The sequence below is a fragment of the Halorussus litoreus genome (assembly GCF_003382685.1).
GTDB lineage: Archaea > Halobacteriota > Halobacteria > Halobacteriales > Haladaptataceae > Halorussus > Halorussus litoreus.
In genome coordinates this window covers 1-54113 of sequence record NZ_KZ859506.1, presented here as the reverse complement: position 1 = coordinate 54113, position 54113 = coordinate 1, and the positions used below count along the sequence as shown (strand labels likewise).

Sequence of the window (54113 nt, the reverse complement as noted above, 5' to 3'; positions counted from 1 at the left end):
CGCTCCTTCTCTGCCGAGCGGAGGCGATGGGCCGTGACCGACCGCTTCGACGTAATCGTCGCCGGTGCCGGGCCGGCGGGCGCGCAGTGCGCCCGCGACCTTGCCCGACGGAACCACGACGTGCTGGTGCTCGAAACCGAGCCGGAAGACGAGTTCCCGCGCCAGAGCAACAAGTCGACCGCGGGGACGTTCCCGTCGATGCTGTCGTCGTTCGGCATCCCCGACGACGTGGTGATGAACTACACGCGCGACGTGATTCTCGAATCGCCGACCGACCACTTCGCGCGCTACCAGCCCGGCGCGGTGCTGGAGTTCGCCGACTTCAAGCGCTACCTCGTCCGGGACGGCCGCGAGCTGGGCGCGGAGTACCGGTTCGACTCGCGCGTCTCGAAGCCGGTCACCGAGGACGGCGAGGTCGTCGGCGTCCGGTACGACGGCGACCGCGAGGCGTACGCCGACATCGTGATCGACGCCACGGGGCCGGCCGCGCCGCTGGCGAAGGCGCTCGACGTGAGCGACCTCCAGCGCAAGAACCAGGCCATCGGCGTCGAGTACGAGGTGGAGGGCATCGACGTCGACGCCGACGGCTACGCCGACCTCACCGACGCGATGATGCTCCGGCTCGACCACGACCTCGCGCCGGGTGGCTACTCGTGGATCTTCCACACCGGCGCGGACACCGCGAAGGTCGGGCTCTGCTACATCCAGAACGAGGCCCACCGCGAGTACGCCCGTGACGGGATGGGCATCGACGACTACCTCCAGTACTGGCTCGACAGCGACCCCCGTTTCGCCGACGCCGAGCGCATCGAGGGGAAGGTCCACCGGGGCTCGGCCCACGTCCAGATGCCGACCGGGATGAGCACGGACAGCTTCATGGCCATCGGCGACACGGTGCCGACGGTCGACCCGCTCTGGGGCGAGGGCATCCACACGTGCATGAAGTCCGGCCGGGCCGCGGCGGCGACCGCCGACCGGGCTCTCTTGACCGAGTCGGTCGACACCTCGGCCGAGAAGATGGCGGTGTACGACGAGCTGTGGCACCGCGACGTGGCACCTCAGATGCGGACCCGCCTGCTGATGACGCGACTGCTGTATCTGGCGTCGAACGAGCGCTACGACCAGCTGATGGCGGACCTGAACCGGCTCGACGACGACACGCTGAGCGACGCCAACAGCGGCGACTGGCGCGCGCTGGCCCGGCTGTTCCACCTCGGGGACGTGCCGCTGCTCGCACGGTTCGCGAGGGAGCGACTTACCGGGTAGGAGGTTCGCGGCTATCGCAACGCGGTCGGGGCGGCGCGTCCGTCGGCGTGCCGAAGTACGGCCGCGCGGTCCGCGGTGGTGGCCGAAATCGACGTAGTCACCCCTCGCCGAACTCCCGCTTGACCGCCTCGCGGTCGATCTTCGAGGGGCCGGAGGTCGGCATCTCGTCGACGAACGCGAGCTTCCGGGGGTGTTTGAACCCCGCGAGCGTCCCGTCGAGGAAAGAGGTGAGTTCCTCCAGCGTGAGCGACTCGTCGCCCTGCACCACGGCCTTGCCGACCTGCCCCCACTGGTCGTCCGGGACCGGAACGACGACGACCTCCGCGACCTTCGGGTGATCGGCGATTCGGTCCTCGACCGCGGCGGGGTAGACGTTTTCGCCGCCCGAGACGTACATATTCTTCTTGCGGCCCTCGACGTAGACGTAGCCCTCGTCGTCCTTGCGCGCCAGATCCCCCGTCGAAACCCACTCTTCTCCGAACGTCTCCTCGGTCTCGGCCTCGTTGCGCCAGTAGCGGTCGGCGGCGTGCGGGCTGGCGAGTTCGAGTTCGCCGATCTCGCCCGCGGGCAACTCCTCGCCGTCGTCGCCGACGATGCGGGCGTCGGCGTGCATCACCGGGACGCCCACGCTGTCGGCCTTCTCCCGCGGCCAGCCGTCGGGCATCGTGAAGTTGTTCGGGCCGCACTCGGTCAGGCCGTACCCCTGCGAGAGGTCCACGTCGCGGGACCACCACGCCTCCATCACCGACTCCCGGCAGGGGCCGCCGCCGCTCTTGGCGAACCGGAGCGTCGAGAGGTCGGTGTCGGCCCAGTCGTCGTGGTGGGCCATCATCCGGAGCACCGCGGGGACCGCCACGAGGACGCTCGCGCCCTCCGACTCGACGAGGTCGAGCACCTCGCCGGGGTCGAACTCGCGTGCGACGACGACTGTGCCGCCGAGGTGGAACAGCGGGACCGTGATGACGTTCCACCCGCCGGTGTGGAACATCGGAAACACCATCGGCGTCGCGTCCTCCGGGCGTAGACCCCACGCCGTGATGGTGTTGAACGAGTTCCACAGGATGGAGCCGTGGGTCAGCACCGTCTCCTTTGGCACGCCGGTCGACCCGCCGGTGTGGAGAAACAGGTGCGCGTCGTCCATCGACACGTCGGCGGTCTCGACCGGCGAGTCGTCCTGGGGGAGCGCCTCGATCCAGTCAGTCCGCTCAGTCCAGCCAGTCTCGTCAGTTTCGGCAGTCTCGCCAGTCTCGCCAGTCTCGCCAGTCTCGCCAGTCTCGCCAGTCCACGCGTTGTCGCCGCGCGAGGGCGCGGCTGCAGCCGCGCCCTCGCGCGGCGACAGCGCGACGACCGGGCAGTCGAACGACCGCTCGTCGTGGGCCAGCACATCGTTCGCGAGGTCCGCGAACGGCTCCTCGACCACGAGCAGTTCCGGCTCCACCTCGTTCAGCATCGCGACCAGTTCGCCCGCGGCGAGACGATGGGAGAGCGGCGCGAGCACCCCGCCGGTCTTGGCCGTAGCGAAGAACAGGTCCACGAGTTCCGGGCGATTTCTGGACAGGACCGCGACGCGCTCGCCGGTGTCGCTTTTATCGTCCCCGCTTTCGCCTCCCACGACGCCGTACTCGCGGAGGAGCCGCGCAGTCCGGTTCGCCCGCCGGTCGAGGTCCGAGTAAGTGTAGCGCTCGCCGGTCGTGGCGTCGACCAGCCCCACCGCGTCGGGCGACAGCTGGGCGCGCTTCTCGCTCCACGATCCCACCCAGTCGTAGGGCCGCTCATCGTGGCTAAACATGGTCGAGGAACGCCAGGAGCCGGTCGTTTAGCTCGTCGGCCCGCTCGACGAAGAAGAGGTGCGGGCCGCCCTCGAAGATTGCGAGTTGGCTGTTCGGGAGCTTCCCGTGGAGCAGGTCGGCGTTCTCGACCGGCAGCACCTCGTCGGCGGTGCCGTGGGCGACCAGCACCGGCACGTCGATCTCGTCGAGGCGATCGCTCGAATCGAACGCCATCACGCCCGCGGCCTGGGCCTCGCGAGCTGCGTCGCTCGCGTCGCTGTCGAGTCGCCAGTCCACGATGTCCGAGACGAGGTCGTCGTTCGCGTTCCAGAACGCCTCGGTCATCGCGGGCTGCATCTTGTACCGGATGGCCTCGCGCTCGTCGGCGTCCTCGGGCACGTCGAACATCCGGGCCTGCGTCTCTGGCGGTAGGTCGTACGCCTCGTCGCCGCCGTGGCTGGTGCAGAGCAGACCGAGCGACGCTGCGCGGTCGTAGTCGAGCGCGTACTGCTGGGCGATCATCCCGCCCATGCTCGCGCCGACCACGTGAGCGCGGTCGACCCCCACGTCCGCGAGCACCGCGTCGAGGTCGCTCGCCATCTCGGCGACGGAGTACGGGCCCTCCGGAGCGTCCGAATCGCCCGCACCGCGGTTGTCCCAGACCACGACCCGGTAGCCCTCGTCAACGAGTCGATCGCGCTGCCAGTTCCACATCCACCGGCCGTAGCCGAGGCCCTCGACGAGCGCGACGGTTTCGGGGTCCTCACCATCGGGGCCACCACCGCGGCTCGGCGCGTCCGCGTCTTCCGGCCCACCGTCGACCTCGTAGTAGAGCGAGACGCCGTCGTTGTCCGCATAAGGCATACCCCAATCCACGAACCTGCGTGCCTTCAAAACCCCGTTTCACATGTTAACCCCCGGATTGATTCCGCGAGCGATTCGAATTCAGGTATGCCAGTTGCAGCCGTCGACGACACCGCGGAAGCCACTCTCACGGTCACGGAGGAGACCATCGACGAGTACGCCGGACTGGTGGGCGACGACAACCCCATCCACCGCGACGCCGAGTACGCCGCCGAGACGATGTTCGGCGGCCGGGTCGCCCACGGGATGCTCACGGCGGGGGTCGTGAGCGCCGCGCTCGCGAACCTGCCGGGCGACATCGTCTACCTCTCGCAGGACCTCGACTTCGAGAGCCCGGTGCGACCGGGCGAGACCGTCACCGCGACCGTGACGGTGGAGGAGGACCTCGGTGACGACCGCCTCCGTGTGAAGACCGTCGCCGAGACAGACGAGGAGTTCGTGCTGTCCGGGACCGCGGTTGTGCTGTCGCTGCCCCACGAGAGCGAGTAAAACGACCGATTTCGGCCGGTGAGTCAGACGACGCCCCTGGCGGACTGAAAGGGCGAGGCGGGCCCGCGCACCGCGTGGTCGCCTCAGTGACCGCTATCCGAGGCGAACGAAGTGAGCCGAGGATATGTCACTGAGCGACCGCGAGCCCGTCGAGGGCTTTCGATGACCTGTTCACTTCGGCGTTCAGTTTCAACACGTCTGCCACAGCGTTTTCTCGATTGCAAACCAACAATCAGCTATGACCGACGACGACATCGGAGAACAGGACGGTGACGACGCCGAGCAGAATCCCGACGCAGAAGCGGTGACGCCCGAAGATCTCCACGAAAAAATCCGCCGTGGCGAGCCCGTGAGCCTGCTCGACGTGCGCAACCGCGACGAGTTCGAGGCGTGGCACATCGACGGCGAGACCGTCGAGACCGTCCAGCAACCGTACGCCGAGTTCGTGGCCGCGAAGGCCCGCGGCGAGGTGGCCGACCTCGCAAACGACCTCGACCTCCCCGAGCCGATTATCGCGGTCTGCCCGCGCGGGGAAGCCAGCGCGACCGTGGCCGACCTCCTGCGCGAGGAGGGCGTCGAGGCCCGGAACCTCGCGAGCGGGATGCGCGGCTGGGCGCGGGTGTACGTCGCGCGCGAGCTTCCGACCGCCGCGCTTCCGCCCGACGCCACCGTGATCCAGTACGACCGGCCCGCGAGCGGCTGTCTCGCGTACCTGCTCGTCTCCGGCGAGGAAGCCGCCGTAATCGACCCGCTACGAGCCTTTGCCGACCGCTACGTAGAAGACGCCGCCGAGCGCGGCGCGACGCTCCGCTACGCGGTCGACACGCACGTTCACGCCGACCACCTCTCTGGCGTGCGCCGACTTGCCGACGAAACCGACGCTGAGGCCATCCTGCCCGCCGGAGCCGACGAGCGCGGGCTCGCGTTCGACGCCCGACTGCTCGACGACGGCGAGGAGATCCGAGTCGGCGACGCGACCCTGACCGCCCTCCACGCGCCGGGCCACACCACCGAGTCGACCGCGTTCCGGCTCGGCGATATGCTGTTCTCCGGCGACGCGCTGTTCGCGGAGAGTTTCGGCCGGCCCGACCTCGAACGCGGCGAGGAGGGCGCACGCGATCTCGCAGAGACGCTCTACGACACGCTGACCGACCGGTTGCTCGCGCTCTCGGACGAGACGCTGGTCGCGCCCGGCCACCGCACGCCCGACGCCGTGCCGAATCCCGACGAGAACGACACCTTCGTCGCGAGGCTGGGGACGGTCCGCGAGCGCCTCCGGATACCGGACGACCGGTCGTCGTTCGTCGGCCGGATCGTCGACTCGCTCCCGCCTCGGCCTGCCAACGTCGAGCGAATCGTCCCGGTGAATCTCGGGCGCGAGTCGGTCGACGACGAGACGGCGTTCGAGATGGAGCTGGGGCCGAACAACTGTGCCGTGGCAGGCGACGACTGACGACTGCGCGGTCGCGGCCGAGGACTGACGCCGCGCGGTCGTGACCGAGGACGGACCGGCGGAACGAGCCGGAGTGTTCGTCACTCGGCGCTCGGTCGAATCGCAATCGTTTCGCCGGCCCGGCCCCTCCCGCCGATATGGAACTCGACCCCGAGGAGGTGTCGATGTACCGCACTCTCGCGGGCGCGGTCGTCCCCAGACCCATCGCGTGGGTCAGCACGAGGAGTCCGGACGGCGTGGACAACCTCGCGCCGTACAGCTTCTTCAACGTCGTCGCGGTCGATCCGCCGGTCGTGATGTTCGCGCCGGTGGACGATGCCGATTCGCCCGAAGGGCTGAAGGACACGCCCCGGAACGTCCGCGAGACCGAGGAGTTCGTGGTCAACGTGGTCACCGAGTCGGTCGCCGAGGCGATGAACGAGACCGCGGCGACCCTCCCCGCGGGCGAGAGCGAGTTCGACCGCGCGGGGGTCTCGCGGGCCGACTCGCGAACGGTCGCGCCCCCGCAGGTCGCGGAGTCACCGGTCGCGTTCGAGTGTTCACTCTACGAGATGGTGGACGTGGGCGGGTCGTCGATGGTGCTCGGCGAGGTCGAGTGGGTCCGCGTCGACGACTCGGTGGTGACCGACGGAAAGTTGGACGTCAAGAAACTCGACGCGGTTGGACGGCTCTCGGGGAGCCTCTACGCGCCGACCGACGACCGGTTCTCGATGGAGCGACCGCCCTGAGGAGGCGACTGCCGACGCCGGGCGACTCCGCCCGGCGTCGGCAGTCGCCTCGTTTCGGGAGCCGCGAAGCGTGGTATCACTACTCTCACGGTAACAAGGGTTTTGGCGCTTACCGGCCCACAGCCTCCCATGGAAGAACGCATCGAGCGCAGCGACGAGCCGATGACGCCCGAGCTGATCGCCGAGGACCTCCGCGGCCTCGGTGTCGAGTCGGGCGACACGCTGCTCGTCCACTCCTCGCTGTCGTCGCTCGGCTGGGTCGCCGGCGGGCCGCCAGCGGTGGTGGACGCGCTGATGGACGTTCTCACGACCGAGGGGACCCTCGTACTGCCCACTCACTCGCCCCAGTACACCGACCCCGCCCGGTGGGAGAACCCGCCGGTGCCCGACGACTGGGAGGAGACGATCCGGACCGAGCGCCCGCCCTACCGCGCCGAGGTGACGCCGACCCGAGGCGTGGGTGCGATTCCGGAGTGCTTCCGGAACTACCCCGACGTGCTGCGGAGTCGCCACCCGTCGTACTCGTTCGGGGCGTGGGGCGCGAACGCCGAGGAAGTCGTCGCAGCTCAGACGTACGACCACGGAATGGGTGAGGGGTCCCCGCTGGCCCGGCTCTACGACCGCGACGCCACCATCCTGATGCTCGGGACCGACCACGACACCGACACCTCGCTCCACCTCGCGGAGCACCGCGCCGACCGCGAGCAGGGCGTCTCGACCCAGATCGCGCCGGTCGTCGGCGACGACGGCGAGACGGAGCTGATCGAGTTCGAGCAGCTCGAATACGACGCCGACGACTTCGCCGACGTGGGACGGGACTTCGAGGACGACCATCCCGAAGCGGTCACGCGCAGGACGGTCGGCATGGCGGACGCAAAGTTGGTCTCCCAGCGAGAGATCGTGGACTACGGCGCGGCGTGGTTCGAGGAGAATCGGGACTGAGGAAACTTCTGAATCGAGGGCAGGGGTCTCAACGCTGGCGGAATCTTCCCAGTCGACACGTTCGGATAGCGACCGACACTCTCGAAGAATTCGGACCGCTCAGTCGTCGGCCGCCGCGGCTTCGCTGTCGCCCTCCAGCGTCCCTGCGTCTTCGATGCTCGGCGGGTACTTCCCGCGGTCGAGCACGAGGTCGCTCTGCGGCCGGGCCATGCAGGTCAACGCGTAGCTCTCGGCCTCCTCGTCGGTGAGTCCGCGCGCGGCAGGCTGGGTCACCTCGCCCTCGACGATCTTGGCCGAGCAGGCCAGACACATCCCGACCCGGCAGGAGTACTCCTGGGCGACGCCCTCCTCGATGCACCGGCTCAGGATAGTCTCCTTGTCGGAGACCGTCACGCTCTCGCCCGTGCCGACGAACTCGACGGTGTACTCGGTCATAGGCCGACATACGAATCGCCGTCACTAAACTCTTTATCGCCCGGGCTGTCGGCGTTGAAACGACAGAACGCGGATTCGCGTATAAAGAGTTTTGCCCCCTCCGCCACGTAGCGCAAGCATATGGCTACCCACGAGTGCGACATCGTCGTCGTCGGGGCGGGGACCGCCGGATGTTACGCCGCCGCGACCGCCGCCAACGCGGGCTACGATGTCGTCGTCGTCGAGCGCAAGAACGAGGAAGAAGCGGGCCACATCGCCTGCGGTGACGCCCTCAAGGGCGCGAACGCCTTCCCGGAGGCGATCCCGAAGTCCCAGTTGGAGTCGTCGTTCACCAACACCGACGTCGACCACGGCCGGTTCGAGATCCCCCAAGAGGACACCGTCCTCGAAATTCCGGTCCCGGGCGAACTTGCGGTCATCGACCGCTGGGAGTACGGTCGGCGCGTCATCGAGGGCGCGAACGAGGCCGGGGCGCAGTTCCACTACGACACGGTGGTCAAGGACGTGACCCAGCGCGAGGACGGCCACGTGACGGGTGTCCGGGGCAAGCGAAACGGCAGCGTCCAGCGCTACGACGCCGAGGTGGTCGTCGACGCCGCGGGGTCGCTGTCGATCCTGCAGGACAAGGCCGACCTCGCGGATGCCACCTTCGACACGAACGTCACCTACTCGCAGTTCTGCTCGGCGTACCGCGAGATCGTGGAGGTCGACGAGCCGGTGGCCTGGGACGACGCACTCGTGTTCAAGCCCACCTCGCGCGCGGCGGGCTACCTCTGGTACTTCCCGCGGACCGACACCGAGATCAACGCCGGACTGGGGTTCCAGATGAACGAGGAGCCGATGCAGTTGGTCGAGGACCTCAAGAGCGACCTGCGCAACCGGCCGGAGTTCGACGGTGCGACGGTCAAGGACAAACTCGGCGCGGCCCTCCCCACGCGGCGGCCGTACGACTCGGCGGTCGCGCCCGGGTTCGTCGCGGTTGGCGACGCCGCGGGCCACGTCAACCCGACCACCGGCGGCGGCATCGCCGGGGCGGCGTACGCGGGCAAGTACGCGGCCGAATCGGCCATCGACGCCATGGAGGACGGTGCGGTGAGCGAGGCGAACCTCTGGGAGTACAACGAGCGCGTGATGGACCACTTCGGCGCGCGCTACGCCGGACTCGACGTGTACAACGTGTTCTCGACCGCCGTGGACGTCGACGATCTGATGGGTATGCTCGGCGCGCTGCCCGCCACCAAGCTCGCTGAGGCGCTGTACTCCGGCTCGGCCAACGTCGGCTGGTGGCTCAAGATCCAGACCGCGATCAAGTCCTTTGGCCACTGGGACCTCATCTACGACCTGTACAAGACGAAGTCGCTGGCCGACGACCTCATCGACCACTACGAGAAGTACCCGTCCTCGCCACGCGACCTCGCGGCGTGGCAGAACCAGCGCGACGCCATCATGGACGACATCTACGCGACGACCGGCGCGGACCCGAAGTACTGAGCGCGAGCAGTCAGTTTCTCCGGATTTTTCCGCTTCCCCGGCCATTCGGCGGGTTTCAGGGAGCGTTTGAACTCGTTCAGGGATCCCGTGATACGTTTTCAGTGGTTCCACGGTGACTGGTCAGTGGCCGCACGGCGGCCGGTTAGGAGCCATATGCGGTGTTTCACGCGTTCCCTAGTCTCGTCGGCAGCAACTGCATAACAATACTGAGAGGAATCGACAGATGCCGATACACACTGCGTAACGACAGTCACCACGGGACGCCACTCCAGTCGCGGGCGACTCTCGGGGCGTTCCTCGGGAGCAACACACATCCCGACGCCGAGAGCGGTGGCCACGAGCAGCGCGCCCGACGGCGGCGGTGACGCGCAGTGCAACGAAACTGACTCCACCCATGACCGGGACCGACGAAAGCACGAATCAGGGGACGACGCGACGTACTGCACTCAAACTGTTTGGCGGCCTCGCCGGCGTCGGCGGGGCGTCCGCGCTCGGGCTCGGCGCGTTCAGTCAGTCCGGTCGCGCGACGGTGAACGACAACTCGTTCACGGCCGAGGACGTCGAGCTCTCATCGGACGACGGCAGCGTGACCGATATCTGGCTCCGGCCGGACCTCACCTACTCGTGGGACGGCCTGAACTCGCCGCCGACGGGGATCACGTTCACCGTCGAGGCCGAGACGCCCGGCGGCGACTACGAAACGCTCGGGAGCGAGGACGACGGTAGCGTCTCCGGCGGGACCGCCGGCAGTGACGCCTACCAGTTCGACAACCAGTGCAGCCTGCTCGACGGCGCGTGGACCCCCGGCGACTTCGAGCCCCCGCAAAACGAGACCGAGAAGACCGGTCCGATTCGGGTCCGGGTCACGGCCGAACTCCGGAACGGCGACGGATCCTCGCCGTACACGGACGCTGCCGAGGCGCAGTTCAGCGTCGTCGTGAGCGACGACGAGGTCGAGTTCGGCGACGGTGACGGGAGCGGCATCGACGGCGAAGCCGGAACCGGCGGCAGCACCGGCGGCGGATCGAACGGCGACGGCGGCGATGGTGGAAACGGTGACGACGGTGGAAGTGATGGTGGGAACGACGGGAACGGAGACGGAGGCGGGGACGACGGAAACGGAGACGGAGGCGGAGACGACGGAAACGACAACGATGGCACCGGGAACGGCAAGGGGAATGGGAACGGGAACGGTGGAAACGGCAACAACGGGAACGGCAACGGCGGGAATAACGGCAACAACGGAAACGGCAACGGCGGAAATAACGGCAACGGCAACGACGGCGCGTAGCACTCGGTGACGAACCGTGAGTAACTCCACGCGTGGTGGCTCATGAACGCGGACTCGCGTCGCACGCGACTGTTCGCCGTCGCGGCGGTGCTGGCCCTTGTCGGCGGCGGATACGCCGCGATAGTACCGCTGGACTCCCCGACCTCGATTCCGGAAGCCGGAACGACGACCGGCGAATCAGGCGCGACGACGGCCGGCGGAACAGCCGCGACGACGCCACCGACGGCACCGACGACGGAGGGAGCCGGGGAGACGGCGAGCGGCGGGACCAGTGGGATGGTCGAGTCCCCATCCGGTTCCGGTTCGTCGGTGACGGTCGAAGCGACGGCGACGACGGCCACTCCAACTGGGGCGACCGGCCAAAACACCACCACGAGCGGGGGAACGGCGACCACGAGCGAGGGAACGGTGACTACCGAGGCGAGCACTGGCGGAGAGTCCACCAGCGACGGGCGCGACGGAAATAGCGGCAACGGTGAGGAGACCGAGAGCGACAATGAAGAGACGGTGAGCGACGGTGGAAACACGGGAAGCGGGGGGAACACTGGGAGCGACGGAGACTCGGACGGCGAGTCCGGCGGGAGCGAGGTCGGCGGGAACGCGGGGACTGGCGGTCGGTAGAATCGCGGTCAGTGTGCCGCGGCGGGACATTCTTGGATTCGGACCGTTGCGTTATCGAGGCGGTCCGGCGGCGGTGGTGGTCTCCGCGAGCGTGGCGTTGACGACGAAGCCGACCATGAGCACGACCGCGGCGAGGTAGAGGCTCGTGAGCACGAGGAGGATGCCGCTGAGGACGCCGTAGATGGCGTACGTCGCGGCGTTCCCGACGTAGAACCGGATGGCCGCGAGCAGGACCACCCAGCCGACCGCGGCGGTGAACGCGCCGGGGAGCGCGGTCGCGAGCGAGGTGACCGCGCGCGAGGGGACGTAGTACAGCGGCAGGAACGCGACCGTGAGCGCGCCGAGCAGGACGACGAGCCCGCCTATCGCGAGCGGCGAGGCGGCAGGCGACAGCGCGAACAGCCCGCTCGCGAGGACGACCGACGCGGTCCCGAGGCCGAGCGAGCCGAGGATGGCGGCCGCGTCCCGGAGGCGACCGTGGAGCGACGGGCTGTTCGTCCCCTCGATGCGCTCGACCGCGGTGCGGAGACCCGTGGTGATGTTCGCCGCGCTCCAGACCAGCACGACCAGCGCGAACAGGGTCGCACCCACTCGCCCGGAGGAGTCGGCCAGCGCCTCGGTGACCAACTGCTGGGCGTCGGGCGTGAGGAACCGGAGCGCAGCGTCCCGAACCTGTTCGGCGACGGGTTCGCGCACGACCGCCAGCAGGATGACCAGCAGCGGCAGCAGCGAGACGAACGCGTAGTACGCGAGCGCGGCGGCCGGGTACTGGACCTCGTGGTCGTACGCGGTCCGAGCGACGGCCACCACGGTCTCGACCGCACCGTCCCGGAGCGACATACCAGTCGTACGGGAGCGTTCCCCAAAACGGTGGTTCCCGCGCTGGCAGAGACGTGCCAGAAGCTCCGCGCTCGCGGCTACTTTCAGTTTCACCGCGCGTGGCTCACCCCTTTACGGTCCCGACCCGCAGTAATGCGTATGTCCAGCACGGTCGCACCCACTGGGCGGACCGAACTGTTCGACCAGCTCTGCGAGGCCATCGCTCGCGAGCGCGGCGGCGCGGACGTCTACCTGATGGCGGCGAACGTCCTGCGCCGGTCGAACGGGGCGTACTCGCTGGTCGGATTAGAGGCGGGCGGCGAGCGCGTGGTGTACCACTACGAGGGCGTGTTCGTCTCCGCGATCCCGTTCGACGCCGAGGCGGTCCGACAGGCCGAAGCCGAGACCCTCTCGCGCGGCGACGACGTGGCCGACGGACTGACCGAGGTCAAGTACGGCTGGGTCCATCCGGCGTATCGCGACCTGCTCGCCTGATTTTCAGGTATTTCTTGGCCGTCTTTGGCTCGTGCGCTCGATTTAAGCTGCCGACAGTGCGCTCACCGTTTTATTTGAAATCACGGCGCGCGCGAGTAACGCGCGCGAGGGCCGAGCATCGCAGCGAAGCGAGAAGCGCAGGCGGTTGGGGAGGACGAGGTGCGGTTGCGGTGCGGTTGCGGTGCGGTTGCGGTGCGGTTGCGGTGCGGTTGCGGTGCGGTTGCGGTGCGGTTGCGGTGCGGTTGCGGTGCGGTTGCGGTGCGGTTGCGGTGCGGTTGCGGTGCGGTCGCGGCGAGGCGCAAGCAGCAGCTAGCTGCCTCGACGTTCCTTTGACATCACAACAGTATCAGCTTCATCACCGAAAACTCGCACCCATAATCGAGGTACTTCCCCGAACTCCTGTACCCTACTCTTATGTATCAGCCTTAGAAAGAGACGCCCATGAGCGAGGAGACCGTCCTCTGTCCGGACTGTGGGTGGACCGGAAGTAAATCGGAACTCGACGCGGACGCGGGCGTCCACTCGTGTCCGATCTGCGACACCGACATCGAGTTCGTGGACTGATTGGCGGAGAGCGAGCTGCTGCTTTGGCTATCGGTTGAGTTGTCGATTCGTAAATAGAAGGAAACGAGACGCTAGCTACTGCTTGCGCCTCGCCGTGACCGCACCGCGACCGCACCTCGTCCTCCCCAACCGCCTGCGCTTCTCGGCTTTCAGCCTGCGATGCTCGGCCCTCCCACGCTAGGGCGCGGCGCGTTCGCGCGCCGCGCCCAAAAACGCGCGCCGGGGCGGAGACGCCCAAACGCGCGCCGGGACGGAGAAGACGAATCAGCGGACGCGAGGGCGGAAAGACGAATCGACGAACTACATCACCCCACGAGACGCCACCCTCCACTCGCCAGTAGCCAACCAACGAACCACCTACGACTAAGACCCCTGCCACCAATCCGACCCAGTAATGAAACTGCAGAACTCCTTCATCGCGGCACGCGGGGTGGGCGAGAAGACCGAGCGCAAGCTCTGGGAACAGGGAGTCACCCACTGGGACGACTTCGAGGACGGCCTGCTCGGCCCGAAGACCACCGAGAACGTCCGCGAGTTCGTGGGCGCGGCGCGCGAACGCCTCGACGCGGGCGACGCCGCCTTCTTCGGCGATCAACTGCCGAGCGGGAGCCTCTGGCGGGCGTACGACAACTTCGCCGAGGACGCCTGCTTCTTCGACATCGAGACCACCGGCCTCGACAGCGCGCGCCACGAGGTGACCACCGTCAGCCTCCACCGCGGCGGCGACACCCGGACGTACGTACAGGGAGAGGACCTCACCTGCGAAGCCCTCCGCGAGGAGTTCGCCGAGTCGAGCATACTGGTGTCGTTCAACGGCAAGCGGTTCGACCAGCCGTTTCTCGAGGACTGCTTCGCGCTCGACGTGGAGACGCCCCACCTCGATCTCATGTACCTCGCCAAGCAGGTCGGCCTCTCGGGCGGGCTCAAGTCCGTCGAGCGCGAGGTCGGCATCGACCGCGAGGACGACGACGTGGACGGCCGCGAGGCGGTGCGGCTCTGGCACCGCTACGACCGCAACGAGGACGACGCCGCGCTCGAACGACTGGTGCGGTACAACCGCGAGGACGCCGAGAACCTGAAGCGACTGCTCGACCACGTCCACGCCAGCCTCCGGGCCGACGTGTTCGAGCCCCACGTTCGCTGACTGCCGTACTTCCACCGCCGACTACCCCTACGTTCACTGACTGGCGACGCGGCCCCGTCTCGACCGGAACCCCGTCAGGAGTACGTCTCCCGAAGGTGGCCGAACACGTCGCCGACGATACCCCCGTCGTACGTCCAGAACCCCTCGAACTCGTTGGGTTCGCGCTCGGTCGCGACCAGCGCACAGTCGCGGTCGTCGGGCGCGTCGAACGCCACGAACCACGACTGGCGGATTTCGTCGCTGTCGGTGCCGTGGACCGTCAGCCACGGGACCTCCGGCGGTCGCCAGTCCGGGACACCGTAGGCGTGGATATCGACGCCATGGCTCGCGACGCGCTCGTAGAGGTCCCACTGGTCGCGGAACAGCGACAGGTCCTGGAACCCCGAGTGGAGTTCGCCGTCACCGGTGCGCCACGCCTGCTCTTCGATCTCTCGGGACGCGAGTATCATGCGTCGCTTCCCGTACGACGTGAACGTGGTGTTGCCGACGTGGGTGAGGATCTCCGGAACCGGGGTCTCGGCGATCTCCGCCGAGTCGACCAGCCCCGTCTCGAAGCTGACGGCCCGGCGAAGCGTCTCCAGATCGGCGGCCGCGAGGAACTCGCCGTCGTCGTGGAGCACCACGAAGTCGTCGGGGCCGTCGGGTGCGGTCGCCTCCTCGACGCTCACTCGCTGGACCGAGAAGTATTCCTCGACCGCCTGAACCGCCTCCGGATCGGACGAGTCGTAGACGGTCAGCGTTCGCGCCTCACCGGTCACGTCCTCGATGATGGACGAAAGTGTCATTTGCTGCGTCTGTCGAACCTTACGGCCGAATCATCTTAAAGGTGATACGAGGGGCAGGTGCTTCCGGAACCTCCGACCGAAACGGAGACCACCGCGGCCGAAGCGGAGACCACCTCGGCCGAAACGGCTTTCCTCCAGTCGATTTTTAGCGGTTGTACCATGGGAGGAGAGCATCCACGGACGGGGTGGCTGACGGTCGGGAGCTGGGCAGTGCTCGGAGTCTGCGCGCTGCTCGTCGTCGGAGTCCTGAGCGTCGCGGGGGCCGGGGGCGCGTGGGCGACCGAACCAGAGGGTAGTGCCGACGCACTGGCCGACGAACAGACTCACGCGCCGACGGACGCGGAGACCCACGCTTCGACCGACGCGGGAGTGACACAGCAGGGGGCGAACAACACGACCAACGTCACGATTCCGGTGGTCGAGGCGATGGGGGCGGCGGGGAACGAGACCAACGGCACCCCGGTCGGAGCCGAACTCAGCCGCGACACCAACGTCACCGACCTCGAACGGCCGACGATGATCTATCGGATAGACGTGCTGTTGCCCAACGACAGCATCTTCGTCGTGGACGTGAACGCGACCGACGGGTCGGTCAGGGAGGTGCGCCAGTCCGAGAACGGATCTGGGCTGTTCGATGGCCTGTTTGGCGGTGACGAGGGAGTGCCGACCGAGCAGGCCGAGGCGAGTTCGATCCGGTCCGCTATCGAGGCCGTGGAACTCCTCCGGAACCAGACCGGCGAGAACGCCACCGTCACGTCCGTCGAGTTGAGCGAGCAGGACGGCCAGCTTCGCTACACGATCGAGACGGTCTCCGGCGAGGGCATCCAGTCGACGGCCGTCGTGGCCGCCAACCCCGATGAGGACGGAGTGCTCACGACCGAAGCCGAGGGCGGGGGCTGACGTAATCGAATCGCGCCCGCGGCGACCCGACCCGCGAACGACAGGTATTACAGCACACTGTCCTAACGGTCGAATATGACAACTGGGGTCGTCCTGCTGAACTTCGGGGAGCCGGCCGAACCAACCCGCGAGCAAGTCGTCCCGTACCTCGAACGCATCTTCCTGAACAACGCGTCGCTGGAGGACGCCGACACGGAGGAAGAGGCCCGCGAGCGCGCCCGCCAGCTCGCCGAGCGGCGCGCGCCCGGCCTCATCGAAGAGTACGAGGAGATCGGCGGCTCGCCGTTGAATCCGCAGGCCGAAGCGCAGGCCGACGCGTTGGCCGGCGAACTCGGCGACCGCGGGTACGACGTCGAGACGTACGTCGGGATGCAGTTCACCGAGCCGTTCGTCGAGGACGCGGTCGAGGCCGCCCGCGAGGACGGCGTCGACTCGCTCGTCGGCCTGCCCGTCTACCCGCTCTGCGGGGCCTCCACGACGGTCGCCGCGCTAGAGGACCTGACCGACGCGGTCGAGGCCCGCGACTGGGACGCGCCGGTCGCCGAGATCACGGGCTGGCACCGCCATCCGGGGTACAACCAACTGCGAGCCGACAACGTCCGCCGGTTCGCGGACGCACACGGGCTGGACCTCGGCGACCCTGCCACAGAACTGGTGTACTCGGCCCACGGCACGCCGAGCCACTACCTCGACGAGGGCAGCCGGTACGACGCCTACGTCGAGGAGTTCTGCGAGGTGCTCGGTCGGAAGCTCGGCGTCCAGGACTACTCGGTGGGCTACCAGAACCACGAGAACCGCGACATCCCGTGGACCGAGCCCGAGGTCGAGGCCGTGGTCGAGGAACTCGGCGAGCGCGAGGACGTCGAGCGCGTCGTGGTCGAGCCGGTGAGCTTCATGCACGAGCAGAGCGAGACGCTGTCGGAGCTCGACGACGAACTCCGCGAGGAGGCCGAGGCCGTCGGACTCGACTTCTACCGCGTGCCGGTGCCCCACGACGACGACCGCTTCGGCTCGGTGCTGGCCGACCTCGCCGAGCCGTTCGTTGGCGAGTTCGACCCCGGCTACTACCAGTTCCGTCAGTGTGCGTGCGCCGAGGACCGCGACGCGATGTGTCTGAACGCCCCAGTCCAGCGGATATGACGGTCGGCAAACAGGGCCGGGGAGCGCGGAGGGCGGCGCTGCCGCCCGCCGTCCGCGCGGTGTGGTCGGTCGGCATCGTCGGCGGCGGCATCACCGGCCTCGCGCTGGCCCACTATCTCGACCGGCAGGGCGTCGACTACGTCCTGTTCGAGGCCGCACCCGACCCCGGCGGCGTGATCAGAAGCGAGCGCGTCGAGGGCTGCGTACTGGAGTGGGGCCCCCAGCGGATGCGCCGCACCGACCGGGTCGACGACCTTATCGCGGACCTCGGACTGGACGAGGAAGTTCGCACCGCCGATCCGGACCTCCCGGTGTGCGTGTACGCCGACGGTGAAATCCAGCCCGTGCCGACCTCGCCGTCGGCGTTCGCCTCGACCGACCTGCTGTCAGCCGAGGCCAAGCGCGAGGTACTCGCCGAACCGTTCACCGAGCCGGGGCGACCGGACGAGTCTGCCGGCGAATTGTTCACCCGGAAGTTCGGCGAGGAGACGTACCGGAACATGCTCGGCCCGCTGTTCGGCGGCGTCTACGGCTCGGACCCCGCGGAGATGCCGGTCGGCCACTCGCTGGCGGGGTTCCTCGCGCTCGAAGCCAAGGAGGGGAGCCTGCTGAAGGCCGCGTTCAAGCGCACGGCCGGCGGCCGCGACGCCCCGCCGGCCATCTCGTTCGACGACGGCCTCCAGCGACTCCCCGCCGCGCTCGCCGAGGCACACGCCGACTCGGTCCGACTCGGGACGCCCGTCACGGGAGTCGAGGCAGTCGACGACTCGTTCGCGCTGGAGTCGCCCGACGGGACGACCGAGGTCGAGCAGGTCGTCCTGACCACGCCCGCGGACCTGACCGCCGACCTCGTCGCGGACCTCGCGCCCGAGTCGGTCGGGGCGCTCCGCGGACTGAACTACAACTCGCTCGCGATGGTGTACCTCCGGACCGACCTCGACGCGAACGCCGACGAGGCCCCCGCGCCCGACGCGCTCGGCTATCAGGTCGGCTTCGGCGAGGACCTGCGGACGCTCGGCGCGTCGTGGAACGCGAGCATGTTCGACCGCGATATCTGTACGGTCTTCCTCGGCGGCATGCACGACCCCGAGGTGCTCGACGAGAGCGACAGCCGCATCGGTGAAATCGCGGCCGCGGAGTTCGAGGCGGTCACTGGCGCGCCGGCCGAAGTCGTGGACGTGAATCGGCTCCGGCGCGGGTTCCCGGCGTACGACCACTCGTGGGACGCCGTCGAGCAGGTGGAACTGCCGGACGGCGTTCGGCTGGCGACGAACTACACTTCACGGATGGGAATCCCGAGCCGGATTCGGGAGGCAGAGAGTCTGGCAGAGTCGCTGGCCGCGGCGTTGGCAGAGCCGACGGTCGAGAGTTGAATCCCGCCGGCCCGGAGTCGCATCGAAGGTTCTTTCTCGCGTTTCCGTCACGTCCCCGACATGGTTCCCGAACGCTCCCCCAGTCTACTCGACCTCCCCAGCGGCCGACTCGATCTCTCCCGGCGCCAACTCCTCGGCGGTCTGGGCCTCGCAACGGCCGGCGTCGCGGGCGCGACCACGCAGATGGGCGTCGGGCCGGTCGACGGATGGACGCCCTCGTTCGGCACGTGGCCCCACGACCGCTACGGCCCCGGAAACGCGGCGGCGAACCGTCACGCAAATGCGCCCGACGAGCCGACCGTGGCGTGGCGCACACAGCCCGTCGGACAGGTCGAGTCGATCGTCGTCGGTCCAGAGCGCGTCTACGTCGGCGGTGAGGTACGGCGAGATGGTCGCCATCCCGGCGTCGCGGCGCTGGACCGCGCGGACGGCGACGTGCTGTGGACCGCAAACACCGGCGGTGCGACGCTCGCCCTCCGCCGCGGGTCACTCTACGCGGCCGCCTACTGGGGTGAGTCGCAGGAACTGGTCGCACTCGACGCCGCGACGGGCGACCGGCAGTGGGGGTCGTCGGTCGAGAGCGTCCGGGGCCTCGTCGTGGCAGACGGCACCGTGTTCGCCGGGAGCCACTACCGCCTGACCGCGCTCGACGCCGATTCGGGCCGGACGCTGTGGACCGGCGACGGCGGCCTTCCGGCGGTCGCCGATAGCTCGCTGTTCGTCTCCGGCGGTGGCCTGCGCCGACACCGCCAGCGCCGGGTCAGCGACGTGTTGACTCACGGTCCGCCGCCGGTGGAGTGGAACGTGTCTGGCGGCGGCGGTCTCGTCTCACCCGCAGTGGCGAGCGACGTTGCCGTGGTCGGGCAGAGGCGACCGCCTCGCTCCGACGACCCCAGCGTGTACGCGTTCGACCTCGATACGGGCGAGCGAGCGTGGACCGCCGCGACGCCGCCGGAGGACGCCTTTCCCGTCCTGACCTGCTCGCCGGCGGTCGGGCGCAGGCGGGGGTTCTTCTCGTACCGCGAACGACAGGGGAGCGACCGCTACCACGCGCTGGTGGCCTGCTCGCTCGACGACGGGGCCGAACAGTGGCGTTGGGAGTCGAGCGACTGGGTCACCGAGGTCGCAGTCGGCGGCGAGACCGTTCTCGCGGGAACGGGTGCCGACTCCGACACGCCGGGTGAGGGTCGGAGTCGCCTGCTTGGATTCACGCCCGGCGGCGACCGCAAGTGGTCGTTCGAGACCGATTACGACGTGCGGGCCGTCGCGCCGGTCGCCGAGACGGTGTTCGTTGGGACCACTCCGGACGACGACGAGGGCGGGCCGGGCGTCGTGTACGCGCTTCGGTAGGGGGGTCGCGGCACGATCTCGGGCACGTTGGTCGATTCGAGTTCGATGGGCGCGTCGAGTCGGGACGAATCGGGGTTGGGGTATCGGGTCGGGACGAGTCGACCTGTCGCTCGGACCGGACCGAACCTTCACGAAAAGCCGAGGTCCGATGGCACGAACTCCCAAATGGGCAGCGGATAGAAATATTTACTATAATCCGAGTTCTCTTTTCTATCACGGTCGCCCGGCCCTCCTTCGCCGCGGGGTCCGCTCTCTACCATGTGGCAAGACATCGTCATCCTCGCAGGAAGCATCGTCGCGATAGCCAGCCTCGTCCCCACCCTCCTCGACGAGAACGCCTCCGTCCCGCTCTCGACGAGCGTTCCCACGCTCGTGGTCCTCTCCGGACAGGGGGTGGCGTTCTACTCGCTCGACCTCGTCGGGTCCGCGGTCGGCGCGGGCGCGGGATTCGTCATCTGGAGCCTCATCGCCTACTACAAGGCTCCGGAGGACGGCGAATCGGTCGCGGACCCGGCCTCCGAATCGACAACCCCCGAGCGACAGAACGGCGGCGTCCCCCACGCCGACTGAACCGAAATTGCAGACGCGGTCGTTCTACCACTCCCACTGCTTGGCGGTTTCGACGAACGCTCGCGCGTTCGCGACCGGCGTCTCGCGGTCGATACCGTGCCCGAGATTCAGGATGTGGCCCTCCGGCCCCGCTTTCTCGATGACGCGCTCGGTCTGCTCGCGCACGAAGTCGTCGTCGCCGAGCAGGTAGGAGGGGTCGAGGTTGCCCTGCACCGGCGTCTCGCCCAGTTCCTCACGAGCGTCCGCCATGTCGACCGTCCAGTCGAGGCTCACCACGTCCGCGCCCGAGTCGGCCAGCAGGTCGAGATTGCCGCCGGAGTTGCGCGCGAACGCGATGGACGGGACGTCGACCGCGTCGAAGATTCGCTGATGGAGCGGCTGGACGAACTCCCGGTAGTCGTCGGGCGTCAGCAGTCCGGCGTAGGTGTCGAACAGCTGGATCACGTCCGCGCCGGCCTCCTCCTGGAACTCCAGATAGTCGACAACCACGTCCGCGAACCGCTCCAGTAGGTCACGGAACGCCTCGGGATGCTCGACGCGGAAGCGCCGGATCGGTTTCTGGTCCCTGCCCGCGGGTTCGCCCGCGACCGCGTAGCACGCGAGGGTGAACGGGCCGCCGGCGAACCCGATGATGGACGTCTCGTCGCCGACGCTCCGCTGGAGGCGTTCGAGCAGCGCACCGACGTAATCCAGTTCCTCGCGCACGTCCGCGTGGCCCGCGGGCACGTCCGCGGGAGCCTCGACGGGGTTCTCGACCACGGGACCGACGCCGCTCTCGATGTGGTAGTCGAGCCCGAGCGGTTCCAGCACGGTCAGGATGTCCGAGTACATCACCAGTCCGTCGGGCTCGAAGCGGTCCCACGGCAGGAGCGTGATGCGCTCGGCCACCTCGGGCGTCGAGATGGCCTCCTTGAACGTGTAGTCCTCGCGAATGTCGCGGTACTCGGGGATGTAGCGGCCGGCCTGCCGCATCAGCCAGACCGGCGGTCGCTCGGTTCGCTCGCCGCGCGCGGCCCGCACCAGCAGATCGCTCATTACCCGCGGCTTAGCGCGGCGAGGGCTAATGGTTTCGGAATTCGCGGCGGAGACGTCAGGGCCCCAGCGGAACGCGTCCCGAATCTCAGAGCAGTCAGAACACTTAGAGCAGTTTCCGGAACTTTCCGAGCGGCGGGAACGACAGCACCTCGCCGGCGTCGCCGTCCCAGACCAGCGGTCGGAACGCGTCGGCGTCGGTCACGACCGGCGACTGGAAGTCGCGGGTCCGCATGCCGTTGACCAGCGTGCCGGGCGCGAGCCGGTTGAACGCCGGGAGCACCAGCACGTCCGCGCCCCGGTAGGTTCCCGGGCCGTACAGCAGGCAGGGGTGGCGCGCGCCCTCGATCTCGATGGCAGGGTGATCGTGGCCGACGACGTACCGTCTCGGCTCCTCCCCGGCATCCCCCACGGCCTCGGGTTCGTCGTGGCCGTGGTGGACCACGGTGTCGCCGACGCGGTACTCCTCGCGGAGCGTGATGTCACGGGAGTCCAGCATGGATTCGAGCATCGGGTCGTGGTTCCCCCGGACGACGACCAGCTCCGCGCCCGCGTCCGCGACCGTCTCGCAGACGTCCGCGAGGGTCTGGTCGACGCCGTCTGGGACGCGGTCGAACGCGTGGAGGAAGTCGCCCGCGACGACGACCTCCGCGGGGTCGAAGGCGGCGAGCAGGTCGGCCAGCCGGTCGGTCAGGTCGCCGCGCTCGCCCAGCGGTATCTCGACGGCGGAGGCGGCGTCCCGGCCGACGTGGAGGTCGGCGACCACCAGCGCGTCCTCGTCGGGCAGGTACACGCCCCGGTCGCGGAACTGCGCGTCCATCGGAGCCAGGTTGGGTCGCGCCCCCCTTCGGGGTTGCGGTCGGGTCGTCACGCATCGGGGTGTGCTCGCCAGCCGTCTCGTTCGTCGTCCGAACTCCGAGGTTTTTAACGCCCGGCCCGAGAGTTCGAAACATGGCCGACGTGCTGGAGAACAAGCGGGCCGCGACCCGGTTCCGCATCCTCGCCGAGATCGCCGACCGTCAGCCCGCGGTGAGTCAGGGCGAGATAGCGGAGGCGGTCGGCGTGACGAGTCAGGCCGTCAGCGAGTACATCCGTGCGCTCGTGGAGGACGGGCTGGTTGAGAAGGAGGGTCGCTCGCGCTACAGCGTCACGAAGGAGGGCGTCGACTGGCTGTTGCAGGCCGCCGGCGACGTGCGCCGCTACGCCGACCACGTCACCGAGGACATCCTCGGCAGCGTGCAGGAGGAGGCCGCTATCGCCACGGCCGACGTTGCGGAGGGCGAGGCGGTGACGCTCTCGCTTCGGGACGGCCTGCTCCACGCGACCCCCGGCGAGGAGGGCCCGGCGACCGGCGTGGCGACGACGGACGCCGAGGCGGGCACCGACGTCGGGGTCACCGGCTTCGAGGGCATCATCGACTTCGAGCCGGGCGAGGTCACCGTGTTTCAGGTGCCGCCGGTCCGCTCCGGCGGGGCGTGCGAAGTCGACGCCGACAGGCTGGCCGCGGCGTGCGAGGCGGCCGACCTCGTGGCCGCGACGGGTGTCGAGGCCGTGGTCGCGCTTCGACGGGCCGATTGCGAGCCGGCGACGACGTTCGCGGCGGGCGCGATGGCCGGGGAGGCCGCGGGCCGGGGGCTCGACTCCGTGGTCGTCGCCACTGCCGACATCGTGGGACGGGTCACCGACGCGCTCCGGGACGGGAACGTGGCGTACGAAGTGACGGAACTGGGGTGACGCGTGCCGACCCTGACGCGACCGTCTACGCGTCTTCTGCGGGCCCGTACCCCCGGATCTCCCCGTTGTCGAGACCCGTGAATCCGAAGTACGCCCAGTCACCAACGACGGCCATCGGGGTCGGATCGTCGTCCTCGAATTCGGTCGACCAGCGCTCCGTCCCGTCCTCGATGGAGAGCGCGTACAGCGTTTCCTCGTCGGTTCCAGCGTACACCGTCCCGTCTGCGGCAGTTGGGGTGCGGAACGTTCCGATAGCGTCGACGGCCCACAGCTCCGTTCCGTCCACTGGGTCGTAACAGGACAACTCCGTATTCGCTGGCGCGAACACCCGGCCGTCTGCCACTGCGGGCGACCCCGTCCCCGAGTCGCCGGTCGACCAGAGCGAACGACCGTCGGCCACGTCGAACGCCCGAACCGCTGCGTCGTCGGTCGCCACGAACACCGTTCCATCGGCGACTGTCGGCGGATACGCTATCTCTGCAGTGTCCGCGCGCCAGTTCTCCGTTCCGTCGGCCGCGTCGAGTGCCGCGAGCCCGCCGTCGGTGTAACCGACGTACACGGTCCCGGATTCGACGGCAGCGCCGGTCGCTCCCTCGCCCTCGACGGGCGTCGTCCACCGTTCGTCTCCCGTTTCGGCGTCGAACGCCTGTACCGCCGCCTCGTCACCGTCGAAGATCTCCCGCGTGCCGACGAAGACGGTTCCGTTCGCGACGACCGGTGAGTTGATGCCCGTTCCGCCGGCCAGGTCCGCCGTCCACGCGGCTGTTCCCGACTCGAGAGCTACGGCGTGAAGCTTGCTAGCCGCGTCGGCGACGTACACCGTCCCGTCGGCGATAGCTGCGGACCCGTTGATGGAGCCGTCAGTAGTGTACCGCCAGCGCTCGTCGCCCGTCTCGGCGTCGAACGCGTAGAGCGCACCCGTGTTCGTCGACACGACGACCGTCTCCCCGGCAACTGTCGGTTCGGCAGACGATAGGTCGTACGTGAGTTCGACGCGCCATCGCTCGTCGAGACCGTCACGTGGCCCCTCGGCGTTCGGGTTCCATCCGGTGTTCGCCGCGTCGTACTGGAACGACGGCCACGAGTCGTCGACCCCGTTGCCGGTCGCCGTGGTCTCTTCTTCCGTCGTCGGGTCGTCGGTCGTCGATTCGGCGTCAGTCGCGGGTGTGCTTTCGGTCGTCGCCTCGGTTTGAGTCGTCGAATCGGGCGATTGGTCGGTCTCGTCGTCGTTCGATCCCGTACAGCCCGCGAGACCGCCCAGGACAGTCGTGAGTCCGAGTGTAACGACGCGGCGTCGTCCCGTTCTCATTCGCGCAGGTAGTGTTTTCATTACACAAATATCTGACTGTCTCAGCGATGGGACAATCAAACCGGTCCGGCGGAGCGACGGACTCGAAATGGCGACTCAGCTCGTCCGACTCTTCGCCGCGGTGTACGCCTCCCGGACGCGCTGGAACTCCTCGCGGTCGCCGCCGTGGTCGGGGTGGACCTCCTTGACCCTCTCGCGATAGGCGCGCTTGACCTCTGCGAGCGTCGCGCCCTGTGGAACGCCAAGGATAGCGAACGCGGCCGCTCCGGGGTCGATGCGGTTCTCCTCGTCGCCCTCCCCGGAGAGGTCGGGCGTCTCGAACGGTAGCCGGTCGCCCAGATGCATGCCGGGCATCTCGTGTTCGACCAGCACCGCGACGGTGGGCGACCCCGCGATGCGGAAGTACGCCCGGGCGTCGAAGGTGATGGCGACGTCGCGCTCGGGCAGGTAGAACGCGACGTGCTGGCCCTCGACGAAGTGGTCCTCGGCGAACTCCTCGCCGATCGCCGAGAGGTACTCGCGGATCTCCACCCGGCGTCGACTCTCGCCAGTGTCACACGTGGCGGTCCGGGTCTCGCTGGGGAACAGCCGCGACCCGGCGACGAACACGACCGCGATGAGGGCTCCGATTCCGGCCGAGAGCCAGAGACCGACCACCAGCCACTCCGGGAACACGCCGAGTCGTACGGACCGTGCGGTAAAGAATCCCTCGCCGGTCGCGCCGTTTCTCCGAACGTTGCTCGGCGTCGGACGGCCCTCGCCGTTCGGTCTGGACCGGGCCTAACATTAATGTTTGTCGCCTAAGATAGTGCGAGTAGATGTCACCGCGAAGCGGTTATCAGGAGAGATGACAGTCGAGGACAAATCTGCGGACCGACAGGGGGAACTCGACCCCGGCGAGATACACAACGTCCTCCGGAACGACAGACGCCGACGGGCGTTGAAGCGGCTGCGAAGCGTCGGCGAGCAGATGGACGTGGACGAACTGGCCGAACACATCGCGTCGGTCGAGACCGGGGAGTCACCGCCGCCACGCGACGTGCGCAAGAGCGTGTACGTCTCGCTTCACCAGACACATCTCCCGAAGCTGAACGAACTCGACATAATCGAGTACGACCAGCGCGACCAGCAGATCGAACTCCGGGACCGGGCCGAGCAGGTCGAAGTCTACATGGAGGTGGTTCCGGAGGGCGACATCTCGTGGGCGACCTACTACCTCGGCGTAAGCGTCCTCGGCGTCATCACGCTGCTGGCGGTCGAGTTCGACCTCGTCTTCGTCTCCTCGTTCGGCCCGGCGTTCTGGTCGTGGTACTTCCTCGCGCTGGTCGGCGTCTCGTCACTGTACCACAGCTACCTCGAACGCAAGCACCGTGTGTTCGACGACTGACTACCGCCGACACTGTACTAGAACGCCTCCCGTTCCCGAGACACCACGCTTTTCCACGCGGCCCGCGAACGCCCAGCCATGGCAGACGACGAATCCAACGAGAGCGAGCCCGAGACCGAGTCCGAATCCGGCGAGGAGGGTGAGGAGAAGTCCTTCCGCGAACGCGTCGAGGAGATCCGCGAGAAGCGCGCCGAGGAAGGCGAGGGCGAGGGTGACGAGGACCGACGCGAGAAGATGGAGGAGATGATGGGTGGCGGCGGCCCCGGCGGCATGGGCGGCGGCGGCGGCGGCGGCAACCCGTTCGCGCAGATGATGGGCGGCATGATGGGCGGCGGCCCCGGCGGCATGGGCGGCGGTCCGGGCGGCCCCGGCGGCCGACCCGGCGAGAGCGAGAGCGCCGGTAACGAGGAACTCGTCCGCGAGGTCCGACAGCTCCGCGACGAGGTCCGGGACGCGACCCGACAGCTCCAGCGCATCGCCGACGCCGTCGAGGATCTCGACGACTGAGCGCAGTCGACTCGATCAATCAGTTCTCGTTTTTTGGAGTCGATCTGGCTGGTAGCGGCATCTCGACGTAGCTGGCGTCAGTTTCCTCGGAGTCAGTTTGTCTTCGAAAGCCCCCGCCCGCCCGCGGTCGCTCAGCGGGATATGTCGCGCCCGCAGAACTGCGGGCGCGACATAGTGGCCGCGCTGAGACGACCAAGCGTTACGCGAGCGGGCGGCCCCTTTCAGTCCACCCAGACATGGAGAGTGTCCGACCGAGCGCGTGCTGGTGGGCAGTGGCATCAGGTGCGTTCCGGTAGAATAAGACGCCGAGTGCATTCCGGTGGAATGGGACACTGGGCGCATGCCAGTAGCGGCGGTCGGTTGCGCCGTCCGAGAGGTCGTCAATCGATACCACGGTACGAGACTCCATGACCGTTTCCGAGAGCCGTAGATTTATTACCGCAACCGCGGCTATTTCGGTTCGTAACAGTGGCCGAGTCGAGCGGCGGATCCCTCCGGCTCTTCGGAAATCGGGAGTTCTTGGCGCTCGCCAGCACCGCGTTCGCCCGGAGTCAGGCGTACTCGACCATCATCATCGCGCTGGCGCTGTACGCCGACGCGTTCGACACGACCGGCACGGTCGAGGGGCTGTTCGGCACCGCGTTCGCCGCGGTCCAGTTGCTCATCGTGCTCCCGCTCGGGCGGTACATCGACCTCCGGAACTCGAAGCGACTCCTGCTGGCGGGGCTGGTGGTCAACGTCGGCGTGTTCGTCGGGTTCATGTACGTCTCGACCGTCGAGCACGTCATCCTGCTCCGGGTGGTGCAGGGGTTCGGCGCGAGCGTGCTCTGGATTACGGGGACGACGGTCGTGGGCGAGATCAGCCCCGACGACTCGCGCGGGCTGTGGATCGGCACGTACAATCAGGTCGGGGCGTTCTCCAGCCTCTTCGGCGACGTGTTCGGCGGGTTGCTCCTGTTCCTCTACGGGTTCGACCTGACCTACGCGGTGCTGTCGGCGTTCACCATCGGCGCGTTCGTCGCCGTGTTCGGCGCGCTCCGGGACGACCCCGGCGGCACGGCCGACCCCGAGGAAGCCACCGGACTGGAGACCATCCGGGAACTGCTGGGCCGGCGCGCGATTCAGGCGCTGGTCTTCTTCCGCGGATCGTTCAGCGTGGGCAAGATGGCGGTCATCATCTTCCTACCCATCTACGCCCGGACCGGCTTCGGCATCAACGCCTTCCTCATCGGCGGCATCATGGCTGGCGGGAAACTCACCAAGGCGCTCACGCAGGGCTGGGTCGGCGATCTGACCGACCGGGTGGGCAGGCGCGAGCGGTTCGTCCTCGCCGGCGCGCTCGTCTACGCGGTCGGGGTCGCGCTCATCCCGCTGGCCGGCTTCGCGGAGGGGTTCGTCCCCGGCGTGACGCTCGCGGCGTTCGGCGAGCAGATGGCGCTGCCCGGAGCCTTCTTCGTCCTGTTCGCGGCGTACGCGGTGCTGGGCATCGGCGACAGCCTCCGGCTTCCCGCGAGCATGGCGCTGTTCGTCGAGGAGGGCGAGTACTTCGACGCGGTGGGGTCGAGCCTCTCGCTGCGCTCCATCGCGTGGAAGGTCGGGCAGGTCGGCGGCCCCGTACTGGTCGGCGCGATCTGGGACGCTACCTCGGTCCTCGTGGCGTTCTGGACCGCCGCGGCGTTCATCGTCGTCTCGACCGGCGCGTTCGCCTACCTGTTCTCGACCGAGGCCGCGCCCGACCACGTCGCGGCCACCGCCGACGACTGAGCGGGAACTCGGGACGGTCGAGAGGCAGTGTTCGGATACACGCGAGTAACCACTAGGTTTCGCGGAGTGACTCAACCGACTTCCTGGTGGACTGAAAGGGCGAGGGCGGTCGACGAACCCCGGCGATGCAAGCACTGTACCGAACGACTGTAGGGAGTGAGGGAAGGGCGCACCGAGCCGCGGGAGGTTCGTGAGCGAAGCGAACGAACCCTCGGCAGACGCAGCCCGCGCAGGCCGAAGGCCGAGCAGGACCGTCTGCCCGCGGTCGAGCGCCCGAGGGCTTTCGAAGATGTCGCTCCAAATCAAACTCCGTAACGGAATACTACTATTTGGAGAAATCCGGAGAAGCAGTCCGATTACGAGACGGCCATCTCGTCCGCGCGCTTGATGACCTCGACGTCCTCGGCATCGACTGACTCGACTTCGAGCCAGTGAGGCACGAAGTTGCGCCGCGCGAAGTCGTCGCGCTCGTCCTCGGTCCCGATGGTACACCACAGCTGGGGTTCGTCGGGGCCGTGCCACTCGCCCTGCCGCTTGACGGAGAAGCAGACGCGCTCGCCGCCGTCGTACTCGATGACGGCGTTCTTCCGGATGCCCGGGTTTCCGTGGATGATGAGCGTCTTCATGGTTCAGGGTTCGGAAGGATGGCGTTTAAGCGCTTCGGGAGCGTTCGGAGGACGACCATGATTTCGATATTGGGTGGCGTTTTCGGTGCTGGAGTGTTGCGGACTGTGAGTCGGGAGTTTGGAATCGGAAGTTAGTGTCGAGAAGCTCGCTATCGCTTGCGCCTCGGCGTGACCGCACCGCAACCGCACAGCACCGCGCCGCACCGCGACCGCGGGCCTCGAACCTCCCCAGCCGCCTGCGCGTCTCGGGCTTCGCCCTGCGATGGCTGCGGGCGACCCACGAGTCGCCCGCACGGTACGCGAGGCGCGATTAGCCTCGCCATGCTCGTCTCTCGGGCGCGCTGGCGGGGAGCTCTCGTGCGCCCCGCCAGCGCGCGCCGGGCCGGAAGTCAAACAAGCGCGCGCCGAAGACGAACTCCTCGATAACCTGACGAAAAGCTCGTGCGCCTGACGGACCGCTCAGTCACCTGAGGAACTCCTCGATGGCCTCGGCGACCGACTCGTCGCGGTCGTCGACCCGGCGCTCGTGGCAGGCCGTGCAGACCAATCCCTCCTCGCCGACCGGCGCACGGTCCGAGTCGCTCTCCTCGGGGCCGAAGTAGTATCCGCAGTCGGCACAGACCAGCAGATCGTCGGCGGGCACGAGGAGCCCCCGAGTCGACCGATACGCGGCCTCGCCGGCGAGCAGGTCCTCTGGCGCGGGGGCGTCGGGCCAGCGAGGCGTCGCCGCGAGGCGGTCGGCGTGGGCGTCTCCGAGGTGGTCCGCGCCGGCTTCGCGGGCGTCCTCGCGAGCCGACTCGCTGTCCTCACCGGTTCCGCGTACGCGGTGCGTGCAGAGGACGCACTCGAAGCGATGCTCGACGGTTATGCTGGCTCCGGAGCGTTCTCCCGCTCGGCCGGCCCCGAGCGTATCGTTGCGCCATCGGCGAGTTCGTACGCCGTGGTCTCGCGATCCGTGAGGTAGTAGTTTCGCACGCGCTGGATTGGGCCGGATCCAGAGAGCGCTGCCAGCAGCTCTGCGACTCCGGTTGCGGAATCGGTCGGGTCTTCAGTCGCGGAATCGACAGGATGTTCGGTCACGGAATCACCCTCCATTTCTGGCAGATCAGGGGCTCGGTTCCACCGGGATCGGCCGGATAGCGAAACTCGTCTCTGTCGTGGGGAGCGAAGTGCGGGTTCATGCGTACCACCGTCGACCGCGGACGTGGAGACCGAGAGGGCACACCACCACGAGTCCCGTCCGCGGCGTCTATCCTATCGTTCGGTCGGACCGGGCTTAAACTCGCGCCACGCTCGGCGAAAGTAAAACTGGGCGAGGAGACGTACGAGTGAGTAGATCGAGGACCGTAAATCGGGGACGACCGCGACCCGTGCCGGGTCGAGCGCCCGCGCCGAACCAAACGGGTTTTAAGCCCCGTGCCCTTACGCTTCGGCAAGGTAGATATCTATGCAGATGCCACGACGCTTCAACACGTACTGCCCTCACTGCAACGAGCATCAGGAACACGAGGTTCAGAAGGTCCGGACCGGTCGCTCGACCGGCATGAAGTGGGACCAGCGCAAGCAGCGCGAGGGCTCGAAGGGTATCGGCAACCGCGGTCGGTTCTCGAAGGTGCCCGGTGGCGACAAGCCCACCAAGAAGACCGACCTGAAGTACATGTGCAGCGACTGCGGCAAGGCCCACCTCCGCGAGGGATGGCGGGCCGGCCGGCTGGAGCTGGAGGACTGACGATGGCAGGGAACTTCTACACCGTCCAGTGTCCCGACTGCGACAACGAACAGACCGTCTTCGACAAGGCCGCGAACGAGGTCGCCTGCGCGGTCTGCGGCGCGACGCTCGCCCGCCCGACCGGGGGTAAGGCCCAGTTCGAGGGCGAAGTGACCGAGACAGTCCAAGCGCGATGAAGTTCAGCGGCTGGCCCGACCCCGGCGAACTCGTCGTGGGCAAGATCGACGAGATCGAGGACTTCGGCGTGTTCGTGGACCTCTCGGAGTACGAGGGCAAGCGCGGACTCGTCCACGTCAGCGAGGTCGCCAGCGGCTGGATCAAGAACATCCGCGACCACGTCAACGAAGGACAGACCGTCGTCGCGAAGGTGCTCGACGTCGACGAGGACTCCCAGCAGATCGACCTCTCGCTGAAGGACGTCAACGACCACCAGCGCTCCGAGAAGATCCAGGAGTGGAAGAACGAGCAGAAGGCGGGCAACTGGATGGAACTCGCGTTCGGCGAGGACATCGACGACGAGAAGTACACCCACGTCGCCAACGAGATGCTCGCGGAGTTCGGCGGCCTCTACGGCGGCTTCGAGCAGGCGGCCATCCACGGGCCGGAAGCGCTCGACTCCACCGACCTCACCGACGAGGAGGTCGAGAAGATCGTCGACACGGCCCGGGAGAACGTCTCGGTGCCGTACGTCACCGTCACGGGCTACGTCGACCTCGAATCGGCGTCGAGCGGTGGCGTCGACGACATCAAGGAGGCGCTGCAGGCCGCGGAGGGCAACGGCGACATCCCCGACGAGGTCGAACTCGAAGTGACCTACGTCGGCGCGCCCGAGTACCGCATCCGGGTGAAGGCGCCCAACTACAAGACCGCCGAGTCCCAGCTCGAATCCAGCGCAGCGCGCGCCGAGGACGCCATCGAGACCGTCGGCGGCAGCGGCGCGTTCCACCGCGAGCGCCGGACCGACGACGAGTAACGCGTCACTTTTCTCGCGATGAAATCCGACATTCTGGTCTGCTCGGCGTGGCGCGACCGACACGACCGGCCGGTGTACACGCTGTGCGAAACCTGCCCCGACTGCGGAGCCGACGCCGTCAACAGCGCGCCCGCGCCGTTCAACCCCGAGGACCCTCACGGCGAGTACCGACGGGCACTTAAGGAGCGCGCCCGGGAGTAAGCCACATGGACGAAATCGACATCGAGGCGGTCGCCGACCCCGAGTTGCGCGACCCCGTGCTGGTCGAGGGGCTGCCGGGCGTCGGCCACGTCGGCAAACTGGCTGCCGAGCACCTGCTCGAGGAGAAGGAGAGCGAACTGGTCCGGCGCGTCTACTCCGAGTACTTCCCGCCGCAGGTGTCGGTCCACGACAACGGCACCGCCGACCTCGTCGCCGCGGAGATCCACGCCGTGGAACTCGACGAGCGCGACCTGCTGGTGCTGACCGGCGACCATCAGGCCAGCGACAACGCGGGCCACTACCGGCTCACCGAGGCGTTCCTCGACGTGGCCGAGTCGTTCGACGTCGAGACGGCGTACGCGCTCGGCGGGGTTCCAACGGGCGAACTCATGGAGGAGTACGCGGTGCTGGGCGCGGCAACCGACGAGGAGTTCGTCGAGGAGCTTCGGGAGGTCGGCGTCGAGTTCCGCGAGGACGAACCTGCGGGCGGCATCGTCGGCACCAGCGGCCTCCTGCTCGGCCTCGGTGAGCGCCGCGGCGTCCGGGCGGCCTGCCTGATGGGCGAGACCAGCGGCTACCTCGTCGACCCCAAGAGCGCCCGCGCGGTGCTCGAAGTGCTGGAGGAGGCGCTCGGATTCGAGGTCGACTTCGAGTCGCTGGAGGATCGGGCCGACGAGATGGAGGACGTGGCGAACAAGATTCAGGAGATGGAGAGCCAGCAGTCCGGGATGCCGACCGACGAGGACCTGCGGTACATCGGGTAGACAGACGCCGGGTTTTCCGGTATCGAGCTTTCGTCAGTATCGAGTTTCCATCAGCTCGTTTACATTGCGGCCGCGCTCGTCGTGAGCGACGAGCCTGGCCGCCGTCCAGATTCGTGGTGGGCACCCCTCCCGTGGGACGCGCGTCTGACGCAACGTTTACTTGTTCGCGTGCGATTGCGCACACATGACAAGCCTCGCGGAGGCCTACGAGGAGAACGTCGGCGAGGTCGGCAACGTCCGGCTCCTCTACCTCGGGCTCGGGCTGTTCGCCGCCGGGGCGCTGCTCGTCGTCCTCGCTATCCTGTTCGCGACGACGGGACTTCGGGAACTGTTCGGGCTGCACCAGTTGGCGGCCCGTCAAGTCGCCGGGGTACTCGCCGGGCTCGGCGTCCCCGCAGTGTTCGTCGGCATCTTCAGCGTCCTGCCCGCGAGCCAGCGCGTTCGCGCCGCGGCTGCAATCGGTGCGGGAATCTCGGTGCTTGGCGTCGCGCTGTTCACCTACGCCTACCCCCGACACTGGGCGGGCTACAACCGACAGCTCACCCTGCCGGTCGTGGCGGTGTACTTCGTCGGCGTGCTGATCACCTTCGGCTGCCTGTTCGTCGCGGTGGTGAACTTCAAGACGCGTAACGACCCCGGCGGCACCGTCACGCTCCAAGTCGATCGCGGCGGCGAGGTCGAGACGGTCGAGGTCGACCGCGAGGACCTGGCGGACGCCGAAGCGCTCTCGGAACTCGGCGCGCTCGAATCCACCGACGGCGGTGAGCAGACCGTCGGTCTGCGAGCCTCGTCGGACGCCTCGTCCGACGGCGGCACAGACGCGCCCAAGACCGGCCTCGGCGGCGTGGCGTTCATGGGCCAGACGCCCGACGGCGAGCTTCCGACCCAGACCAACCAGTCCCAGCAGGCGGGCCGCGGCCCGACGACGAGCGACGGCGGGACCGCGACGGGCGACGACATTCGCTCGCCGCTGGACGACGCCGCCGGGTCGGCGGCCGGACCGGACACCCAGCGCGCCACCGACACCTACTGCGGCAACTGCAAGCAGTTCCGCTACGTCCGGACGAACGACGGGATGGTGCCGTACTGCGGCTACTACGACCGGACGATGGAGGACATGGACGCCTGCGAGCAGTGGGAGCCGAACAACTGATTGCGACCCGTTTTCGAGAAAAGTCGCTCCGGCTCTACAGTTCAGACAGCGTCTCCGCGACCGATTCCCAGTGGCTCCCCTTCCAGAAGTGCTGTCCGCAGTCGCGACACCGCCAGACGGTCGTTTTTTGCGAGTCAGGTGCGTGCTCGGGCGTCCGCGTCGCGGGCGCGAGCCGCTCCAACTGCCCGTTGCACGACGCACACCTGCTCGGCTCGGAGAGTTCGAGCGCGAATCCCGCGTCGGCCAGCTCCCGCAACTGGTCGGTCACGTCGGTCGTCTCTAGCAGAAGGCCGTCGGCCCGGCGGGCGAGTTCGACGTCGCGGGTCACGAGCAGGCGATTCTCCGACTCGGCGAGTTCGAGGAGTTCGTCGTCAGCGTCGACGCCTCGCGGGTCGTCGCATCGCTCCTCCCCGTTCGGCCGTTCCGAGGCGCTTCGGGCCTCGCGGTCGAGGGCGTACGCCGCGTCGTACCCGCACATCCGAAGGTAGGTCGACAGCTTGCCCAGCATCACGTCGAGCAGGAGTGCGGTGTCGGCGGACGGGCGGCGGGTCCCGGCAGACGCCTGCTGGTCCGGCGAGCGGTCGGACCCGCGCCGGTCCGCCGAGCGGTCGTCGCCCATCGCGTCAGTGGAGGAACGCCCGGACGCCGTCGGCGTCGCGTGCGTTCAGCACGTCGTCGGCCTCTGCCCAGCCGCGCCGGGCGGTGTGGACGCCGTAGCGGACGTAGCCGTACTCCGGCGCGGAGTGGGCGTCGGTGTCGATGGCGATTGTCGCGCCCTCCTCGACGGCCTGCTTGACCGCGCTGCCCCAGAGGTCGAGTCGGTGGGGGTTGCTGTTGACTTCGAGCGCGGTGTCGTGGTCGGCGGCGGCTCGCGCGATCTCGTCCACGTCGAGTTCGAGGCCCGGCCGCTGGTGGATGAGCCGCCCGCTCGGATGGCCGACGACGTCGACGCTCGGGTGCTCGACGGCCGCGAGGATTCGGTCGGTGCCGTCGCCCTCCAGCCCGCTGTGAGGCGAGGCGACCACGCAGTCGAGGTCGGCCAGCAGGTCGTCGGCAACGCTGATGGCACCCTCGGCGTCGATGTTGGCCTCCACGCCCGCGAACACCTCGATGGGGAGGTCGTCGTCGAGGTCCCGGATCTCGGCCAACTGCTCGCGCAACTCCTCGTCGTCGAGGCCCACGCCGCCGACCATCCCCGGACCGGTTGCGTGGTCACAGATAGAGACGTAGTCGTGGCCGAACTCGGCCGCGGCCTCGACCATCCCGCGAATCGTGAGCTCGCCGTCCGACCAGTTCGTGTGGACGTGGAGGTCGCCGCGGATGTCGCCCTCCGCGAGGAGGTCCGGGAGGTCGCCCGAGGCGGCGGCTGTGATTTCGCCGCGGTCCTCCCGTATCTCCGGGGGAATCGGCGGCAGGTCGAGTGCCTCGTACATCCCGTCCTCGGTCTCGCCCGCGACGCGCTCGCCCACGCGCTGGCCTTCGTCCGGGTTCTCTACGTCTGAAACGTCGAAGATGCCGTACTCGTTGACCTTGTAGCCGCGCTCGATGGCGTAGTTGCGGAACCGGATGTTGTGCTCCTTGCTCCCGGTGAAGTACTGGAGCGCGGAGCCGAACTCCGCGGGCACCACGACCCGGAGGTCGACGCGCTGGCCGTTCGAGCGCACGCTGGCCTTGTCGGTTCCGGCCTCGATGACCTCGTCGGCCAGCTGCCAGTCGGTGAACGCGTCGATGACGGCCTGTCGGTCCTCACTGGCGACCAGCACGTCGATGTCGCCGATGGTCGGCTTCCACCGCCGGAGCGACCCTGCGAGTTCACAGCGGCCCGCCTCGGGGATGGCTTCGAAGAAGTCCAGCGCGGCCTCGCCCACCGGGCGGGCGTCGCCGAGGAGTTCCCGGCCTTGGGACTGCTTGGCGAACTGGATGCCGTCGAGGATGTTCTGCTCGGTCTTCTGCCCGAATCCGGAGACCTCCTGGATCTCGCCCTCCCGCGCGGCGTTCTCCAACTCGTCGAGGTCGCGCACGCCGAGCGCCCGGTAGAGGTCGCCCACGGTCTTCGGGCCGACGCCCTCTACGCTCGTGAGTTCGGCCATCTCGACCGGGAGTTCCTCGCGGGCCTCCTCCAACTGCTCGAAGGTGCCAGTCTCGACCGCCTCGACGACCTTCTTCGAGATGGACTCGCCGACGTCCTGGAGCCGCTGGACGCCTTCGGGGCCCTCCGCAGCCAGCTCCGCGATGTCCTCTGGCGCGTCGCGGATGCTCTCGGCCGCGCGGCGGTAGGTCCGGTGCTTGTAGTCGACCCCCTGCGCTTCGAGGCGGTCGGCGTACTCTTCGAGCAGACTCGCGATTTCGGCGTTTCGTCTCATGGGTTCTGAATTCGGTGTTCGTTCAGAGGCGGCCGCGCTTGCCAGCGTCCTCGCGGCCGAGCGCCTGCTTGAGGAACGACATCCAGCGCTTGCGGTCGGCCGCCTCCTTGGCCTGAGCCTCGCCTTCGATGTCGGTCGGACCGAGGCTTTCGAGAGCGTTGAGCGCGCGGTCGATGCCGACGATGGCGGTCACGAGTTCCTCGCCCTCCGCGCGCGAGATCTCGCCGTCTTCGAGCCGCTGCTTTCGCTGGAGGCGCTCGCGCCGGAGGTTCTTCTTCGCCTGGTCGACCCGGTCGCGCTCGCCCGCAGGCACCGTCTCCCGGCGCTTGATCTCGAAGACGAACTCCCGGAGGTCGACCTCCTCGCCCTGCACCTCGATAGTCTCCGGGATGTCCGCGCCGACCGTCGCGCCCTCCCGCTCGACGCGTTCGAGCAGTTGCTTGCGCTCGTACTCCTTCACATCTCCACCTCGGTCCCCCACGGTCAAAAAATCGCCGGGGCGCGTTCGCTGGGCCAGCGGAGCGTCCGGCGTCACGAACGCCTGCAGGTGCGTCACAGCTTCGGGCAGTTCGGGCCGGAACATGCGCCCCGGAAATAATCGCCCGCTGGCAGTATGACTCCGTGAAAAGCATACCTTCGTGGGGCGTTTACGGCGGGGCATGACCAAGCCCGGAGAGGTGTTCGCCGACGCCAGCGTCTACGACCCCGGCATCGAGGCCATCGTGCCCCGGTACGACGAACTCCACGACACGGTCCTGAACGCGCCGCCACACGACCGCGATTCGCCAATCCGCGTGCTCGAACTCGGCGCGGGGACGGGGGAACTCACCACCAAGCTCCTGACCAGATTCCCCGAGAGCACGGTGCTGGCGGTCGACCACAGCGAGCAGATGCTCGCGGAGGCCGAGCGCAAGCTGGCGACGTTCGGCGACCGCGCCGAACTCGCGCAGGGGGCGTTCCCCGACGACTACCCTGGCGAGTCCGGCACGTACGATCTGGTGGTCTCCTCGCTGGCCATCCACCACCTCGACGGCGCGGACAAGCGCGCGCTGTTCGCCGCCATCCACGACTCGCTCGCTCCCGGTGGCTGGTTCCTCAACGGCGACGTGATCCGGTTCGAGGCCGACCACCTCGAAGACCTCTCGGGCGACATGATCGAGAACTGGGTGCGCTCGAAGGGCTGGGAGGAACGGGAGTTCATGGACGAGTGGGAGGCCAGCGACGACTACGACGACCCCTCGACGCTGACCGACCAGCTCGTGTGGCTCCGCGAGGCTGGCTTCGACGCGGTGACCTCCATCTGGCAGTACTACAACTTCGCGGTGTACGGCGGTCGGAAGGGCGAGTAAGCCGTTTCTGCGTGTGTTCGAGGGGTTCAGAATCGAAAATTCAGCATTCAAGCTTGGCGCGCGAGCAACGCGCGCGAGGGACGAGCATCGCAGGCCGAAGGCCGAGAAGCGCAGGAGGCTGGGGAGGCCTGAGGCCCGCGGTTACGGTGCTGTGCGGTTGCGGTAACGCCTAGGCTCAAGCAGTAGTTCGCTTCGTGTTACCGACTTCTCCCGCGTCGAAATTCCGTGAACTAGCTACTGCTTGAGCCTCGGCGTAACCGCGACCGCACAGCACTGCAACTGGACAGCACAGCACCGCCCCGCACCGTGACCCTGAGCCATCCAGAAATCACAACCTCGACAGCGAACCCGACCCTCTCACTCACCGGCCACGCCCATCGCGAACAGCGTCGTCGGCGTCTGCCCGGCCGCCCGCGGCGAGAGGTGGTCGGTGACCCTGTCGTCGAAGAACGTCAGCCCGGTCCCGCCGAGGTCCCGGTGGGCGTACGTCGCGAGGTAGAGCCGACCGAGCACGAGCCCCGCCTCCAGTTGGGCCAGCCGATACCCGCGATTGCCCAGTTCCTCGACCACCTTCTCCACGTCGGTCGTGCAGTAGACGTTCACGTGCGCGTCGCCGGCCCACTCCTGATCGAGCGCGAGTCGGGTCTGGTCGTCGCTGGTCACGTCGCCTACTCGCTCCAGTTCGGCCGCCGCGGGATGGAACTGGTAGCTCCCGTCCGGCACGCCCGCCACGTCGGTCGCGAGGACGTACGCGTCGTTGAACTGGAGGCCCGAGCCGACGCCGCCGTTCCAGTCGCCCGGCACGCCGCGGGTCGCGCGGTCGAGCACGGTGCCGAGCTTCCGGCGGCTCAGCGGCTCGTCGGTGAACTCCCGACAGGAGCGCCTGCGCTCGATGGTGTTCCAGAGCGGCCGCGCCGACGCCGTCTCGTGGTCGACGGGGTCGAGCGCGATTCGCTGGCCGTCGCCCGCGGGACGCTGTCCGACCGACTCGAGGACCTCGTCGCGCCACGACCGGACCGCTGCACCGTCCGCGAGCCGGCTCTGCGTCCACGCGTCCGAGACGAGCGGGTGGGCCACCGTCTCGGAGGAGTACGGCTCCGTCTCCGGGTCGATGGGCTCGACCGCGGGCGGGTCGGCCGCGGCCGACCCGCCCGCGGTCGAGCCAGCCCCGGAAGTGTCGTTCACCGCCGTTTCGGCCCCGATGGGGACGAGTTCCAGCGGTGCCTCCTCCTCGGGGTCGAGCCCGAGCAGTTCGGTCACGGGGGCGTCTGCGAACCCGGCGACGACCTCCGCGCGGTAGTCCAGCGCGTGGGCGGCCGCGAGCAGGTTCGCCAACACGGTGCCCGAGTCCCAGAAGGCGTGGCGGTAGGTTCGGTCGCCGTACTTCCACGCGTTCCGCCACCACGTCGAGGTGGCGACGACCGTGACCGGCGCGTCGGCGACGCCGGCTTGCTGGCCCGTAGCCTCGGCGAGGACGCCCCGGTAGTCGCCGGTCCGGAGCACGTCCAGCGCGAACGTTTCGGGGTCGAAGTGGTAGACGCCGGCCGGCAGTCCCGGCAGGTCGCCACAGACCAGATAGCAGTCGACGTGGTAGAGCCGGCCGGTGCAGGACGCCGCCCGGTAGCGGATCTCCCCGCCGTCCGGACCGCGAGTGGCCCGGAGGACGCCGCTGGCCGCGTAGCACAGCGTGGCCAGCGTGTCGCTGTCGAGCGATTCCGGGGCGGGCTGGTCGCTCCCGGCCAGCGGGTCCGCACGCGACTCCGCGACGACCGATAGCGTGGGAGCCTGCGGCGGCCGAACCCCAGGAAGCGCACGCTTCGTCACGTCCCGGTAGCGCTTGGACGGCCGCGGCTCGTTGCTCGGGTCGTACGGACCGGACACCTCGGCGATGCCGTCGGGGGCGAGTTTCGTCCGTTCGTGGTACTCGCAGGCGTCGACCATGCCGGGACAACTCTGGGGTCGGGCTAAAACGTTGGGTCGGTGTGTGAGCGCTTGCGCTGCTCAGTCGACTCGTCCGGCCGTCAACCGCACGACTCCGGCAGCGTACTCGCCGTGGGTCGTCGCGCTCGCGCGCTCCCGGAGCGCCGCCCGAGCCGACGCGACGCGGTCGTCGAGCACGGTCCACGGTGCGGCCTCGTACCCGTCGGTGCCGGTCGGCGAGGAGGCGACGACTAGCCCGCGGAATGCCTGGTTGACCGGCCAGCCGTACCACCGGGTCGTCTGCGCGGCGTCGAGCAGCGCGAGGCGGCCGCCCGGCGCGAGCTGGTCGGCCCAGCGGTGGACCGCCGCGGCCGGGTCGGCCAGCATCCCGACGACGAACGTGGCGAGGATGGCGTCGGGCGGGTCGCGAAACTCGATCTCGGTGGCGTCGGCCCGCACGAGGTGGACGTTCCGCCAGCCATTGCGGCCGGTCACGGGCCTCTCGCGCTCGATGCGGTCCCGAGCGGTGTCGAGCATCCCGCGGGTGAAGTCCACGCCGACGACCCGGCCCTCCGGACCCACGCGCTCGCGGAGGTGGGGCAGGTTCGCGCCGGTGCCACAGCCCATCTCGACCACGGCGTCGCCGGGTGCGAGCGCCAGCGCGTCCGCCGCGCGAGCGCGCAAGCGACCGAGCCCGGGCGTCACACGCGAGAGCAGGTCGTAGAAGTCGGCCCACCGGCCGTAGAACTGCTGGGCCGCAGCGGTGGCGTCTGTCGACATGGCTGGTCAGTACGACGGTCGGACACAAAACTGGTGGGCTGGTCGTGGGTTCGAGAGTGGTGGTTCCGGGTTTTCTGACGGCAGGACGGAACCTCCGCTTCTCGGGGAACTTTTGAACTCGATGTTATCGAGGACGGCTTCTAGAACCCGCCGCGCTACCTCAGCCCCGGACTGCACCGCCACAAACCGCTCAGCCCCGGACCGCACCGCCACAAACCGCACAGCTCCGGACCGCTCAACACCGTCCCAACCCTACATCACCCGTCTCCACACCGCAGCAGCTTCCGTGGATTCAAGAAGGGTTCCGCCCCAATCCCCGGGCATGGAAGCCTTCGCTCCCGGAAGCGTGACGGCCTTCTTCGCGCCAACGGCCGACGGCGACGAGTCGATGGGCGCTAGTTTCGCCGTCGAAGACGGTATCGTCGCGGACGTGCGCCCGTTCGAAGACTCCGACGCCGACAGCGACGCCGCAGTCACCCTCGACGGCGAGCCGACCGACTTCGAACCGGTCGAGTTCGCGCTCGATGCGCTGGACGTGTCGGCTCGCGCGGACCTCACCATCGAGATCCCTATCGGTCGGGGGTTCGGCGCGAGCGGTGCCGCCACCCTCGCGACCGCGCTGGCGGCGAACGCGGAGTTCGGTTTGGGTCGCTCGCGCGAGGAACTAGTCGAGGTCGCCCACCGCGCCGAAGTCAGGGCCGGGACCGGACTGGGCGACGTGTTCGTCCAGGAGATGGGCGGCCTCGTCGTCGGCGACGGGGAGACTCGCCGGTCGTTCGACCGCGCGGACCCCCTCGAGTACGTCTCCTTTGGCTCCATCGCGACCGAGGAGGCGCTAGCCGACGAAGCGCTGATGGCTCGCATCGAACGGGAAGGGGCCGCCTCGCTCGACGCGCTCGGGGACGACCCCGCGCTCGCGGACGTCACGCGCGAGGGCTGGCGCTTCGCACGGGCCATCGACCTGCCGACCGACGAGGTGCGCGAGACCGTCGCGTCTGCCGAGGCCGAGGGCGGGGTCGCAAGCATGGCGATGGTCGGCGAGACCGTCTTCGCGGTGGGCGTGGACGGCGTGCTGCCGAACCGGACCGCGGTGTGTCCCGACGGGGCGGAGCTCCGATGAACGTCGATAGTCGACGTTACTGACGGAATTTACGCCGGGAACGAGTATTGTAGCTCAGTCGGCGGCGTGTCGGCTCGTTCCGGCCGATTCGACATCGACGGTCAACTCTCCGTCGGTGGACTTCGCGACGGTCACGCTCGCGTCGTCGATCCGGAAACTGGTCTTCAATGGGCCTGTCGTCCGCTCGAAGAGAATTTCGAGTGCCTCGGGATCGACGTCCTCGTAGAGGCAGAACGACGGGTCGGCCGCGTCGACGCCCTTGTGCTCGGCGATTCGTTCGACTAGCATCGTCGTCAGCGGCGGTTCGGACTTCCGTTTTGCTGTCACTTGCATAGTAACGTTTCTCGTCGTTGGGAAGGGGTACTCGTGAGGCCGGCTTATAAATGCCGCCTAGTACGTTCAATGATTCTGAAAAATAAATAGCTATGTTGCGTATATCTTCCGGAGTCACGGTGAACCCGACCGAAAGTCGGGATCGACGGAGAGACGGAACGTGACTACTCCGCCGAGATCACGTCGTCGATGCGGACGATCATCGTCGCGGCCTCGGTCGCGGAGTCGACTGCCTCGCGCTTGACCGCGGCGGGGTCGAGGATGCCCTCCTCGACGGGATCGCCGATCTCGCCGTGCTCGCCGGACGCGACGATGGCGGCCCGGCCCTCGTCGGCCTCGTTGCCTGCCCGGAGGTCGACCAGCCCGTCGATGGGGTCCATGCCGACGTTCTCGGCGAGCGTGCGCGGGAGCACGTCGACCGCGTCGGCGAACGCCTCGACCGCGAGCTGCTTGCGGCCCTCGACGCCGGCGGCCGCCTCGCGGACGCGGTCGGCGATCACGATCTCGGTCGCGCCGCCGCCGGCGACCACGCCGCCGGTCTCCAGCGCCGCGGTCACCACGTCGAGCGCGTCCGAGAGCGCGCGTTCGAGTTCGTCAGCGACGTGTTCGGTGCCGCCCCGGATCAGCACGGTGACGGCCTCCGCGGCAGCGCCGCCCGCCACAAACGCGAGCTCCTCGTCGCCGAACGTCCGGGCTGTGACCGACTCTGCTGCGCCGAGTTCCCCGTCTTCGATGTCGGCCACCTTGCTCGTCCGGGTCGCGCCGGTCGCCGAGGCGATGGCGCGGGCCTCGTCGTCGTCCACGTTCTCGAACGCGAGGATGCCAGCGTCCGCGAGGTAGCCCGCCGGGCGGTCGTCGATGGAGCTGGTCGAGAACGCCACGTCGACGCCCGCGTCGGCGAGCGCGTCGGCGTACTCCCGGAGTTCGCGATCCTCGGCGTCCATCGCGGCCGTGAGCTGGTCGACGCTCTCGACGCTATACTCCGCGTCGATCTCGGCCTCGCGCACGCCGAACTCCTCGTCGATCACCGCGATGGTGGCGTCCTCGACGTTCCGGGGCATGTTAGCGTGGACGGGCTCGGCGTCGCTGACGACGCCCTCGACGAGCTCGGTGGCCGACGAGGAGCCCCCGACCTGCGTGTGGACCCGGACGTCGTCGCGAGCGATGCCGTCCTCGCTCTCGACGTGGTGGATGGCCCGCACCACGAGTTCCGCGAGCCTGTCGGCGGTCACGTCGCCGGTCCCCTTGCCGGTCATGCTCGACTCGGCGACCTGTCGGAGCAGGTCGTCGTCGAGGTCGGCGTCCGCGAGGTCCTCGACAGCTCGTAGCGCGATCTCGCGGGCCTCGGCGTACCCCTCGACGATGGTCGTCGGATGCACGTCGTCGTCGAGCAGGTTCTCGGCCTTCGCGAGGAGTTCGCCCGCGAGCACCGCCGCGGTGGTCGTCCCGTCGCCGACCTCTGCTTCCTGGGACTCGGCGACCTCGACCATCATCTGGGCCGCGGGATGCTCGATGTCCATCGTCTCGAGGATTGTCGCGCCGTCGTTGGTGATGGTGACGTCGCCCGTGTCGCTCACGAGCATCTTGTCCATCCCGCGCGGGCCGAGAGTGGTGCGTACGGCCGCGCTCACCGCCTTCCCGGCCGCGATGTTCGACGTCTGCGCGTCCTTGCCGTGGGTTCGCTGGGTGTCCTCGGCGAGGACGAACATCGGTCGGCCGCCCATGCGTCGCTGTCCGGAGCCTGATTCTGCCATGTCTGATCCCCCAGTAATAAGATGATTGAACTTCTATATAACTTTTTCCCTGAATGGTCGCGTGGCTTGCTCCGATAGAGCCTCGTGCCGAGCTGTCGCGCCACGACCGACAGGGAAAAATAGGGGTGTTCCGAAGTCAGTCCTAATGCTGGAGCTGGAGCACCGGTTCCGGGTAGTGGACGCGCACGTCCGGCTCAACGCCGACGCGGGAGGCGTCCAGACCCGCGGGCGGGCGATCAGCCCGGACAGGCTCGAACGCGAGATGCATCAGGCCGGGGTCGTCCGGTCGGTGGTGTTCCCCGGTGAGCGCGACGGCGGGAGCTACGTGAGCGCGAACAACGCGGTCGCGCGCCGGAGCGTCGACCGGCCGTTCCTCGCGTTCGCCCGCATCGACGGGCCGCGCGACCCCGGCGAGCGGGCGTCCTCGCGGCTGCGCAACCTCGCGGCCCGCCGGAAGGACCACCACACCTCGCCGGAGGACGTCGAGCAGTACGCCTACGACGACCGGTTCCACGGATTCAAGCTGAACCCCGTCGCAGACGGACTCCCCGACGAGGAGACCCTCGACCAGCTCGAAGACGTGGACCTGCCGGTGCTCGTCCACGCCGGGGAGGGATTCGCGCCCGAGACGGCGGCCGAGACGCTGCTCTCGCGGTCGTTCCCGGTGGTGCTGGCCCACTTCGGCGGCCACCCGCTGAACCGCGATCTGATGGCCGAGGCGGTCGACCTGCTGGCGTACCACGACGAGTGTTACCTCGACACGAGCTACGTCCGGTACCGCGACCTGCTCGAACGCGCGGTGATGGAACACCCCGACCGCGTGCTGTTCGGCAGCGGCGCGCCCAGTTCGCACCCGAACGTCGCGGTGATGGAGATCCTGACCCTCGACGTGCCCGAGGACGCGATGCGAAAGGTGTTCGACAAGAACGCCCGGCGCGTGCTCGGCGATTCGCTCCCCGGCGACTTCTGAGCGCGACCGCGAGAGCGTGTCACTCGCTAGTCAAAACCCTTACGGCCGAGGCTACCGAGTGTGCGTGTCGAGGCGCAACGACATGTCGAACGACGGGGGCGACGACAGGGGGCCTGAAGACGGCGAGGAGAACCGAGACTGCGAAAACGAGGACGACGGCGAGCATCCGCATCAAGCCTGCGAGGGAAGCGACCAGCCGGCGGCGGACGCCGTCTCGCTGTCGCTCGACGAGACGCTCGAAATTCTCGCAAACTACGAACGCCGGCGCATCCTCGGCTACCTCATGAACGCTCCGAGCGCGACCGCGAGCGCGGACGAACTCGTCGAACACCTCCTCGCCCAGCAGGCCGACGCCGGCGACCGACCCGGTCGCGGACACGTCACCGCGACGCTCCACCACGTCCACCTGCCGAAACTGGCCGACGCCGGCGTCGTCGACTACGACCCCCGGAGTCAGGAGGTCCGCTACTGGAGCGACGACCGGCTGGAAGAGTGGTACGACTGCATCTGCGAGGACGAGTGAGTCCGGCGTCGAGAGGACGACCGATTCGAGCGTCGAGAACGTTACTCGGGTCGGCTACCGGCCACGGCGTCCGAGCAGCACTCGGTCGCAGGGACCGACTCCCCCGTCGTCTCCTCGCGCGCGGCGGCGTCGAGGAACGGGTCGAGCCGAGCCACGCCGTCGGCCAGCGACACCGTCCCGTCCGGTCCGGCGTACTCGACCACGTCGAAATCGCGGAGCTTCGGCAGGTGAACGTGGACGAGCGACGTGCGAACCCGGTCGTGGCCGTCCGCGAGCCCGGCGTCGACCACCGCGTCGGCGAGGTCGTCGATAGTTGCCGTTCCGTTCTCCCGAAGGACGTACACGACGCGACGACGATGTGCACTTTCGAGCAGGTCGAGCGAACGGTCGATCCGTTCGTGGACCGCGACTTCGTCCTGACAACGTACCATCGAGCGGCGATACGACGACACCCTACTTAAAAGACCCATCCCGTTCCAACCGTTGTATACTTAAAAATCCACTCCGTTACGACCGTTGTACCGTCTTCCGCGGGCGAGAAGTGTTCAAACGTTCCCGGGCGAGAAGCGGTCGAACTCGCCGGCTACTGTTCGGCCGGCGTCGATTCCGTGCGCCAGTCGTAGCGCTCGACCGCGCGGTCGGCCCGGGCCGAGACGCCGTTCGGGTTCCGGGTCGCGCTCCGGTCGCGGAATCGGGCGATCACGCCGTCCTTGCTCCCGGCCGCCGCGTTCGCCACGACGCGCTTGCCGTTGCCCAGCCACTCCGAGAGGGTCTGGTCGCCGCGGATGACGTCGGCTGCCGAGCCGGTCGCGTCCGCCGCCGCGTCGCGGACGACCCGCCGGAAGATGCCGGGCCGCGGCCCGTACGTCTTCACGAGCCGGTAGGCCAACGCGCGATACTTCCACCCCCAGTCGCGGTCGTCGTCCCCGTCGTCGCCGTCGTCACGGATCACGCAGACGTCCGACGACCACGCCACCTCGCAGTCGTTGGTCGCGAGGCGGTGGGCGCAGTCGCGCGCGCCGCCGGTCGCCAGATACTCGTCGAAGCCGTCGGTGGCGTCGATGGCCTCGCGAGTGAACGCCACGTTGCTCCCGTCGAAGTAGGTCACCTCGTGGCCGTCGATGGTTCTGCGCTCGGGCGATTCCGTGGTGACGCCCGCTCGAACCGAACGGTGGACCGGACCGGTGACCGCGTCAGCGGTGGCGAGCGCCTCGCGGACGCCGTCGGCCCACGACGCCTCGATCTCGGTGTCGTCGCCGACCAGTGCGACCGCGTCGCCGGTCGCGACCGAGAGGCCCGCGTTCCGCGCGACGTCGAGTTTCCGGTCGGACACCTCGACGAGTACGTCGACGTCGTCGCGCTCGCGGACCATCCCGGTGGTCCCGTCCGCCGAGGGGCCGTTGACCACGACCACCTCGGCGTCGGGCGCGTGGGTCGCCAGCGCGTCGAGGCACGTGGCGAGTCGCTCGCGCCCGTTGAGCGTCGGGACCACCACGGAAAGCTCCATATCCCCGACTCTCCCGTCCGAGCCTTAAAAACGGTTCGGCCCTCCGTTCGTGAGCCATCTGTTCACGCGACCTGCGGCACATTCCGCTCCGCGTAACTTGCGACTCATCACCCCCGCAAACTGGCGGGTCAGTCCACGCGAGCGTTCCAGTAGGACACCGATGCGGCGTAGTCGCCGACTGGCGAGTCGCCGATGGCGGTGTCGACCGACCGGATCGGGTCGGCGATCGCGCCCGGAATCTTCCGGTAGAACCCGTACGGGAGGATCCAGTCGTGGTCACCGTCGACCAGTTCGAGGTCGGCCTCGTTGAGAAGTTTGTCGACGTCCGACCGCGTGTACAGATGCGAGCCCATCGGGAGCAGCCAGTTGTAGACGCTCCGGGTGCTCCGGGCGTTGAACGTGTCGAAGAACACCTGTTCTTTGGCCACCCGACGCATCTCCGAAAGAAAGGTCGCGGGCGTGTCCGCGAGGTGGAAGAATCGCATCGCGAACACGGTGTCGAAGTGGTCGTCCGGAAACGGGAGCCGTCCGGCGTCGCCGCGCATGAACTCGAGGTGGTCGGCGACGCCCGCTTGGCGGGCCTTCTGGCGGCCCTGCTGGAGCATCGCGGCAGAGATGTCGAGCCCGACGATGTCGGCCCCGCGCTCGGCGAGCATCACGGTGAACCTGCCGGTGCCGCAGGCGATCTCCAGCACGTTCTTGTCTTCCAGCGGGCCGACGGCGTCGAGGACCGCCCGCTTCTCGCGCCGGTCGATGAGCCGTCCGCCGCGAGAGAACCGCTTCTCCTCGTACTCCTCGGCGACCTCGTCGGTCTGGTACCACTCCGCTCCTTTCACGCTTCTCGTCAGTACGTTGGCCACCGGGGGACTAAAACGGTACTGGAACCGACTCGTCGCAGGGCCTCGGTTCGGAGTGATTTCGACGGTGGCAAGGACTTTGCTGGTCCGGCCCGTAACCCGGTCTGGACCAGTCGTGACTACCTGCAAGGGCTGCGGACGCGACCTCGACGCCGACGAACTCGTGCGCCACGAGCGAGAGCGATTCGTGATCGTCCACTGTCCGGACTGCAAGCGGACGCTCGGGCGGTACGACCGTCACGGCGAGCGACCGAAGACGGATCGAGATCGGCAGTAGCGAAACCCACTCGCCAACAGGGACACCCGCTCGGCAGTAGCGGCATCTATTCGCCGCTGGTCACCACCCTGTCGGGGCGGATGCGGATTATCACTCGCGGGCCGCCCTCCTCGCCGTGGTTGGGATACTCCTCGACGTCCATGTAGCGGCGGGCGAGTTCGTCGATCTGCTCGACCGCACCGTCCTCGGTCACCTCGACGACCTCGCCGCGGACCGAGACGTACCGGTAGGGGTCGTCGGGGTCCATCACGCAGAGGCCGACCTTCGAGTCGCGCTCGACGTTGCGCTCTTTCAGGCGACCCCGCGCGGTGTTGACCAGCACGTGGCCCGACTCGTCGCGGTCGATCCAGACCGGGGTCACCTGCGGGGTACCGTCGGCCATCAACGTGGCGAAACTGGCGAACGTCTCGCGCTCGAACAGGTCGTGGAACGACTCCGGAATCGACTCCATGCCGAAAGCGTCGAGCGCGACCGCCGTAATTTTTGCCGCCAGGGCGGCCGCGGAATAAATTTAAGGGATATTAATACACCCTTAAGGAGTTTAGCGTGTACAGACGTGAATATAGCCAAAGTTTACCCGTGGTTCCGAACGTGGACCAGACATGAGTGCGACCCCGGACGAGACCGCCGTAAGCGAACAGTCGGCCGAAGACTTCCGCGAGAACCTGCGCGAACTGCCCCCGAGCGCGAAGCTGGTGGCGAAGGTGCTCGAGATGGAGGCCCCGCTCTCGCAAGGACAACTCGCCGAGGAGTCCCTGCTGCCCGACCGCACGGTCCGCTACGCCCTCAACCGGCTCGAAGACGAGGAGCTAGTGGGGTCGCGGTACAGCTTCAAGGACGCCCGCAAGCAGGTGTACTTCCTGAACCGCTGAACGTTCCGAACCCCGGATTTCGACTTCCGAATTTCGACAATCGAACCGCCCACGTTTTTTCCTCGCAATGCGTCCCCCGACCATGGAGATTCGACAGGTCGCGGTCCCGACCGAGACGCTCGCCCCGGTCGGGTCGACCAACGCGTACGTCGTCGGCCGCGAGGACGCGGTACTGGTCGACCCCGCTGCCCGGACCGACGAACTCGACCGGGTCGTCGAGAACCGCGACGTGAGCCACGTCCTCGTCACCCACGCGCATCCGGACCACGTGGGCGCGTTCGCCCACTACGCGGAGGTTTGTAACGCGACCGTCTGGGCGCGGGCGGGCCGCGAGCACCGGTTCGAGGACGCGACCGGTGTCGTGGCCGACAGCACGTTCTGCGACGGGACCGAGATCGGCGGCCTCGACGTGATGGAGACGCCCGGCCACGCGCCGGACCACGTCGCGCTCGCAGCAGATGGCGCGATGCTGACCGGCGACGTCGTAGTGTCGTCGGGTAGCGTAGTCGTCGGCGACGACGAGGGCGACGTGCGGGCCTACCTCACCTCGCTCCGGCGGCTGTACGCCCGGAATCCGGACCGGCTATACCCGGGCCACGGCCCTGTCATCGAGAATCCGAGAGCCGAGATCGAGCGACTGCTCGCCCATCGGCTCGATCGCGAGGCGACGATTTTGGCGGCGGTCCGCGCCGGCGCGACGACGCTGGACGAGGTGCTGGACGCCGCATACGACAAGGATCTCTCGGGGGTGCGTGACCTCGCGCGGCGAACCGCCGCCGCGCACCTCGACAAACTGGCAGTCGAAAGCAAGGTGGACTGGGACGGCGAGCGAGTGCGTCCGACCGAAGAGGCGTAGTCGAACTCGAATGACCACCGCTCGCGCTCCGTTCGACCAACTACCCGGCGCACGCAGCGCGGCGTCTCGGCGAGCGTCGCGAGCCGAGGCTCGTGGGAGCATAGCTCCCACGGCGCTCTCGTGCGCCGCGCCAAAACGCGCGAGGTCTGCGCGAGTGGAACGAGCGTAGGCTCGGAGGACGCGGTTTGTCCTCCGGTGGACGAGGACCGCAACGGAGCGAAGCGGAGTGAGGACCGCAGGAGGCTGGGGAGGTCTGAGGCTCGCGCTCGGTGGCTCGTTCTACGGAGTTCCGCCCGGTGAACCATTCATCGGGTGGGACTGAAAGGGGCCGCGCGCTCGCGTTCACTTCAGTCGCCTCAGCGCGGCCACTATTCGGCGCGCGGGCGGTGCGGAGAGCGCGCCGAATATCCCGCTGAGCGACCGCGACCGCGCGGGGGCTTTCTAACCGAACGTGGTCTACGGTATCCCCTCACCGCTACTGGAACGACCACACCGAGTCCACGAACCGAACGACGAACTCCATCGACGTGATAAACATCCTTTTGCCCGCGAGGACTAACCAGTAGACGTGCAGAGTCTCGAAGCCGAACTGGAGCGCGCTCGCGATCTCGACGTGAGCGACCTCGCCGACGCCATCGAATCCATCGGCTTCGAGTGTACCCGATGCGGAGCCTGCTGCAAAAGCGAGGCCGACGAGCCCCACACCGCGACCGTCTTCCCCGACGAAGTACGGGACTTGCAGGACGCGACAGACTATGACTGGCGCGATATAGCTCGCCCGATGCCGTACGGCCTCGACAGCGATAGCAATGAAGACGCCGACAGTTCCAACGTGACTGGCGAAACCTTCGAGTGGGCGCTCCAGACCGACGCGTGCGGTGACTGTACCTTCTACGAGGAGGGAGAGGCGACGGAGTCGCCTCACGGAGACGGCGAAGCCGTCGGAGCCGACGGCACTGGTTCGTGCTCGGTTCACGGGGATCGACCGCTCATCTGCGAGACGTACCCCTTCTCGGTCGCGCTCGGCGGCACCAGCCAGCCGATGGGCGAAGCAGTAGACGAGTCCGGGATGGTCCGCGCCCACGAGTGCGAGGGGCTGGGTCGAGACATCGACAGCGAGCACGCCGAGGAGCTCGCAGGGGCGCTCAAGGAGCGCGCAGTCCGGGAGCTGACGGAGGCCATCGCGGTCCGCGACGAGTACGAGCCCGCCGACCCCGACGAGGGCGTGGTGGTCCACGATTCCGAGGGCGCGAAGCGGCCCGACGGGACGCGGTACGAGCGCGAATAGCCGCGAGGCGAGCTGGTGTGACAGTTCTCGTAGCTCGCGCTCCTGTCGACCCATCGCCAGCAGGGAGCCGTAGGCTCGCGCCCCAGCACCTGTCCCGCTCGCGGCGCTCGTGAGGAGATGACGAAGTCTGCGGGAGAGAGACAAGCGACGAAGTCGCTCGCCGACCGAGCGCACCGGAAGACAGACCGCGTCTTCCGAGCCTTGGCTCACTTCGTTCGCCAAGACAGCAAAAGGTCGTAGCGTCGTTCTAGAAGTCCTCTTCGATGATCTCGCCGACCGCGAAGTTGGACTTGACTTCCGTGATTTCGACCTTCACACGCTCGCCGATCTCGGCGTCGGGCACGATGATGACGTAGCCGCGCTCGACGCGGGCGATGCCGTCGCCCTGCTTGCCGATGTCCTCGACCTCGACGTAGCGGATCTCGCCCTCCTCGACGGGGGGTTGCGGTTCCGACGACGCGCCGCCACCGCCGCTGGTGGACTTGCTCTTGGTCGACGACTCGGACGTCGATTCGTCGGAGTCGTCGGCGATGAGCGCGACGCGGTAGGTCTCACCGGGTTCGACCGACCCGGTGTCTATCTCTCGGCGCGGTACCTCCACGACGTACTGGTCGTCCTCGATAGTCACGTCCGCACTGAACAGACACAGGAGTTTGTCAGAGATCTCCAAGGTTATACGCCTCCGTTCGACACAAGTGGTCAGGCCGTAAAGAATTTTACCCACGACCTTTTGCTGCGCTCGTTCGGCGGACGCCGCAGGCGTCCGCCTCACTCGCTGGCAAAAGCTCGACCAAAACCCTTCGTCACCCCCTCAGGCTCGCGCCGTCGGCGCGAGCCTTCGAGGGTTCCTCGGGCCGCTCGCTCGGTCGCGTTGCTCCCTCGCTCGCGGTACAGGTGCCGGTGCGGGAGCCTGCGGCTCCCTGCAGGCGGTAAATCGGTTAGCTCAGTCCGCGCCCTCGGGCGTCTCAGCGGTCGTGAACGCGGTGAGGTCCACGTCGACGGTATCGGCGAGTTCGGCCGGCGAGTCGTACGGCCGGTCGACGACCACGTTGCCCGCGCGCTGCTTGCCGAGCCCCGGAATCGCGGTGAGTTCGTCCATCGAAGCGCTGTTCACGTCGAGCGGGTACGGCACTCCGGTCACCGACCGGTAGCCGTGGTCGACAACCGCCACGTCGGCGGTCCGGCCGAGTTCGCGCTCCCCCGGAATCCCCACGAGCAGCGGGTAGGTGCCGAGTTGGCGACCGAAGGTCTTCCCGTCCTGATGGTATTCGAGGTGAACGTCCGGTAGGACCGTCCCCGGCGGGGCGAGCCGCTGGAGCATCGGGTTGTCGATATTCTCGCGGACTCTGGTCTTGTACTGCTTGAACAGGCGCTTGTGGTCGTCGGCGATGTCCGCACCCACGTCGCTCATCTCGGTGCCGTCGAACGCCATGACCTGTCGGATGTTCACGCGCCGGAGCATCAGCCCCGCGTCGTACACCCGTTCGAGGAACGCCTCGTTGTGCTCGAACGTCTCCTCACGCTCGCCTTTCAGCCCGTGGAGCAGGTTGATTCCCGGCAGGAGTTTGGGAAGGCGATTGGCAGCAGAATCGCCATGCGTGGGGGCCTCCCCGGGGCCCTCGCCCGGTCGCCAGCCGGCCTCCTCGTTGACGATCTTCACGGCCTCGAAGCACTCCTCGGCGGTGACGTTGAGGTTGTTCTCCTCCTGCACGAGCGGGTCGGCCGATTCGAGGCCGAACGCCGCGGTGTCGCCGGGCGTGTTGTGCTCGGCGATGACCCGGATGCCCTCGCGCGCGAGGTCGGGCCACTCCACGACCGTGATGGGGTTCATGTTGTCGAGGTGGAGCGTCTCGAGGTCGGGCGCGACCTCGCGGATGCCGCCGTACAGGTCGCGCAGTGCGTCGGGGTTCGGCTTTTCGCCGTCGCCGCCGTACGCGAGGATGTCGGCCTGTCGCCCCAGTCGGAAGTGCCGGACGCCGCGATCCGAAAGGGTCTCGACCTCGCCGACGACCGACTCGGGACGGCGGAAGGATGGGTTGCCGTACAGCGGTTCCGTGCAGAACGAACAGCGGTAGGGACAGCCCCGCGAGGTCTCCATCTCGGCGATGAGGTAGTCGGGATGGTTGGGGTGTTGCTCGACCACGAACGCGCCGCTCGCGGCCCAGCGGTCGATCTCCTCGTTGTCCCGCATCCGGTCGTCGAACCCTTCCAGCCCGCTCTCGACCAGGTCGAACGCCGCGGCCTCCACGTCGCCCTTCGCCACGAAGTCGAAGTCGAGGTCGTCGCGCTCGGTCTCGGTGCCACCGGCGTTCTCGTCGCCGACGCCGAACTTCACCGGCCCGCCCATCAGGCTCGTCCCGTCGGCGGTCCACGCCAACTTTCGCACCTCGTCGGGTTCGGCGGGGGTTCCACCGACGTACTTGCCGGGGACGGTCATCCCGCCGAGGTACACCAGCAGGTCGGCCGCCTCGACGTCGCGCCACTTGTGGGTGTCCTCGCGGAGTTCGTCGATGGTGTGGTAGGTCACGTTCTCGCGCGGGACGCCCGCATCCACGATGGCCCCGGCGGTGTACCGCGGATACGTCGAGATGTACGGCGGGACGCCGAAGTGGGCCGGTTCGTCGACGTACCCGTCCACGAGGGTGACGTCGAGGTCCGCGAAGTCGATCATACGAAACGATTGCGGTTCGACGGGTAAAACGATGACTACACGCTGGCTCCGGGAACGCCGACGAGTCGCGAGAGCCCCACGCGTCAGTGGAGGGCCGGGTACGACCGGAAGGCTTCGAGGACGGCCTGCCGGTCCTCGACCCCGGAGAGGTCGGCCACGTAGACGGTCGGATACGGGAGCCCGCGAACCACCCGAAGGGTGTCGCCGTCGACGGTCACGCTTCGGAGTCGCCGCCACGGAACGGCGGCCGCTCCCCGGCTGTCGCCCTGACGAAACAGGAGGTGGTCGTCGAGGGCGACGAGTTCGTACTCGTCGGTGCCGGTGAGCGCGGTCCCGATCAGTATTCCGAGGAGGCTTCCGACGGCCGACCCCGTGGAGAAGACGTCGCCGACCGCCAGCGAGAGCACGTACAGCGGCGCGATACTCGCGGCAACCCTGAGCACGACCATGCGCCACCGGGATTCGACGGCAGTGATTCTCGCGTCGATCTGCTCGCGTCGTAGCAGAAGTGCACCGTAGTGGGCGGTTCCGGCGACGACCGTGATCACCGCCGCGGCCGCGAAGACGAGTGCCCGGATCGCCGTCGCCTCGTCGGGCGTGCGTCCACCGAGGACGGGGGCGAGGACGGCCACGGCTGGGAGGACACCGAAACCACCGACGAGCCAGTGGGCGCGCGCCTCGACCGCACGGTCGAGCGCGTCCGGGACCTGTTCGACGGCGGCCCACGCGAGCACGACGACGAACGTGCCGACCGCGAGACTGAGTGCAGGCTCTGTCGGCCACGGGCGGGGCGTGGTGAGGAACCCGGCGAGACCGACGAGACCGCCGAGCGAGAGGGAGAAGGGACGCATCTCAGGGCGGCGAAGTTGCACGTTCGACTATCGTGTCACCGGGAACATGATAGTTGTCCTTCGCACAGGTCGTCTCCGAACCGGAGTAGTCGACGTGTCTCATCTGTCCGGACGTAGAGAGGTCGGCTGCGAGCGCGAGCGTCGACGCTCGCGC

The 54113-nt window shown here is 68.2% G+C and carries 60 protein-coding genes; 34 read left to right on the top strand and 26 right to left on the bottom strand.

All coding sequences use genetic code 11. The annotated features are described in order from the left end of the window. Positions 1-33 precede the first annotated feature (33 nt). A complete protein-coding gene (locus DPQ64_RS02445; protein WP_115862772.1) occupies positions 34-1266 on the top strand; it encodes a digeranylgeranylglycerophospholipid reductase in 1233 nt (410 codons plus the stop codon). Positions 1267-1363: 97 nt separating this feature from the next. Here DPQ64_RS02445 and DPQ64_RS02440 read toward each other — a convergent pair whose 3' ends face one another. Next, entirely contained in the window at positions 1364-3055 is a 1692-nt protein-coding gene (locus DPQ64_RS02440; protein WP_115862771.1) for an AMP-binding protein, read from the bottom strand. Then, a complete protein-coding gene (locus DPQ64_RS02435) occupies positions 3048-3899 on the bottom strand; it encodes an alpha/beta fold hydrolase (protein ID WP_115862770.1) in 852 nt (283 codons plus the stop codon). The genes DPQ64_RS02440 and DPQ64_RS02435 overlap by 8 nt, the downstream gene beginning before the upstream one ends. A gap of 87 nt (positions 3900-3986) precedes the next feature. Here DPQ64_RS02435 and DPQ64_RS02430 point away from each other — a divergent pair, with 87 nt between their 5' ends. The 4 genes from DPQ64_RS02430 to DPQ64_RS02415 all read left to right on the top strand — a co-directional run bounded on the left by DPQ64_RS02430 (position 3987) and on the right by DPQ64_RS02415 (position 7511). Next, a complete protein-coding gene (locus DPQ64_RS02430) occupies positions 3987-4388 on the top strand; it encodes a MaoC family dehydratase (protein WP_115862769.1) in 402 nt (133 codons plus the stop codon). Between the two features lie 304 nt (positions 4389-4692). Continuing rightward, positions 4693-5841 carry an MBL fold metallo-hydrolase gene (locus DPQ64_RS02425; RefSeq protein ID WP_115862855.1) on the top strand — a complete coding sequence of 383 codons (1149 nt, stop codon included), beginning with the start codon at positions 4693-4695 and terminating at the stop codon, positions 5839-5841. 137 nt (positions 5842-5978) lie between these two features. Next, positions 5979-6569 carry a flavin reductase family protein gene (locus DPQ64_RS02420; protein ID WP_115862768.1) on the top strand — a complete coding sequence of 197 codons (591 nt, stop codon included), beginning with the start codon at positions 5979-5981 and terminating at the stop codon, positions 6567-6569. Between the two features lie 129 nt (positions 6570-6698). Then, positions 6699-7511: an aminoglycoside N(3)-acetyltransferase gene (locus DPQ64_RS02415; RefSeq protein WP_115862767.1), complete on the top strand. Its 813-nt coding sequence runs from the start codon at positions 6699-6701 to the stop codon at positions 7509-7511. Between the two features lie 99 nt (positions 7512-7610). Here DPQ64_RS02415 and DPQ64_RS02410 read toward each other — a convergent pair whose 3' ends face one another. Further along, positions 7611-7946, bottom strand: a complete 336-nt coding sequence (locus DPQ64_RS02410; RefSeq protein WP_115862766.1) for a 2Fe-2S iron-sulfur cluster-binding protein — start codon at positions 7944-7946, stop codon at positions 7611-7613. Between the two features lie 120 nt (positions 7947-8066). On the opposite strand from DPQ64_RS02410, the gene DPQ64_RS02405 reads away from it, so the two are divergent. The 3 genes from DPQ64_RS02405 (at position 8067) to DPQ64_RS02395 (ending at position 11349) form a co-directional block, all read left to right on the top strand. Next, complete coding sequence (locus DPQ64_RS02405) at positions 8067-9437, top strand: geranylgeranyl reductase family protein (RefSeq protein ID WP_115862765.1); 1371 nt, start codon at positions 8067-8069, stop codon at positions 9435-9437. 394 nt (positions 9438-9831) lie between these two features. Further along, positions 9832-10728: a hypothetical protein gene (locus DPQ64_RS18520; RefSeq protein ID WP_157971557.1), complete on the top strand. Its 897-nt coding sequence runs from the start codon at positions 9832-9834 to the stop codon at positions 10726-10728. Positions 10729-10770: 42 nt separating this feature from the next. After that, positions 10771-11349, top strand: a complete 579-nt coding sequence (locus tag DPQ64_RS02395) for a hypothetical protein (protein WP_115862764.1) — start codon at positions 10771-10773, stop codon at positions 11347-11349. Positions 11350-11400: 51 nt separating this feature from the next. Here the strand turns inward: DPQ64_RS02395 and DPQ64_RS02390 are convergent, their stop codons facing one another. Beyond that, a complete protein-coding gene (locus DPQ64_RS02390) occupies positions 11401-12189 on the bottom strand; it encodes a YihY/virulence factor BrkB family protein (RefSeq protein ID WP_115862763.1) in 789 nt (262 codons plus the stop codon). Positions 12190-12327: 138 nt separating this feature from the next. Between DPQ64_RS02390 and DPQ64_RS02385 the strand changes: the two genes are divergently transcribed. The 3 genes from DPQ64_RS02385 (at position 12328) to DPQ64_RS02380 (ending at position 14371) form a co-directional block, all read left to right on the top strand. Then, complete coding sequence (locus DPQ64_RS02385) at positions 12328-12663, top strand: hypothetical protein (RefSeq protein ID WP_115862762.1); 336 nt, start codon at positions 12328-12330, stop codon at positions 12661-12663. Between the two features lie 441 nt (positions 12664-13104). Next, on the top strand, positions 13105-13227 hold the full coding sequence (locus DPQ64_RS19710; protein ID WP_269814463.1) for a hypothetical protein: 123 nt from the start codon (positions 13105-13107) through the stop codon (positions 13225-13227). 394 nt (positions 13228-13621) lie between these two features. Next, positions 13622-14371 (top strand): ribonuclease H-like domain-containing protein, encoded by a 750-nt coding sequence (locus DPQ64_RS02380; RefSeq protein ID WP_115862761.1) that lies wholly within the window; start codon positions 13622-13624, stop codon positions 14369-14371. Between the two features lie 74 nt (positions 14372-14445). Here DPQ64_RS02380 and DPQ64_RS02375 read toward each other — a convergent pair whose 3' ends face one another. Then, a complete protein-coding gene (locus tag DPQ64_RS02375) occupies positions 14446-15156 on the bottom strand; it encodes a DICT sensory domain-containing protein (RefSeq protein WP_115862760.1) in 711 nt (236 codons plus the stop codon). A gap of 159 nt (positions 15157-15315) precedes the next feature. On the opposite strand from DPQ64_RS02375, the gene DPQ64_RS02370 reads away from it, so the two are divergent. The 5 genes from DPQ64_RS02370 (at position 15316) to DPQ64_RS02350 (ending at position 20489) form a co-directional block, all read left to right on the top strand. Beyond that, the gene (locus DPQ64_RS02370) at positions 15316-16056 is read left to right on the top strand and encodes a PepSY domain-containing protein (RefSeq protein ID WP_115862759.1); all 741 of its coding nucleotides are present in this window, start codon (positions 15316-15318) and stop codon (positions 16054-16056) included. Between the two features lie 75 nt (positions 16057-16131). Then, positions 16132-17196: a ferrochelatase gene (gene hemH, locus DPQ64_RS02365; RefSeq protein ID WP_115862758.1), complete on the top strand. Its 1065-nt coding sequence runs from the start codon at positions 16132-16134 to the stop codon at positions 17194-17196. After that, positions 17193-18569, top strand: coding sequence for a protoporphyrinogen oxidase (hemG, locus tag DPQ64_RS02360; protein WP_115862757.1), 1377 nt, complete (start codon positions 17193-17195; stop codon positions 18567-18569). The genes hemH and hemG overlap by 4 nt, the downstream gene beginning before the upstream one ends. Before the next feature lie 60 nt (positions 18570-18629). Continuing rightward, positions 18630-19919, top strand: a complete 1290-nt coding sequence (locus tag DPQ64_RS02355; RefSeq protein WP_115862756.1) for an outer membrane protein assembly factor BamB family protein — start codon at positions 18630-18632, stop codon at positions 19917-19919. Positions 19920-20177: 258 nt separating this feature from the next. After that, positions 20178-20489 (top strand): hypothetical protein, encoded by a 312-nt coding sequence (locus DPQ64_RS02350; RefSeq protein WP_115862755.1) that lies wholly within the window; start codon positions 20178-20180, stop codon positions 20487-20489. Between the two features lie 24 nt (positions 20490-20513). On the opposite strand, the gene hemE is transcribed toward DPQ64_RS02350, so the two are convergent. Both hemE and DPQ64_RS02340 read right to left on the bottom strand, forming a co-directional pair. After that, positions 20514-21524: a uroporphyrinogen decarboxylase gene (hemE, locus tag DPQ64_RS02345; RefSeq protein WP_115862754.1), complete on the bottom strand. Its 1011-nt coding sequence runs from the start codon at positions 21522-21524 to the stop codon at positions 20514-20516. Between the two features lie 103 nt (positions 21525-21627). Then, positions 21628-22341 (bottom strand): metallophosphoesterase family protein, encoded by a 714-nt coding sequence (locus DPQ64_RS02340; protein WP_115862753.1) that lies wholly within the window; start codon positions 22339-22341, stop codon positions 21628-21630. A gap of 131 nt (positions 22342-22472) precedes the next feature. Between DPQ64_RS02340 and DPQ64_RS02335 the strand changes: the two genes are divergently transcribed. Beyond that, the gene (locus DPQ64_RS02335; RefSeq protein WP_115862752.1) at positions 22473-23255 is read left to right on the top strand and encodes a DUF7839 domain-containing protein; all 783 of its coding nucleotides are present in this window, start codon (positions 22473-22475) and stop codon (positions 23253-23255) included. Positions 23256-23280: 25 nt separating this feature from the next. Here the strand turns inward: DPQ64_RS02335 and DPQ64_RS02330 are convergent, their stop codons facing one another. Together DPQ64_RS02330 and DPQ64_RS02325 are read right to left on the bottom strand one after the other, a co-directional pair. Then, the gene (locus DPQ64_RS02330; RefSeq protein ID WP_157971556.1) at positions 23281-24564 is read right to left on the bottom strand and encodes an outer membrane protein assembly factor BamB family protein; all 1284 of its coding nucleotides are present in this window, start codon (positions 24562-24564) and stop codon (positions 23281-23283) included. Positions 24565-24660: 96 nt separating this feature from the next. Beyond that, positions 24661-25239 (bottom strand): J domain-containing protein, encoded by a 579-nt coding sequence (locus DPQ64_RS02325; protein WP_115862750.1) that lies wholly within the window; start codon positions 25237-25239, stop codon positions 24661-24663. 172 nt (positions 25240-25411) lie between these two features. Between DPQ64_RS02325 and DPQ64_RS02320 the strand changes: the two genes are divergently transcribed. The 3 genes from DPQ64_RS02320 to DPQ64_RS02310 all read left to right on the top strand — a co-directional run bounded on the left by DPQ64_RS02320 (position 25412) and on the right by DPQ64_RS02310 (position 28222). Then, positions 25412-25951, top strand: coding sequence for a DUF7344 domain-containing protein (locus DPQ64_RS02320; RefSeq protein WP_115862749.1), 540 nt, complete (start codon positions 25412-25414; stop codon positions 25949-25951). A gap of 78 nt (positions 25952-26029) precedes the next feature. After that, positions 26030-26458 (top strand): hypothetical protein, encoded by a 429-nt coding sequence (locus tag DPQ64_RS02315; protein WP_115862748.1) that lies wholly within the window; start codon positions 26030-26032, stop codon positions 26456-26458. Positions 26459-26926: 468 nt separating this feature from the next. Continuing rightward, positions 26927-28222 carry an MFS transporter gene (locus DPQ64_RS02310; RefSeq protein ID WP_115862747.1) on the top strand — a complete coding sequence of 432 codons (1296 nt, stop codon included), beginning with the start codon at positions 26927-26929 and terminating at the stop codon, positions 28220-28222. A gap of 356 nt (positions 28223-28578) precedes the next feature. Here the strand turns inward: DPQ64_RS02310 and DPQ64_RS02305 are convergent, their stop codons facing one another. The 3 genes from DPQ64_RS02305 to DPQ64_RS02295 form a co-directional block, all read right to left on the bottom strand. After that, on the bottom strand, positions 28579-28848 hold the full coding sequence (locus tag DPQ64_RS02305) for an HAH_0734 family protein (protein ID WP_115862746.1): 270 nt from the start codon (positions 28846-28848) through the stop codon (positions 28579-28581). Positions 28849-29311: 463 nt separating this feature from the next. Next, the gene (locus tag DPQ64_RS02300) at positions 29312-29491 is read right to left on the bottom strand and encodes a hypothetical protein (protein WP_115862745.1); all 180 of its coding nucleotides are present in this window, start codon (positions 29489-29491) and stop codon (positions 29312-29314) included. A gap of 221 nt (positions 29492-29712) precedes the next feature. Continuing rightward, positions 29713-29928, bottom strand: a complete 216-nt coding sequence (locus DPQ64_RS02295; protein ID WP_157971555.1) for a hypothetical protein — start codon at positions 29926-29928, stop codon at positions 29713-29715. A 367-nt stretch (positions 29929-30295) separates the two neighbouring features. On the opposite strand from DPQ64_RS02295, the gene DPQ64_RS02290 reads away from it, so the two are divergent. The 6 genes from DPQ64_RS02290 to DPQ64_RS02265 all read left to right on the top strand — a co-directional run bounded on the left by DPQ64_RS02290 (position 30296) and on the right by DPQ64_RS02265 (position 33668). Further along, complete coding sequence (locus tag DPQ64_RS02290; RefSeq protein ID WP_115862743.1) at positions 30296-30577, top strand: 50S ribosomal protein L44e; 282 nt, start codon at positions 30296-30298, stop codon at positions 30575-30577. A gap of 2 nt (positions 30578-30579) precedes the next feature. Then, positions 30580-30753, top strand: coding sequence for a 30S ribosomal protein S27e (locus DPQ64_RS02285; RefSeq protein WP_115862742.1), 174 nt, complete (start codon positions 30580-30582; stop codon positions 30751-30753). Continuing rightward, on the top strand, positions 30750-31550 hold the full coding sequence (locus DPQ64_RS02280) for a translation initiation factor IF-2 subunit alpha (protein WP_115862741.1): 801 nt from the start codon (positions 30750-30752) through the stop codon (positions 31548-31550). Before DPQ64_RS02285 ends, DPQ64_RS02280 begins: the two co-directional genes overlap by 4 nt. Before the next feature lie 18 nt (positions 31551-31568). Further along, positions 31569-31751, top strand: a complete 183-nt coding sequence (locus tag DPQ64_RS02275) for an RNA-protein complex protein Nop10 (RefSeq protein ID WP_115862740.1) — start codon at positions 31569-31571, stop codon at positions 31749-31751. 5 nt (positions 31752-31756) lie between these two features. Next, positions 31757-32515 (top strand): proteasome assembly chaperone family protein, encoded by a 759-nt coding sequence (locus DPQ64_RS02270; RefSeq protein ID WP_115862739.1) that lies wholly within the window; start codon positions 31757-31759, stop codon positions 32513-32515. A gap of 184 nt (positions 32516-32699) precedes the next feature. Beyond that, positions 32700-33668, top strand: a complete 969-nt coding sequence (locus tag DPQ64_RS02265) for a DUF7139 domain-containing protein (protein WP_115862738.1) — start codon at positions 32700-32702, stop codon at positions 33666-33668. Positions 33669-33702: 34 nt separating this feature from the next. On the opposite strand, the gene DPQ64_RS02260 is transcribed toward DPQ64_RS02265, so the two are convergent. From DPQ64_RS02260 to DPQ64_RS02250, 3 genes are read right to left on the bottom strand one after another with little or no spacing between them, the layout of a single operon-like run. Continuing rightward, positions 33703-34287 carry a Mut7-C RNAse domain-containing protein gene (locus DPQ64_RS02260; protein ID WP_115862737.1) on the bottom strand — a complete coding sequence of 195 codons (585 nt, stop codon included), beginning with the start codon at positions 34285-34287 and terminating at the stop codon, positions 33703-33705. Positions 34288-34291: 4 nt separating this feature from the next. Continuing rightward, positions 34292-36031, bottom strand: a complete 1740-nt coding sequence (locus DPQ64_RS02255) for a helix-hairpin-helix domain-containing protein (RefSeq protein ID WP_115862736.1) — start codon at positions 36029-36031, stop codon at positions 34292-34294. 22 nt (positions 36032-36053) lie between these two features. Next, positions 36054-36491, bottom strand: coding sequence for a DUF5788 family protein (locus DPQ64_RS02250; RefSeq protein WP_115862735.1), 438 nt, complete (start codon positions 36489-36491; stop codon positions 36054-36056). Positions 36492-36690: 199 nt separating this feature from the next. Here DPQ64_RS02250 and DPQ64_RS02245 point away from each other — a divergent pair, with 199 nt between their 5' ends. Further along, positions 36691-37380: a class I SAM-dependent methyltransferase gene (locus DPQ64_RS02245; RefSeq protein WP_115862734.1), complete on the top strand. Its 690-nt coding sequence runs from the start codon at positions 36691-36693 to the stop codon at positions 37378-37380. A 357-nt stretch (positions 37381-37737) separates the two neighbouring features. Here the strand turns inward: DPQ64_RS02245 and DPQ64_RS02240 are convergent, their stop codons facing one another. Continuing rightward, entirely contained in the window at positions 37738-39321 is a 1584-nt protein-coding gene (locus DPQ64_RS02240; RefSeq protein ID WP_115862733.1) for a SagB/ThcOx family dehydrogenase, read from the bottom strand. 60 nt (positions 39322-39381) lie between these two features. Then, on the bottom strand, positions 39382-40080 hold the full coding sequence (locus tag DPQ64_RS02235; protein WP_115862732.1) for a class I SAM-dependent methyltransferase: 699 nt from the start codon (positions 40078-40080) through the stop codon (positions 39382-39384). A gap of 322 nt (positions 40081-40402) precedes the next feature. Here DPQ64_RS02235 and DPQ64_RS02230 point away from each other — a divergent pair, with 322 nt between their 5' ends. Continuing rightward, a complete protein-coding gene (locus DPQ64_RS02230; RefSeq protein ID WP_115862731.1) occupies positions 40403-41200 on the top strand; it encodes a GHMP family kinase ATP-binding protein in 798 nt (265 codons plus the stop codon). Positions 41201-41254: 54 nt separating this feature from the next. Here DPQ64_RS02230 and DPQ64_RS02225 read toward each other — a convergent pair whose 3' ends face one another. Next, a complete protein-coding gene (locus DPQ64_RS02225) occupies positions 41255-41533 on the bottom strand; it encodes a HalOD1 output domain-containing protein (protein WP_115862730.1) in 279 nt (92 codons plus the stop codon). 164 nt (positions 41534-41697) lie between these two features. After that, positions 41698-43257, bottom strand: coding sequence for a thermosome subunit alpha (gene thsA / locus DPQ64_RS02220; protein ID WP_115862729.1), 1560 nt, complete (start codon positions 43255-43257; stop codon positions 41698-41700). A 175-nt stretch (positions 43258-43432) separates the two neighbouring features. Here thsA and DPQ64_RS02215 point away from each other — a divergent pair, with 175 nt between their 5' ends. Next, positions 43433-44257, top strand: a complete 825-nt coding sequence (locus DPQ64_RS02215) for an amidohydrolase family protein (protein ID WP_115862728.1) — start codon at positions 43433-43435, stop codon at positions 44255-44257. A gap of 82 nt (positions 44258-44339) precedes the next feature. Continuing rightward, positions 44340-44780 carry an ArsR/SmtB family transcription factor gene (locus DPQ64_RS02210; RefSeq protein ID WP_198661980.1) on the top strand — a complete coding sequence of 147 codons (441 nt, stop codon included), beginning with the start codon at positions 44340-44342 and terminating at the stop codon, positions 44778-44780. Positions 44781-44821: 41 nt separating this feature from the next. Here DPQ64_RS02210 and DPQ64_RS02205 read toward each other — a convergent pair whose 3' ends face one another. The 3 genes from DPQ64_RS02205 to DPQ64_RS02195 form a co-directional block, all read right to left on the bottom strand. Beyond that, complete coding sequence (locus tag DPQ64_RS02205; protein ID WP_115862727.1) at positions 44822-45211, bottom strand: DUF7344 domain-containing protein; 390 nt, start codon at positions 45209-45211, stop codon at positions 44822-44824. A gap of 152 nt (positions 45212-45363) precedes the next feature. Continuing rightward, positions 45364-46287 (bottom strand): glycosyltransferase family 2 protein, encoded by a 924-nt coding sequence (locus DPQ64_RS02200; protein WP_115862726.1) that lies wholly within the window; start codon positions 46285-46287, stop codon positions 45364-45366. Between the two features lie 128 nt (positions 46288-46415). Further along, positions 46416-47123, bottom strand: a complete 708-nt coding sequence (locus tag DPQ64_RS02195; RefSeq protein ID WP_115862854.1) for a class I SAM-dependent methyltransferase — start codon at positions 47121-47123, stop codon at positions 46416-46418. A 136-nt stretch (positions 47124-47259) separates the two neighbouring features. Here DPQ64_RS02195 and DPQ64_RS19065 point away from each other — a divergent pair, with 136 nt between their 5' ends. After that, positions 47260-47421 (top strand): hypothetical protein, encoded by a 162-nt coding sequence (locus DPQ64_RS19065; protein ID WP_198661979.1) that lies wholly within the window; start codon positions 47260-47262, stop codon positions 47419-47421. Positions 47422-47467: 46 nt separating this feature from the next. Here DPQ64_RS19065 and DPQ64_RS02190 read toward each other — a convergent pair whose 3' ends face one another. After that, the gene (locus DPQ64_RS02190; protein WP_115862725.1) at positions 47468-47872 is read right to left on the bottom strand and encodes a PPOX class F420-dependent oxidoreductase; all 405 of its coding nucleotides are present in this window, start codon (positions 47870-47872) and stop codon (positions 47468-47470) included. A gap of 151 nt (positions 47873-48023) precedes the next feature. Here DPQ64_RS02190 and DPQ64_RS02185 point away from each other — a divergent pair, with 151 nt between their 5' ends. The 3 genes from DPQ64_RS02185 (at position 48024) to DPQ64_RS02175 (ending at position 50437) form a co-directional block, all read left to right on the top strand. Then, positions 48024-48293, top strand: a complete 270-nt coding sequence (locus DPQ64_RS02185; protein ID WP_115862724.1) for a MarR family transcriptional regulator — start codon at positions 48024-48026, stop codon at positions 48291-48293. Between the two features lie 82 nt (positions 48294-48375). After that, entirely contained in the window at positions 48376-49149 is a 774-nt protein-coding gene (locus DPQ64_RS02180) for an MBL fold metallo-hydrolase (protein ID WP_115862723.1), read from the top strand. Between the two features lie 568 nt (positions 49150-49717). Next, the gene (locus DPQ64_RS02175; protein WP_115862722.1) at positions 49718-50437 is read left to right on the top strand and encodes a YkgJ family cysteine cluster protein; all 720 of its coding nucleotides are present in this window, start codon (positions 49718-49720) and stop codon (positions 50435-50437) included. Between the two features lie 247 nt (positions 50438-50684). Here the strand turns inward: DPQ64_RS02175 and DPQ64_RS02170 are convergent, their stop codons facing one another. The 3 genes from DPQ64_RS02170 to DPQ64_RS02160 all read right to left on the bottom strand — a co-directional run bounded on the left by DPQ64_RS02170 (position 50685) and on the right by DPQ64_RS02160 (position 53959). Further along, the gene (locus DPQ64_RS02170; protein WP_115862721.1) at positions 50685-51107 is read right to left on the bottom strand and encodes a TRAM domain-containing protein; all 423 of its coding nucleotides are present in this window, start codon (positions 51105-51107) and stop codon (positions 50685-50687) included. 273 nt (positions 51108-51380) lie between these two features. Next, positions 51381-53108 carry a radical SAM protein gene (locus DPQ64_RS02165; protein ID WP_115862720.1) on the bottom strand — a complete coding sequence of 576 codons (1728 nt, stop codon included), beginning with the start codon at positions 53106-53108 and terminating at the stop codon, positions 51381-51383. 83 nt (positions 53109-53191) lie between these two features. Then, a complete protein-coding gene (locus DPQ64_RS02160; RefSeq protein ID WP_115862719.1) occupies positions 53192-53959 on the bottom strand; it encodes a hypothetical protein in 768 nt (255 codons plus the stop codon). Positions 53960-54113: the final 154 nt, after the last annotated feature.

Excerpts from the sequence above, each read along its gene's own strand:
- DPQ64_RS02335 (WP_115862752.1), top strand. The coding sequence starts at position 22,473 with ATGGCCGACGTGCTGGAGAACAAGCGGGCCGCGACCCGGTTCCGCATC.
- DPQ64_RS02355 (WP_115862756.1), top strand. The coding sequence starts at position 18,630 with ATGGTTCCCGAACGCTCCCCCAGTCTACTCGACCTCCCCAGCGGCCGA.
- DPQ64_RS02230 (WP_115862731.1), top strand. The coding sequence starts at position 40,403 with ATGGAAGCCTTCGCTCCCGGAAGCGTGACGGCCTTCTTCGCGCCAACG.
- DPQ64_RS02240 (WP_115862733.1), bottom strand. The coding sequence starts at position 39,321 with ATGGTCGACGCCTGCGAGTACCACGAACGGACGAAACTCGCCCCCGAC.
- DPQ64_RS02215 (WP_115862728.1), top strand. The coding sequence starts at position 43,433 with ATGCTGGAGCTGGAGCACCGGTTCCGGGTAGTGGACGCGCACGTCCGG.
- DPQ64_RS02200 (WP_115862726.1), bottom strand. The coding sequence starts at position 46,287 with ATGGAGCTTTCCGTGGTGGTCCCGACGCTCAACGGGCGCGAGCGACTC.
- DPQ64_RS02260 (WP_115862737.1), bottom strand. The coding sequence starts at position 34,287 with ATGGGCGACGACCGCTCGGCGGACCGGCGCGGGTCCGACCGCTCGCCG.
- DPQ64_RS02290 (WP_115862743.1), top strand. The coding sequence starts at position 30,296 with ATGCAGATGCCACGACGCTTCAACACGTACTGCCCTCACTGCAACGAG.
- DPQ64_RS02405 (WP_115862765.1), top strand. The coding sequence starts at position 8,067 with ATGGCTACCCACGAGTGCGACATCGTCGTCGTCGGGGCGGGGACCGCC.
- DPQ64_RS02185 (WP_115862724.1), top strand. The coding sequence starts at position 48,024 with ATGAGTGCGACCCCGGACGAGACCGCCGTAAGCGAACAGTCGGCCGAA.
- DPQ64_RS02285 (WP_115862742.1), top strand. The coding sequence starts at position 30,580 with ATGGCAGGGAACTTCTACACCGTCCAGTGTCCCGACTGCGACAACGAA.
- DPQ64_RS02395 (WP_115862764.1), top strand. The coding sequence starts at position 10,771 with ATGAACGCGGACTCGCGTCGCACGCGACTGTTCGCCGTCGCGGCGGTG.
- hemG (WP_115862757.1), top strand. The coding sequence starts at position 17,193 with ATGACGGTCGGCAAACAGGGCCGGGGAGCGCGGAGGGCGGCGCTGCCG.
- DPQ64_RS02315 (WP_115862748.1), top strand. The coding sequence starts at position 26,030 with ATGGCAGACGACGAATCCAACGAGAGCGAGCCCGAGACCGAGTCCGAA.
- DPQ64_RS02380 (WP_115862761.1), top strand. The coding sequence starts at position 13,622 with ATGAAACTGCAGAACTCCTTCATCGCGGCACGCGGGGTGGGCGAGAAG.
- DPQ64_RS02430 (WP_115862769.1), top strand. The coding sequence starts at position 3,987 with ATGCCAGTTGCAGCCGTCGACGACACCGCGGAAGCCACTCTCACGGTC.
- DPQ64_RS02330 (WP_157971556.1), bottom strand. The coding sequence starts at position 24,564 with ATGAGAACGGGACGACGCCGCGTCGTTACACTCGGACTCACGACTGTC.
- DPQ64_RS02375 (WP_115862760.1), bottom strand. The coding sequence starts at position 15,156 with ATGACACTTTCGTCCATCATCGAGGACGTGACCGGTGAGGCGCGAACG.
- DPQ64_RS02410 (WP_115862766.1), bottom strand. The coding sequence starts at position 7,946 with ATGACCGAGTACACCGTCGAGTTCGTCGGCACGGGCGAGAGCGTGACG.
- DPQ64_RS02350 (WP_115862755.1), top strand. The coding sequence starts at position 20,178 with ATGTGGCAAGACATCGTCATCCTCGCAGGAAGCATCGTCGCGATAGCC.
- DPQ64_RS02270 (WP_115862739.1), top strand. The coding sequence starts at position 31,757 with ATGGACGAAATCGACATCGAGGCGGTCGCCGACCCCGAGTTGCGCGAC.
- hemE (WP_115862754.1), bottom strand. The coding sequence starts at position 21,524 with ATGAGCGATCTGCTGGTGCGGGCCGCGCGCGGCGAGCGAACCGAGCGA.
- DPQ64_RS18520 (WP_157971557.1), top strand. The coding sequence starts at position 9,832 with ATGACCGGGACCGACGAAAGCACGAATCAGGGGACGACGCGACGTACT.
- DPQ64_RS02235 (WP_115862732.1), bottom strand. The coding sequence starts at position 40,080 with ATGTCGACAGACGCCACCGCTGCGGCCCAGCAGTTCTACGGCCGGTGG.
- DPQ64_RS02275 (WP_115862740.1), top strand. The coding sequence starts at position 31,569 with ATGAAATCCGACATTCTGGTCTGCTCGGCGTGGCGCGACCGACACGAC.
- thsA (WP_115862729.1), bottom strand. The coding sequence starts at position 43,257 with ATGGGCGGCCGACCGATGTTCGTCCTCGCCGAGGACACCCAGCGAACC.
- DPQ64_RS02255 (WP_115862736.1), bottom strand. The coding sequence starts at position 36,031 with ATGAGACGAAACGCCGAAATCGCGAGTCTGCTCGAAGAGTACGCCGAC.
- DPQ64_RS02340 (WP_115862753.1), bottom strand. The coding sequence starts at position 22,341 with ATGGACGCGCAGTTCCGCGACCGGGGCGTGTACCTGCCCGACGAGGAC.
- DPQ64_RS02245 (WP_115862734.1), top strand. The coding sequence starts at position 36,691 with ATGACCAAGCCCGGAGAGGTGTTCGCCGACGCCAGCGTCTACGACCCC.
- DPQ64_RS02190 (WP_115862725.1), bottom strand. The coding sequence starts at position 47,872 with ATGGAGTCGATTCCGGAGTCGTTCCACGACCTGTTCGAGCGCGAGACG.
- DPQ64_RS02385 (WP_115862762.1), top strand. The coding sequence starts at position 12,328 with ATGTCCAGCACGGTCGCACCCACTGGGCGGACCGAACTGTTCGACCAG.
- DPQ64_RS02305 (WP_115862746.1), bottom strand. The coding sequence starts at position 28,848 with ATGAAGACGCTCATCATCCACGGAAACCCGGGCATCCGGAAGAACGCC.
- DPQ64_RS02440 (WP_115862771.1), bottom strand. The coding sequence starts at position 3,055 with ATGTTTAGCCACGATGAGCGGCCCTACGACTGGGTGGGATCGTGGAGC.
- DPQ64_RS02265 (WP_115862738.1), top strand. The coding sequence starts at position 32,700 with ATGACAAGCCTCGCGGAGGCCTACGAGGAGAACGTCGGCGAGGTCGGC.
- DPQ64_RS02180 (WP_115862723.1), top strand. The coding sequence starts at position 48,376 with ATGGAGATTCGACAGGTCGCGGTCCCGACCGAGACGCTCGCCCCGGTC.
- DPQ64_RS02320 (WP_115862749.1), top strand. The coding sequence starts at position 25,412 with ATGACAGTCGAGGACAAATCTGCGGACCGACAGGGGGAACTCGACCCC.
- DPQ64_RS19710 (WP_269814463.1), top strand. The coding sequence starts at position 13,105 with ATGAGCGAGGAGACCGTCCTCTGTCCGGACTGTGGGTGGACCGGAAGT.
- DPQ64_RS02210 (WP_198661980.1), top strand. The coding sequence starts at position 44,340 with ATGTCGAACGACGGGGGCGACGACAGGGGGCCTGAAGACGGCGAGGAG.
- DPQ64_RS02165 (WP_115862720.1), bottom strand. The coding sequence starts at position 53,108 with ATGATCGACTTCGCGGACCTCGACGTCACCCTCGTGGACGGGTACGTC.
- DPQ64_RS02280 (WP_115862741.1), top strand. The coding sequence starts at position 30,750 with ATGAAGTTCAGCGGCTGGCCCGACCCCGGCGAACTCGTCGTGGGCAAG.
- DPQ64_RS02370 (WP_115862759.1), top strand. The coding sequence starts at position 15,316 with ATGGGAGGAGAGCATCCACGGACGGGGTGGCTGACGGTCGGGAGCTGG.
- DPQ64_RS02160 (WP_115862719.1), bottom strand. The coding sequence starts at position 53,959 with ATGCGTCCCTTCTCCCTCTCGCTCGGCGGTCTCGTCGGTCTCGCCGGG.
- DPQ64_RS02205 (WP_115862727.1), bottom strand. The coding sequence starts at position 45,211 with ATGGTACGTTGTCAGGACGAAGTCGCGGTCCACGAACGGATCGACCGT.
- DPQ64_RS02225 (WP_115862730.1), bottom strand. The coding sequence starts at position 41,533 with ATGCAAGTGACAGCAAAACGGAAGTCCGAACCGCCGCTGACGACGATG.
- DPQ64_RS02415 (WP_115862767.1), top strand. The coding sequence starts at position 6,699 with ATGGAAGAACGCATCGAGCGCAGCGACGAGCCGATGACGCCCGAGCTG.
- DPQ64_RS02420 (WP_115862768.1), top strand. The coding sequence starts at position 5,979 with ATGGAACTCGACCCCGAGGAGGTGTCGATGTACCGCACTCTCGCGGGC.
- DPQ64_RS02390 (WP_115862763.1), bottom strand. The coding sequence starts at position 12,189 with ATGTCGCTCCGGGACGGTGCGGTCGAGACCGTGGTGGCCGTCGCTCGG.
- DPQ64_RS02435 (WP_115862770.1), bottom strand. The coding sequence starts at position 3,899 with ATGCCTTATGCGGACAACGACGGCGTCTCGCTCTACTACGAGGTCGAC.
- hemH (WP_115862758.1), top strand. The coding sequence starts at position 16,132 with ATGACAACTGGGGTCGTCCTGCTGAACTTCGGGGAGCCGGCCGAACCA.